We start from the raw sequence: 56,227 nt of genomic DNA, 5'->3' as shown, positions 1-56,227 counted from the left end.
CGGCTTCGTTGTACCGAGTATATTTAAGAGTACCAGTCGGTGTCGGGTGCGGGTGTGCGGCGGGAGTCGGCGACCGGGGCTGTGGCGGTCCGGGCACCGAAACTGGCCGGTCGAGTCGCCCCGAAATCTTCCGCAGGCCCCACCAATTCGGGCTTTCGGGCAGGTGTTTCAGGGCTTTACATGTCGTTAACAAGACCCTTTTCATTGCCAAACGATGGTGCTAGTATCGGCTCTGAGTCGGAGGCCGGGTCACTTCGGGCCGTGCGTCAGTGCGCCTGGCGTGGCGGGTTTTCCGCTCCGACACATTGCTGTCGATACTAGTATCGAATGCTTTAACCAGAAATCAAAAGACAATGGAGAGTCTGATGAAGCACAACCGTAACCCACTTGCCAAGGCAATCAACTACGCCCTCGGGGCGGGTATGATCGCCAGCCTGGCAATGACCGCTGCGCCGGTCGCTGCCCAGGACGACGATGAAGAGGCTGCAGACCTTGATCGCGTCCAGGTCACTGGTTCGCGTATTCAGCGCGCCGACGTGGAAGGTGCTCTTCCCGTTACCGTGATCGACCGCGAAGCCATCGAGCTGTCCGGCGAAACCTCGATTGCGGACCTGCTCCGCAACACCACCTTCAACTCGTTCGGTTCCTTCCGTCCGCAGTCCGGTTCCTCGGCGCAGAGCCACGGCGGCATCTCGCTGCGCGGCCTGGGCGGCAACCGCACGCTGGTCCTGATCGACGGCCGTCGTTTCCCGAAGAACCCGTTCATCGGTACCGGCCAGGACCTCAACGCCATCCCGCTGGGTGCTGTCGAGCGCATTGAAATCCTGTCCGACGGTGCCTCGGCCGTGTACGGTTCCGATGCCATCGGCGGTGTGATCAACATCATCACCCGCAAGGACTACGAAGGCGCCCAGATCAGCTACACCTACAGCAACCCGGAACGTGAAGGCGGCAAGCAGCGCGCCGGTCACGCCATGCTGGGCATCCAGAGCGACCGCGGCCGCATGCTGGCCGTTGCCTCCAAGAACTCGCGCGGCATCATCTTCGCCAACCAGCGTCCCTGGTCGGAGTCGACGGTCGCCAACCCGTTCTCGCAGGCTCGCAACCTCAGCCCGTACGGCAACAACTGGGTGCTGCTGGACGGCCCCAACGCCGGACAGGTTCAGTCCCCGGCGGGTGCCTGTGAGTCCCTGTCGCCGAACCTGTATCGTCTGACCGACGACACGTTCTGGGGCGGTGAAGGCTGCTTCTACGACTACACCACCGAGTCGGCCGACGAAGCCTCCATCGAGAACCAGTCGCTGCACGTCACCGGCGATTACATGATCAACGACGACTGGCGCGTCTACACCCGCCTGGAGAACACCCGCACGTTCTCCTTCGGTCGTTACGCGCCGCTGCCGGACTACGCCGTCCTCGACGCCGACTCCCCGGCCAATCCGTACGACTACCCGGCGGTTCTGTACCATCGCTTCCAGGCTCTGGGCCCGCGCGACAACACCGTCGAGTCCAACGTCCACTCCGGCCTGCTCGGCTTCGAAGGCCGTGTCGGCGGTGTCGACCTCGACTTCGGCGTCAACTACAGCCGCTACAAGGGCTACGACGTCGGCCGTAACTACGGCATGCGCTCGAACATGCAGGCATTCCTCGACAACGGCAGCTACGATCCGACCAACCCGTTCGGTGCCTCCGAGGACACCCTCAACGGCATGCGCGTGACCATCGCCCGTGAATCCGAGTTCGAAATCAAGGAGTTCTACGGTAGCGCTGGCATGGACATCGCCGAAATCGGCGGCGGCTGGATCCAGGCCGTGGTCGGTGCCGAGTACCGCGAAGAGACCTTCTTCGACCAGTACGACTCCCTGAGTGAAGCCGGCCTGGTCGGCGGCTCGGCCGGCAACAGCTCCTCGGGCGACCGTGACGTTTCGGCCCTCTACACCGAGTGGCTGTTCCCGCTCATGGACAACCTCGAGCTGACCGGCGCCGTTCGTTACGACGACTACTCCGACTACGGCGACGACATCAGCCCGAAGATCGCTCTGCGCTACCAGCCGACCGATTCCATCACGCTGCGCGCCAGCTACGCCGAGGGCTATGCCGCTCCGGACCTGACGCTGATCAACGCCAAGCGTGCCTTCTCGGCCGAGTTCGTGCGTGACTTCGTCCGCTGTGAGCAGCTGGGCGTTTCGCCGAACAACTGCCCGGAAATCCAGACCGACGCCTTCTCCATCGGTAACGGCGACCTGGATTCGGAAAACTCGAAGGGCTACGCCGCCGGTATCGCCTTCCAGGCGACCGAATGGCTCAGCGGCTCGGTTGACTTCTACCAGATCGAAATCGACAACCTGATCCGCACCATCGGCGCTCAGGAGCTGATCAACCTTGAAGTCGAAGGTCGTGCGTTCCCCGAAGGCCTCGGTGTATACCGTGACGCCAGCGGTGGTATCGACGAGATCATCTACGGCCCGGCCAACGAAGGCGACCTCGAGACCTCGGGTGTCGACGTCAACCTGCGTGCCAGCTTCGACTTCGGCGATGCCGGTATGCTGCGCTCCAACCTGCAGGTCGGTTACATCGACAAGTGGGAAATCTACTCGGAGCTGGATGACAACATCCCGAGCCCGGAAACCGTGGGTACGCTGGGCACGCCGCAGTTCCGCGCCAACCTGGACAACACCTACTCCATCGGTGACTTCCGGTTTGCCTGGAACCTCCACCACACCGACAGCACCTCCGAGCAGGTTCTGCTGAACGAAGCCGGCACCGCTCGCATCGAGCAGGGCCACGTTTCGTCCTGGACCCGTCATGACGTGACCGCCACCTGGTTCACGCCGTGGAACTCGGAACTGTCGCTGATCGTACGTAACGTTGCGGACCGCAATCCGCCGCTGTCGCCGTTCTTCTCGCGCAGCTACGCGTACAACTACTCGGACGGCTGGGGTCGTATCCCGTACATCCGGTACACCCAGAACTTCTGATCTGACGATCAGAGACGAGAAGTCGGCTTTCGAGCCGAGGAAAGGCCCGGGACTCCCGGGCCTTTCTTTTTTGGGGCTCAAAAAGTCGGCCTCCTCCGCGACCCCCGAGCGGTTAAGCTAGTCGCGGGTCAACGCCGCGCGTTTCAATGTCCGACAACTACAGCCACTGGAGCCGCTACTGGGCGAGGGGCTGCCTGACTTCCCTGCCGCAGGATTTCTCCGCCAACTACGACGGTGAGGTTGCCGCTTTCTGGCGAAGCCAGTTCGAACTGCTCCAGCCTGGCGCGAAACTGCTCGACGTGTGCACGGGCAACGGCGCCCTGGCCCTGCTGGCGGCTGCCTGGTCCCACGAAAGCGACATGCGCTTTTCGATCACCGGCGTCGATGCGGCGCGTATCGATGCCGAGGCGGTGCGAAGGGCGCATCCAGATGCGGCCAGCCGCATGGATGACATCCGCTTCATAGACGACACGCCGTACGAGCACGCCGACCTGCCGGCCGCTTCGTTCGACCTGGTCATGAGCCAATATGGCATCGAGTACTGCGACTGGCAGGCTGCAGCGGCTCAGAGCGAGCGGCTGCTTCGCCCGGGCGCACGCCTGGCCTTCGTCGCGCATACGCCCACCTCGGACATGATCGAAACGATGCGGCGAGAGTCGGACGAGTTCTCGGTGCTCGATGAACTCAGAGCGCTGGGTGTGTTGCGGCGTTTCGCCTCCGGCGAAATCCAGGCCGGCGAGTACCGGAGCGAATTCAACCGGATCGGGCCGGAACTGTTCGGTCGCTACAAGCAATCCGGTTCGGGGTTGTTCCGCTACGTTTTGACCATGGCCGACCAGACGCTGGGACTGAACGACAGCGCCCTGCAGCAGCAGCGCCCGGCCATCGACGCGGCCGTCAGGGAGTTGTCGGCCGCCCGTCAGCGCCTGTTGGACATGCTGGGCGTCAACGAGCGCATTTCCCGCCACCCGGACTGGACCGGCGCTTTCGAGGATGCGGGCCTGACTGGCGTCGAAAGCGGCGAATTGCATTATCGCGGCAGCCACCGCGTGGGCACCTTTCATGTCTTCGAGAAACCTCGGCGGACTTGACTTCGAGATGCGAATGCTGATGATCTAAAAGGCATGTTGGCTGAGGGAGGCAAGCCGGGCGCGGCAACGGGGCGAGAGGGAGCGTCGCGCCGTTTCCTTGCTGCCGGCCTGATCCCCTTGCTCCTTTCGCTCGCGCTTGCGTGGGGCGCAGCCCACGCCCGGCTCGAGCAAGGTCCGGTTTTCCGAACGCTCAGTGTCAACGAGGGCCTGCCCGACCGACGTGTCGAGGCCATCGTCCAGGATGCCCACGGCTTCATCTGGATCGGTACCCGCGGGGGGCTGGTGCGCCACGAGGGTCAACGGATGCGCTTCATTCCGAGCGATCCCGAGAACCCGAATCCCTTGCCCGGCCGCAACATCATGTCGCTGATGGCCCACAGCGACGGCACGGTCTGGGCCGGCGTCGAGAATCGAGGCGTCGTGCAGATCGGTCCCGAAGTCGAACTGCGCCGCCACCTCGAGCCCGAGCAGCGCGGCGGGCGACTGCCAGCGGGCAATGTCTGGTCGATGGCCGAGGACTGCGACGGCCGCGTCTGGATGGCCTTCATGCGCGGCGGGGTTGCCGTCTACGACCCCGATGGCGACGCGCTGACCCACTTCGCCCAGTCGGAGGCCTCGGGCCTCAATCCAGGTGGCTTCCAGGTCCACCTCGAGGTCGACTCACGCTGCCGGGTCTGGGTCGTGCAGACCAGCCAGGTTTCACGGTTCGATCCCGACGCCGGCCGCTTTCGAGCCATTCGGGAGCCCGGGCCGGGCCGATTCGCCATGTTTCTGGCCGAGGCCGACGGCCGTATCTACTTCAACGAGGCAGGCGCCGTATACGATCTGGGGCCGGTCTCCCGGGCGGCGGAGACCGAGCCGCGCCGCATTGCCGCCATCAAGGGCGTGGTCACGGCGATTGCCGCAGATCCCCATTCCGACCAGCTGGTCATCGCATCCACCTCCGGCCTCTATCGAAAGTCACCGGGGCCCGATGGTGCCCTGAGCGCGGTCCGGCACCAGCCGGGCCTGGCAAACGGCCTGCCGTCGGACGCCGTCGACAGCGCAACGTTCGATCGGGAAGGGGGACTCTGGCTGACGACCACCCGCAGCGGCGCCGCCTACTTGCCCCCGGGCTCGGCCGCGTTCGAGCGTTACCAGCCCGTTCCGGGTCGGAACGGCCCGGATGCCGTCAACCTTGATCCGGTCATGAGCCTCACCTGGGACAGGGATTCCCGGGGCTTCTGGATCGGCGGGCTGCGCGGCGACGTCGAATTTCTGGCACTGGCCGAGAGGGATGAGCCGCTACCCACCATCTCCGAAGCGGCGAGGGAAGCGCTGTCCGGCGCCGCTGTCCTGGAGATACTTCGGGAGAGCGGTACGATCTATTTCGCGACCCAGAAGAGCGTCGTCCGGGCCGCCCTGGGCGAGGGCGGCGCTCACCAGGTCCTGATGAACCGGGGTGATCTCGCCTCCGGCACGTTCTCCAGCTTGCGACGCAAGGACGAGGAGCAGTTGTGGATTGCCACCCAGGATGTCGGGCTTTTCCTGTTCGACGAGTCGACGGGCGAGCGCGAACACTTTCATCCGGATGGCCAGGGGCGGCGTTTCCTTCCCGAGACGGCCCCGAGGGAGATCATGCGCGGGCCCGATGGCGCCTGGTGGCTGATTGCGCCGGGCGGCGTCTACCGCTGGAGCGAAGAACGGGGATTCGTGCGGCAGGAAGTGCCGGCCAAGCGACCGCTGGCCTCCGCCGCCTGGCTGGACGACGAGCTCTGGCTGGCGACCGATCAGTCGATCCAGCTCTGGCGTCGGGAGGCTGGGTCACTGGTTGCAGTACGGGAGTATGATCTCGAGGGGCGCTTGCCCCCGGGGCGCGTTATCGAGATCGTCCCCGATGCGCTCGGCGATATCTGGCTCATGCGCACCAGCGGCCTGTCGCTGCTGCGCGTGGCGGATGGCCGGGTCCGTCACTTCTCGCAGCGCGACGGCATGGCTGCCGTGGAGTTCGGCGAAAACGCCGCGGCTACCCTGCCCAACGGTATCCTGGCCTTCGGTGGACGCGGCGGCATCGTCACCGTCGATCCCGGGCGCATCAGCAGCGTTTCCGTTGCGCCGAAGGTGCACATGACCCGGCTCCAGGCCGGCGACCGAATCGTCGAGCTCGATCCGGTCTCCAGCACTGCGATCGAACTCGAACACGATAACAACAATCTCTTCATCGATTTTCTCGCGACCAGCTATCTCGCCACCGACCGCACGCGCTATCGCGTCATGCTGGAAGGCTGGGACAATGACTGGATCGAACTCATCGGCCAGACCCGACACCACTATTCGAACCTGCCCCCGGGCAGGTATCGGTTCCTCGTACAGGCGGCTGCCCCGGATGGGCCCTGGAGCACGGACGGCGACGCCCTCGCCGTGCACATACGGCAACCCCCGTGGCTGAGCGGCTGGGCGCTGGCCGCCTATGCACTGCTTGCCCTGACAGGCACCGGTGCCGGCTTGCGCGGCTATCGACGCGCCAATCAGCGCCGCAGGGAGGTGCGCGACGCACGCCAGAAACGCGACCTGGCCGAGCAGCAGCGCAAGATCATCACCCGGCTCAATCACAGCCTCGAGCCCCTGGAACTCGCCGAGACCATTGCGCGCGAGATCGTCCAGGTCACCGGAGGGCGTGCCGCCTGGCTGGGCTACGTCGACGAGCACCTGCCGCGAGACCTCGTGGCCACCGACACCGAGCAGGCCCCGCTCACACGGGAGCAGTGGCGCCGGCGACTCACGGCCGCCGGCGTTGGAGAGGACCTGGCCCTGACCCTGCGAGTCGGCGACCGGGATGTGGCCCGTGTACTGGTCGAGGCGCTGCCCGGCAGTCTGAGCGACGAGGATCGAGAACGCCTGCGGCTGCTCGAGGAGATGGCCGCGCAGGCCCTGCACAACGCCTTGCTGCTGCAGCGCGTTCGCGCGCTGGCCGAACGCGCCGAGCAGGCCAGCAACGCCAAGTCCGAGTTTCTGGCCACAATGAGTCACGAAATCCGCACGCCGCTGCACGGTGTCCTGGGCATGGTGGAGCTGCTCTACGAGACGGAAACCGAACCGGGGCAGCAAGACATCCTCGACACGCTGCGCCAGTCGGGCCTGCAGCTCCAGCGCATCATCGACGACGTGCTGGATATCTCTCGCATCGAAGCCGGCCGGATGAGCCTCAACGAGCAGCCCTTCGACCTGGCCGCGATGCTCGAGCAGGTCGTGGACCTGCACGCCCCCAACGCGGCACGCAAGGGGCTCGACCTGCGGCTGCGGATCGCCGCCGACCTGCCGCTTTCTGCTTCGGGCGACAGCGATCGCATCTCCCAGGTGCTGGGCAACCTGCTGAGCAACGCGGTCAAGTTCACCGAGCGCGGCGGGATCGAATTGAGCGCGGCCGCCGGCCGCGACGGGCAGCTCGTCCTGGTGGTATCCGACTCGGGCCCGGGTATCAGTGCGCGCGACCGCGACCGGCTGTTCGAGCCGTTCACGCAGCTCGACGCCTCGATCACCCGCTCCTACAGCGGGTCGGGACTGGGTTTGGCGATCTGCCGCCGGCTCGTCGATGCCATGGGCGGCACGCTCGACCTGCTGGCCGGCTGCCACGGCGGCAGCCGGTTCCGAGTGCGACTGCCGGCACTTGACGCGGCAACCGAGACGTCCGGCTCGGCCCTTTCGAGCATGCTCCAGGGGCAGGTCGTGGGGGCCAGCGTCCCCACGCCCACACTACGCGTCCTGCAGTCCCTGGCCCGTCGCTGGGGCATTCGCGTCGTCGATGCCCGCCGCCGCGCACGACCCTGCGACCTGCTGCTCGTCGACCCCCAGACCCTCGATGAAACCGATGCCGACCGGCTCGACGCCTGGCGGCAGCAGGCCGAGGCCCTGGCCTGGCTGCAGTCGCCGTTTCCGTCGCGCTCCGGCCCGCCGCCCCTGCTGCCGAAGGGCGCTCACTTCCTGCGCTGGCCCCTGGTCGAGAGCCGCTTCGTCGGGCTGCTGTTCGACCTGCGCATCGGCGGCGATGACGCTGGCGGGTCGAGCGGGTAAACTGAAACCGGATTTTCAAAGGAGGACGAGCCCATGGAATGGGTGCTGTTGATCGTCATCGTGGCGGCGGCGTTCTTCGCCATCACGATCTACAACCGCCTGGTCGCCGCGCGCAACCGCTACAAGAACGCCTTTGCGCAGATCGACGTGCAGCTCAACCGGCGCCACGACCTGATCCCCAACCTGGTCGAAGTGGCCAAGAAGTACATGAGCCACGAGCGCGAGACGCTCGAGGCGGTCATCCAGGCCCGAAACGGCGCGCACCAGCAGCTCAAGAACGCCGCCGCCGATCCGTCCGACCCGGATGCCATGCGCAAGCTCTCCGAGGCCGAGCAGGGCCTCTCCGGCGCCCTGGGCCGCCTGTTCGCCCTGTCCGAGAACTACCCGGACCTCAAGGCCAACCAGAACATGATGCAGCTCTCCGAGGAGCTCACCAGCACGGAAAACAAGGTCGCCTTCGCCCGCCAGGCCTTCAACGACGCGGTGATGACCTACAACACCCTGCGCGAGAGCTTCCCGGCCAACGTCGTCGCCGGCATGTTCACCTTCAAGCCGGCGGAATTCCTCGAGATCGACGATCCGGCCAAGCGGGAGGCGGTGCAAGTCGATTTTGGTTGATAGAAGGGTTCAGGTTTCAGGGGCGGGTTCACGAAGCCTGCGGGGCGGCTGCGCCGCGAAACGTGGACACCCGCTGATGGCCCCTTAGGTTCTGGCGCCCTGGTGTCGCGGCGCAGCCGCCCATCAACCCTCAAATGCGCCCGCCCTGAAACCTGAACCCTGAACCCCTGAAACCTGAATTCATGGCATGAACTTCTTCGAGCACCAGGATCGAGCCAAGCGACAGAGCCGATGGCTGCTGATCATGTTCGCGCTGGCTGTGCTGGCGATCATTGCGGCGGTCGACGTGTTCGTCTACTTCGCCATCGGACCCGATCCCTGGATCCTGTTCTGGGCGACGGTGATCACCGGTGGCGTCATCCTCGGGGCCAGCGCCGTTCGCACCCTGCAGCTGCGCGGCGGTGGGGGCGAGGTCGCGCAGTCGCTGGGCGGTACGCGCATCGACGCCTCACCTTCGGATCCCCTGCGTCAGAGATTGCGCAACGTCGTCGAGGAGATGGCCATCGCCTCGGGGGTGCCCGTGCCCGAGATCTACGTTCTCGAGCACGAGCAGGGCATCAACGCCTTCGCCGCCGGCTTTTCTCCGGCCGACGCCGCGGTGGCCGTTACGCGCGGAACGCTCGAGCACCTTGACCGTGATGAGCTGCAGGGCGTCATCGCGCACGAATTCAGCCATATCCTCAACGGTGACATGCGGCTCAATATCCGGCTGATCGGGGTTCTTTTCGGCATCCTGGTCATTGCCATCGTGGGTCGAAAGCTGCTGTATTCCGCACGCTTTGCGCGCGACAGCCGCAATGCCGCCCCTGCGGTCCTGGCCGGGCTGGGGATCGTCGTGCTGGGATACATCGGCCTGTTCTTCGGGCGCTGGATCAAGGCCGCGGTTTCCCGTCAGCGCGAGTTCCTTGCCGACGCTTCGGCCGTGCAGTTTACGCGAAACCCCGAGGGTATCGGCAACGCGCTCAAGAAGATCGGCGCGCTCTATGCCGGCTCCTTCCTCACCGCCGACAGCGAGGAAGTGGGCCACATGCTGTTCTCGACCGGGATGGGTTACCAGATGTTCGCCACCCACCCGCCGCTGGAAAAGCGCATCGAAGCGATCGATCCCTCCTTTCGTCCCGAGGAACTCGAGCGGATCGCCCGCGAAATGGATCGTCACGCCCAGGCACGCAAGGCCGAGGCCGAAGAAGCCGAGCGGCGGCGGCAGGCGCGGGAAGCGGCCGAGGGGATCGATCCGGCCCGGCTGGTGACCGACCTGGGCAGCCTCGCCGAACAGATCGGCCGGCCCGGCATGGAGCAGGCGCTCACGGCGGCCATCATGGCCGCAGGCGTTCCGGCACCGCTCGAGCGGGCCGCGCATTCCGACGAGTGGGCGCAGGAGCTGGTGTGCAGCCTGCTGATCAGCAAGGACCCGGAAGTACGCGAACGGCAACTACTTCAGGTCGCGCGCAAGCTCGGCGGCGACAGCGAGGCGCAGGTTCGGCAGCTCCACGACGCGCTGTCCGACCAGCCGCGCGCCATGCGCCTGCCCCTGGTCGAGATGGCCTTTCCCCAGATCCGGCGCCGCCCGGAACCCGAACTCGTGGCCTTCATGCGTTTGCTCGAAGGCCTTGCCCGGGCCGACGGTGAGGTGGATCTGTTCGAGTATTCCCTGACGCGCCTGGTCAACGTGCTGATTCGCGACGCGCTCCGCCCGGCGCAGGCCCGGCCTGCCGGCCGCCGCAAGCTCGCCGCCCGGAAGGCCGAAGCGACCGAGTTGATGGCGATCCTGGCGCACTACGGCCATCCGGACGACTCCGCGGGCGCCGAATCGGCTTTCGCCGCGGGCATGGCCGAGCTGGACGGGCAGGTGCCGGCGATGCCGGAGGTGAAGGCCTGGGCCGGGCGCCTGGACCAGATTCTGGGACGACTCGACGACCTGCGGCCGGAGTCCAAGCATTCGCTCGTCGCCGCCCTGTTGTGCTGCGCGGCCCACGACGAACAAGTCGTTGACGACGAACTCGACCTGCTAAGGGTGGTCTGCGCCTTGCTGCACGTGCCGCTTCCCCTGATGCGCTCCGGCGAGGCGCGCTGAAGTTCAGGCCGCTTGTGCGGGCCGGGCGGCCGCGCCGGCCAGGATCAGGTCGGCGGCCTTTTCGGCGATCATGATCGTCGGCGCATTGGTGTTGCCGCCGACCAGGGTCGGCATGATCGAGGCGTCGACCACGCGCAGGCCCGACAGGCCCCGCACGCGCAGTTCGGGGTCGACGACCGAGTGCGGATCGCTCCCCATGCGGCAGGTGCCCACCGGGTGGTAGATGGTCTCTGCCTTGGTGCGGATGAAGTCGATCAGCCCGTCGCGGTCGCGGACGTCGTCGCCGGGGTAGATCTCGTGGGCCCGGAAGGGGCGGAAGGCCGGTTGCTCCAGGATCCGCCGGGAGAGTTTCACGCATTCGAGCATCATCTCGAGATCCTCGGATTCGCTCAGGTAGTTGGCGTGAATCGCGATGGGTTCGCGCGGGTCGTCGGAACGGATCGCCAGGTGTCCGCGGCTCTGCGGCCGCAAGGGGCAGGCGTGCAGGGTGTAGCCGTCGCCCGGCAGGCGGTTGCGACCGTGGTCGTCGAGCAGGGCGGGCACGAAGTGCATCTGCACGTCCGGCCGGTCGTCGCGGCCCCGTCCGCTGACGACGAAAGCGCCCGCCTCGGCGATGTTGGAGGTGCCCTCACCCTCGTGGTGCAGGAAGTAGCGAAGGCCCACTTTCAGTTCGTTGAGCTGGTCGTAGGTGACCGGCTGGGAGCAGCGCGTGAGCGTGCAGATGTCGAGATGGTCCTGCAGGTTGCGGCCCACTTCCAGCAGCTCGTGGCGGCATGTCACGCCGGCGGATTCGAGCATGCCGGCCGGCCCGATGCCCGACAGCATCAGTAGCTGCGGCGAGTTGATCGCGCCGGCCGAGAGCAGCACTTCGCGCCCGGCAATCGCGGTCTGGGTGATGCCGCGCCGTCGGTAGCGCACGCCGTTGACGCGGTCGCCGCCGGCGAAGGTCAGGCCGAGGGTGAGGGCGCCGGTCAGCACGGTCAGGTTGGGGCGCGACTTGACTGGATTGAGGTAGCCGGCCGCCGTGCTGCAGCGCCGTCCCTGGCGTTGCGTCACCTGGTAGAAGCCGACACCGCGTTGGGCCGGGCCGTTGAAATCCGGGTTGCGGGCGAAACCCGCCTGCTCGGCGGCCTGGATGTAGACCTCGCTGAGCGGATTGGTGTAGCTCAGGTCCGAGACGCTCAGCGGCCCGCCGACGCCGTGCAGGTCGGATTCGCCCCGGGCCTGGTCCTCCGAGCGTCGAAAATAGGGCAGGACGTCCTGCCAGCTCCAGCCCGGATTACCGGCGGCCGCCCAGTCGTCATAGTCGGTGCGGTGACCGCGCGAATAGCACATCGCGTTGATGGAACTCGACCCGCCCAGCACCTTGCCGCGCGGCCAGTAGAGGCGGCGGTTGTTCAGCGCCGGCTCCGGCTCGGTCTCGTAGTTCCAGTTGAGCGACTTGAAATTGACCAGCTTGGACAGGCCCGCCGGCATGTGGATGAACGGATTCCAGTCCCGCGGCCCGGCTTCCAGCAGCAGCACGCGAATCGAGGGGTCGGCGCTCAGGCGGTTGGCGAGCACGCAGCCGGCCGAACCGGCGCCGACGATGATGTAGTCGTATGTTTTGGGCATGGTGCTGCAGCCGAGTTTATCTCACGATCGATGATAGGGGCCGGAAATAGAGTCATTAGACTAGAGGGTTTCAGGGTTCAGGTTTCAGGGTTCAGGAAAAGAAGAAACACAAGGGGTTCGGGGTTCCGGGTTCGGGGTTCCGGAGCGGCGGCCGAAAGCGGCGCGGGGCGGCTTTGCCGCGCGAGCGGTGACGGCCCGCGTCTCGCGGCGAACGCCGCCCTCCACTAACAAACGGGTGCCCGCCCCTGAAACCTGAAACCTGAAACCTGAACACTGAAACCTTCGACTCCAATCCAACCGCTCCACCCAACCCCCGGAACCCGGAACCCCGAACCCGGAACCCCTTTTTCAGAGCCGATGCAATTGACTCATCAACCCGAACCCGCTCAGGCGTATCTCGAGCCCGCGCTCCAAGCCGAGGACTTTGAATTTTTCCCCCATTTCGCCGGGCAGGGTGAGGCGTTTGAGTTCTCCCGACAATCTGAGCCGTTCGGCGTCGTCGTCGGCCGCTTCGACCGCTTCGTGGGCGCCGAGGGCGAGCAGGAAGCCCGCCTGCGTGGTGAAGCCGGCGACTTCGAGGCCGGCGTCGAGGCCGGCCTCAGCCACGGCGGTGAAATCGACGAAGGCCGACAGGTCGGTCAGGCCGGGCCAGACGAAGGGGTCGAAATGGGCGCGGTGCCGGTAGTGGCAGACCAGAGTGCCATCGCTGCGGTCGGGGTGGTAGTACTCCGAGCGGGGATAGCCGTAGTCGATGAACAGCGCCAGTCCGCGTGCCAGCGGTTCGGTGACGGTGTTCACCCAGTCGGGCAGGTCGACGGCGATTTCGCCGGCATAGCCGGCGGGGAGCCGCCGGCCGAGCTGCTGCTGGAGTTTGTCGAACGCCCGCTCCAGTCGCGGTCGCGGCGGGCGTGTGGTCCACTGCAGTCGTTCGCCGTCGAAGGTCACGCACTGCTCGAGCACGCCTTCGTGGCCGACCTCGAAGCGGGCCACGGCGAGCGCGTCGATCACTTCATTGCCGACGATCACGCCTTCGAAGGCTTTCGCCGGCGGCGCGGTGATCCATCGGACCCGCTCACGCAGCGCTTCCGGCAAGTCGGCGAGGGTTTCGCGCTGGACCTCCCGCAAGGGGGCGCTGGGCTCGAGGATCAGGTACTCGCTCGGCGGGGATGCCAGGCCGGCGAGCAGGTCGCGCGCCAGCACGCCCGAGCCGGCGCCGAGTTCGAGCAGGGTCCAGCCCGGGCCGAATGCTTCCGCCAGCTCGTCGCACTGGCGCGCCAGGGCGGCGGCGAACAGCCCGCCCTGCTCCGGGGCGGTGACGAAGTCGCCGGCCGGGCCGAACTTGTGCAGGCCGTTGACGTAGTAGCCGAGCCCGGGCTCGTACAATGCCATCGACATGTAGCGGTCGAAGGGCATGGGGCCGTCGCGCTCGATTTCGGCGATGACCTTGCGGCACAGCGCCTCGCTCAGCTCAGCCAGTTCGGCCGGCGGCTCGGGCAGCGACAGGGATGGAGAACGGGATGACGACAAGCGTGGAAGCACAGCGTGGACGTGTGGCGATTGTAACCGGCGCGGCCCGGCGCATCGGCGCCACAACGGCCCGCGGACTGCACGCGCGCGGCCTGGACGTGGTGATTCACTATCGCGGCTCGGCCGACGAGGCCGAAGCCCTGCGCGACGAATTGCTGGCCCTGAGGCGCGGCTCGGTCGCCCTGGTGCAGGCCGACCTGGCCGAGCATTCGGCGCCGGAGCGCATCCGCGACGCCGCGCTCGAGGCCTTCGGCCGCATCGACGTCCTGGTCAACAACGCCTCGGCCTTCTACCCCACGCCGTTCGGGTCGGCCACGCAGGATGACTGGGACGAGCTGATGGCCAGCAACCTGCGCGCACCGTTCTTCCTGGCGCAGGCCTGCTCGGGAGAGCTTGCGGCCCGCGAGGGTGCGATCGTCAACATGGTCGACATCCACGGTCTGGTACCCCTGTCGAATCACCCCGTCTACAGCCAGGCCAAGGCTGGCCTGATCGCCCAGACCCGCTCACTGGCCCGCGAGCTGGCGCCCGAAGTGCGCGTCAACGGCGTGGCGCCCGGCGCGATTCTCTGGCCCGAAAGCGAGCAGTCGCCGGAAGCCGGCCGCGAAATCCTCGAACGCGTGCCCCTGCAGCGCCAGGGACATCCCGAAGACATCGCAGGCGCGGTGGCCTTCCTGGCCCTCGACGCCCCCTACGTCACCGGCCAGATCCTCGCCGTCGACGGCGGCCGCTTGCTGAATATGTAAAAAATCGTTCAACGCAAAGACGCGAAGACGCAAAGGACTGACAAAACCAGGGGCATGGCGAACACGGAATGCACCGAAGTCCATACTCAGTCGGTTGCGACTCGGAGTTGGAATCGGTGAGCGATTGATGCATTCAGGCCAAGATTCATGCTCGACATACGTTCGGAGCTTTCGCTGTTCTTGTTTCCATTCCTTCTTTGCGTCGTTGCGTTTAAAAGATTTTCATTTGAGCAGCCGGGTGACGTCGCGGAAGCGGGGGTGGCCTGCGTCTTTCATGAGTTCGAACAGGACCATCTCGACGTTGCTCAGGTGCACGCCGGCGGCTTCCATGCGCCGGAAGGCGATGTCCCGGTTGAAGGCCGAGCGCGAGGACACCGCGTCGGCAATGAGGTGGACTTCGTGGTTCTCCGCCCGCAGCGCGGCAGCGGTCTGCCACACGCAGACGTGGGCCTCGATGCCGGCCAGGAGGATGCGGTCGCGGCCCGAGTCGCGGATGGACTGGCGCAGGCCGTCGTCGCCCCAGCAGCCGAAGCTGCCCTTGGCGCAGGGCGAGTAGCTCTCCAGCCGTCCGGCCAACTCGGGCACGGTCGGCCCCAGCTTGTCGGGCAGCTGCTCGGCCCAGACGATCGGCACCTCCAGCAGCTTGCAGCCCTCGATCAGGACGCCCTGCTGGCGGATCATCGCTTCGGATTCGTGCATGAGGCGCGCGAGCTTGCCCTGAACGTCGACGAGGACCAGGAGAGCGTTTTCGGGAGTCGGATGGTCTGGTGTCTTTTCCACGTGATTCGGCTCCGGACGTGAAGGTTTCAGGGTTCAGGTTTCAGGTTTCAGGAAAAGAAGAAACAAGGGGTTCGGGGTTCCGGAACGGCAGCCGAAAGCGGCGCGGCTTTGCCGCGCGAGCCGTGTCGGCCCGCATCTCGCGGCGAATGTTGCCCTCCGCGCCCTTGCGGATGCCCGCCCCTGAAACCTGAACCCTGAAACCTGATTGTTACTCGCCACCACTTCCCCACCAATTCGGCGAGGCGGGCTGCGTGTCGCCCAGGTCGGCGGATTCCAGCGAGCGATCGCCGTCGAATTCCGCCCAGTGTTCGGCGAAGGTCTTGCCGGTCTCGGGATGCTTCAGCATCGGTGCCAGGTCGGCGAGGGGTTTGAGGACGTGGGCGTACTTGAGAATTTCGTCGCGCGGGAGGACCAGGCCGTCGAAGTCGCCGACCTTGTCGTCGTGCAGCAGGATGTCGATGTCCAGGGTCCGGTCGGAGAACTTGGGCTGGCTGCGGTCGCGACCGTATTCGTCTTCCAGCTCGGTCAGCCAGTCCTTTAGCGCCGACGGCGACATTTCGGTGTCGATGCGCGCCACGCAGTTGAGGAAGTCTTTGCCCGAGAATCCGACCGCTTCGGAGCGATATACGGGCGAAACAGCGGTGTTGGCGAAGTTCCGGTAGAGCGCGCGGATGCCGGCGCGGATGTTGGTCTCGGCGTCCTGGTTGGAGCCCAGACCCAGGTAGACGGTGCTCATGGTTTTCGGCCTCGTTCGATGCGGATACCGACCGACTTCGAACCGCGCACGGCGCCGGGTTTGTCGAGCTCCAGGCGCACCCATTCGACCGGAAACTCGTTCAACACGATCTCGGCGCAGCGCTCGCCCAGGGTCTCGACCAGCTGGAAGCTGCTGTTCTCGACGAAGGCGATCAGGCGCTTGGCCACGGCCTTGTAATCGAGCGCATCCTCGATGCGGTCGGTAGCCGCGCCGCGGGCGATGTCGCTGCTCATTTCCAGGTTGAGCCGGACCGTCTGGCGAATCTTGCGCTCCCAGTCGTAGATGCCGATGACGGTCTCGATGTCGAGGTCCTTGATGAAGACGATATCCATTGGGTTGGCTGGTTTCCTGGTTGGCTAGTTGGCTGGTTTGGCGGCGCTTCGCGGATGTGTCCCGGGCCAGCCCCGAAGGATATCCAGGTCTCGGTCAAGACGAAGGCAATTTCCCTGCTCTGATGGTAGTCCAATCGAGTTGCCGCAAGCCATGTTCGCTGCCACTCAGCCAACCATCCAGCTAGCCAGCTAACCAGCCAACGAATCAATGGGCCACCTGGGTCTGACCGCAATCATCCCATCTCGGTTGGCCTCAGCGCGCCGATACCACCCCGCATGGGCGATCATCGCGCCGTTGTCGGTGCACAGTTTCAGCGAGGGATAGTACACCCGGCCGGACAGCCGGCGCTCGAGTTCGGCGCGGAGGCGGGTGTTGGCGCTCACGCCGCCGGCGATGACCAGGCGCTGCATGCGCGTTTCCTTCAGGGCGCGCTTGCACTTGATGGCCAGGGTCTCGGCCACGGCCTGCTCGAAGCCGGCGGCCACGTCGGCGTGGTCTTCGGGGGCAACGCGGGCAACCAGCTCGCGGGTGTGGGTCTTCAGGCCGGAGAAGCTGAAGTCCAGTCCGGGGCGGTTGGTCATCGGGCGCGGAAAGTCGAAGCGGTCCGGGTCGCCGGTCTCGGCCAGGCGGGCGACTTCCGGCCCGCCCGGATAGCCCAGGCCCAGGAGGCGGGCGGTCTTGTCGAAGGCCTCGCCGGCGGCATCGTCGAGGGTTTCGCCGAGCAGGCGGTAGCGGCCGAATCCCTCGACGGCGACCAGCATGGTGTGGCCGCCGGAGACCAGCAGGGCCACGAAGGGAAAATCCGGCGCCGGGTCCTCGAGCAGGGGCGAGAGCAGGTGGCCCTCCATGTGGTGCACGGCGATGGCGGGCACGTCCAGAGCGGCCGCCAGGGCCACGCTGGTGGATGCGCCGACCAGCAGCGCGCCCGCCAGCCCCGGACCGGCCGTGTAGGCCACGGCATCAAGATCCCGGGCGGTCATTTCCGCGCGGTCGAGCAGCTCGCGAATCATTCCCGGCAGCTTGCGCACGTGGTCGCGCGAGGCCAGTTCCGGCACGACCCCGCCGTAGGCGGCATGGTCTGCCTGGGTATAGACCAGGTCGCCGACGAGGCCGCGATCGGCGTTGTAGAGCGCCACGCCGGTCTCGTCGCAGGAAGTTTCGATGCCAATAATGTTTTGCACGTCGGGGATTTGGCGGTTTATAATGGTCAGCTTTCCACAAGTTCTGGATTAGGGAATTTTAATGCCCAGTGTAAAGGTCAAGGAAAACGAGCCGTTTGAATACGCCCTGCGCCGCTTCAAGCGCTCCTGCGAGAAGGCCGGTGTGGTCGCCGAAGCGCGCCGCCGCGAGTTCTACGAAAAGCCGACCCAGGAACGCAAGCGCAAGAAGGCTGCGGCCGTCAAGCGCCACCTGCGCAAGCTCTCGCGCGAACGCGTGAACCGCAAGCGACTCTACTGAAATCCTATTCTAAGCAACTTCTCGGCGAGGCGGGCCGGTCATGTCGCTGAAAGCGCAGATCAACGATGACGTCAAGCAGGCGATGCGTTCCGGCGAAAAGGAACGCCTCAAGACCCTGCGCATGATCACCGCCGCGATCAAGCAGCGCGAGATCGATGAACGGGTCGAGCTCGACGATGCGCAGGTCCTGGCCGTGGTCGAGAAGATGATCAAGCAGCGGCGCGAGTCGGCCGATCAGTACCGGGAAGCCGATCGTCCCGAACTGGCCGAGGCCGAAGAGGCCGAGATCCGGATTCTCGAGCCCTACCTGCCCGAGCAGCTATCCGAGGACGAGCTCGTCGAGATCGTCGACAAGGCCATTGCCGAGGCCGGCGCCAGCGAAATGAGCGCGATGGGCCAGGTGATGGGCCTGCTCAAGCCTCGCGTCCAGGGCCGCGCCGACATGGGTGAAGTCTCCAGGCTGGTCCGTTCGCGACTGGCCGGCTGATTCGGCGCCGTAGTGGCCGGCCGGATCCCCGAAGAATTCATCGAATCCCTGCTGGAGCGGACCGATATCGTGGAGATCGTCGGTTCCCGCGTCGAACTCAAGCCCGCCGGGCGCGGCGAGCACAAGGCGTTGTGCCCCTTCCACGACGAGAAGACCCCTTCCTTCACGGTCAGTTCCGACAAGCAGTTCTACCACTGCTTCGGCTGCGGTGCGCACGGCACGGCCATCGGCTTCGTGATGGAATACGACGGCCTGGAGTTTCCGGCCGCCATCGAGGAGTTGGCCCACACGGCCGGCCTGGAGGTGCCCCGCGAGGCCGGCCAGGCCCCGGTCAAGAAGCATGATCGTCTCTACCAGGCGCTGAGCCAGGCGCAGACCTGGTTTCGCCGCCAGCTCGGCGCCAGCCAGGCCGCTCGTGATTACCTGAAGTCGCGCGGCTTCGACAAGGCCACCGTCGACGAATTCGGCATCGGCTACGCGCCCGATGCCTGGCAGGCCCTGGCCGATTTCCTGGTCAACGAGGGCTTCCGGCCGGAGGAACTCGACGAGGCCGGGCTGGTCACGCGCCGCGACGGTCGCATGACCGACAAGTTCCGCGATCGGGTGATGTTCCCCATCCACGACCGGCGCGGGCGCGTGATCGCCTTCGGCGGCCGCGCGCTGGGCGATCGCGGGCCCAAGTACATGAATTCGCCGGAGACACCGGTCTTCCACAAGGGGCGCGAGCTCTACCGTCTCTACCAGGTGCGCCGGGGCGGGCTGCCGCCGCGGATCCTGGTCGTGGAGGGCTACATGGACGCCGCCGCCCTGTTCCAGTTCGGCTTCGACAACGCAGTCGCCACCCTGGGCACATCGGTCACGCCCGAACACATGAACCTGCTGTTCCGGGCCTCGCCGGTGGTGGTGTTCTGCTTCGACGGCGACCGCGCGGGGCGCCAGGCGGCCTGGCGCGGGCTGGAGGCGGCCCTGCCGGAACTGAAGTCCAATCGCGAGGTCCGATTCCTGTTCCTGCCCGAGGGCGAGGATCCCGACTCGCTGGTGCGAGGGCAGGGCGCCGACACCATGACGCGGATGCTCGACGAAGCCAGGCCGCTGTCGGCCTTCTTCTTCGACCACCTGGCCGAGTCCCTGGACATGACGAGCATCGACGGGCGCGCGCGCCTGGTGGCGCTGGCGGAGCCTTACCTGGAGAAACTCCCGGACGGAGCGTTTGCCGACATGATGCGCGAGGAGCTGGTGCGGCGCACCGGCCACGGCGGACGCATCCAGCCCGAGCCCGATTCGCGACCGGAGCCGGCTCGCCCGAGGGCCGGCGGAGACGACCGGCCGCTGACGCCGGTGCAGTATGCCGTGGCCCTGATCGTGCACCGGCCGGGCCTGGCCGCCGGCCTGGAAGAGGACGTGCTCGAGGGGCCGGCCAGCGTTCGCGGTGTCGATTTCCTTCGCGAATTGATTGACTTTTGCCGCCACAAGCCCCAGTTTTCTACGGCTAAGCTTCTCGAGGCCTGGCGCGACCGCCGGGAAGGCCCCTGGCTGGCCCGCCTGGCGACCCGGGAAGTGATCACGGATCCAGAAGAAATGCCGACGGCGCTGGCGCAAACTCTGGCCAGAATCCGTCGTCAAATGATACAGACCCGAATACGAGCGCTTCAGGAAGCCCAACTGAACGAAGGGGGGCTCGATGAAGACCGAACCAGCGAGCTGCGCAGGTTGCTCAGCCAGCGCACCGAAGACAGTTAAATCATGAAAGCCGAAAACGTATCTATGGAAAACGCACCGCGACCGTCTCAGCTCAAGCAGCTGATCCAGAAAGGCCGTGAACAGGGCAATTGGCTGACCTACACCCAGGTCAACGACCACCTGCCCGGCGATATCGTCGATCCCGAACAGATCGAGGACATCGTCAACATGATCAACGACATGGGCATCAAGGTCTTCGAAGAGGAGCCCGAAGACGCCGATGCGCTGATCCTGAACGACTCGGCCAGCACGGACAACGACGATGAAGCGGCCCAGGCGGATGCCGAGGCGGCGCTGGCGGCCGTGGAAAGCGAACTCGGGCGGACCACCGACCCGGTGCGCATGTACATGCGCGAGATGGGTTCGGTCTCGCTTTTGACCCGCGAGGACGAAATCGACATCGCCAAGCGCATCGAGGACGGCCTCAACCAGGTCAACCAGGCGCTGGCACGTTTTCCGGGCACCATCGAGACCCTGCTCGAAGAGGTCGAGTCCTGGAAGGAAGGCAACCTCCGGCTCAACGAGCTGGTCAGCGGCTTCATCAACCCGACCCTGCTCGCCGAGATGGAGCTGATCTCGCAGGACGCGATGGAAGCGGCCGTCGAGGAAGAGGCCGAGTACATCGACGAGGACGAGGAGGAAGACGAGGACAAGCCCGCGCCGACGGTCAACACCCTGCCCGATCCCGAGCAGGTGACCCAGTTCTTCGACGAGATGCGCAAGCTGCACGAGCGCTTCATCAAGCTCTACGATCGCTACGGCGCCAACAGCCCCAAGGCCTCGGAGCTGCGTGACCTCATCGGTGAGCAGTTCATGCGCCTGAAGCTGCCGCCGCGCCTGTTCGACTACCTGATCGACCGCATGCGTTTCCAGGTGGCGCGCACGCGCGACGTCGAGCGCTCGATCATGCAGATCTGCGTTGAGCGCTGCGGCATGCCGCGCAAGGAATTCATCACCAGCTTCCGCGACAATGCCGGCGATCCCGAATGGCTCGACGGCCTGGTGCGTCGCCGCAGCAAGTGGGCAAAGGCCGTCAAGGACCACGCCGACGACCTGGCCGGCCTGCAGGACCGCCTGGCGCGCTTCGAGCGCGACCAGCGCATTCCCGCCGGCGAGTTGCTCGAACTCAACCGCGCGATGTCCATCGGCGAGGCCAAGGCCCGGCGCGCCAAGAAGGAAATGGTCGAGGCCAACCTGCGCCTGGTCATCTCCATCGCCAAGAAGTACACCAACCGCGGCCTGCAGTTCCTGGACCTGATCCAGGAAGGCAACATCGGCCTGATGAAGGCCGTCGACAAGTTCGAATACCGCCGCGGCTACAAGTTCTCGACCTACGCGACCTGGTGGATTCGCCAGGCGATCACCCGCTCGATCGCCGACCAGGCGCGCACCATCCGCATCCCGGTGCACATGATCGAGACGATCAACAAGCTCAATCGTATTTCCAGGCAGATGCTGCAGGAAATGGGCCGCGAGCCCACGCCCGAAGAGCTGGCCGTGCGCATGGAAATGCCCGAAGACAAGGTGCGCAAGGTGCTCAAGATCGCCAAGGAGCCGATCTCCATGGAGACGCCCATCGGCGACGACGAGGACTCGCACCTGGGCGATTTCATCGAGGACGCCAATATCCTCTCGCCGATCGACACGGCCACCACCACCGGCCTGACCGACACCGTGCAGAAGGTCCTCTCGGGGCTGACCCCGCGCGAGGCCAAGGTGCTGCGCATGCGCTTCGGCATCGACATGAACACCGACCATACCCTCGAGGAAGTCGGCAAGCAGTTCGACGTCACCCGGGAGCGCATCCGTCAAATAGAGGCGAAGGCGCTGCGAAAGCTGCGCCATCCGACCCGCTCGGAACAGCTCAGGAGCTTCCTCGACCTCGAATGACGTGACGCCCGTCACGCGCCGGCCGGGCCCGCTGCCCGGCCGGCCTGTTTTTGCCCCGCCAGGCACTTGACCACCCCGGTGCCCGGGAGTAGTTTGAACAGCCCCCAATCCCCCAAGCAGGAAAGAAGGATGTTCAACAAGCGCGATCAGCACGAATCCGAAGCCACCGCCGGCGCCAGCCGCAGCTCCGAGACCGCCAGCGCGCCGCGTCCGGCGCCGCGCAGTTCCAGCGGCACGGCCATGATCGGCCCGTCGATCAATGTCGACGGCAAGCTCCGCGGCGAAGAGGACCTGGTCATCGAAGGCAAGGTCAAGGGGACCGTCGAACTCAAGAACAACAGCGTCACGATCGGCAGCCAGGGGGATGTTGCCGCCGATATCTACGCGCACTCGATCTTCGTCGACGGGACCATGGACGGCAATCTCGTCGCCTCCGAGCAGGTCGTCATCCGCAAGTCCGCCCGCGTCAAGGGCAGCATCGCCGCCCCGCGGGTGAGCCTGGAAGACGGCGCCCAGTTCAACGGTTCCATCGACATGGATGCCAAGGGCGAGACGCTGAGCAAGGCGTTTTCCGGCCAGAAGTCGGCTTCCGGCTCCAGCGCCGGCGCCAAGACCGAGTCGCCGCATTCCGACACCGGTGCGGGCAAGACGGGCTCGGAAGCCGGCAAGCAGGTCAGCCACTGATACAGCATCCGGCCGGAAACGCCTGAATGAGCAGCAACGCCGCACGGCCGCTCGACGAGAGCGGCCCGGAGCCGATACGCGCCCCGCTTTTCGCCATGGCTGTCGAGGCCTTCGAGGATGACCGCCGTCACGTCGTGCTGGACCTGGGCCGCGCACGCGCCGGCACCGTCGACCTGTTCGGCCGCTATCGCTGCCGGCTCGACGTGGTCGACCTGCCAAGCCACCTGTCCGCGATGCCCGACATCGACGACGAAGACCAGGGGCCGCAGGCCGTCGAGCGTTGGCTCGACGGCCTGCTGCCGCCCACGCGCGGCGAGACGGTCGACCTGGTGCTGTGCTGGAACCTGCTCAACTACCTGCCGCCCGGCGCCATCGAGGCGCTCGGGCGGCGCCTGGCCGAGCGCGCCTCTCCGCAGGCGCGCCTGCACGCCCTGATCGAGTACCAGGCCACCCGCATGCCGGCGGTTCCGGCCTCCTTCGCGCCCGCCGGGCTCGAGCTGCTCGCCGACCCCGCCGAGGGCGACACGGCCGCGATTCCTGCGCCGCGCTACAGCCCCAAGGAACTCGAGAAGCGCCTGCCCGGTTTCAGTTCCGAGAAGACCATGCTGCTCGGAAACGGCATGCAGGAATACCTCTACCGGCGCTAACCAGGCGGATCAGTCTTCAGCGACACAAACCCGGTTGCGGCCGCTTCGCTTGGCCTTGTAGAGGGCCTCGTCGACCCGTTTGAACAAGGCATCTGCCCTTTCGTCGGGCATCAGTCGAGCGACGCCGAAGCTGGCGGTCACCCGGATGTCGTCGTGAAAGGACGTCTGGGCAATGAGCTTGCGGAAGGATTCGGCCGCCTGTTGCGCGCCGGCCAGGTCGGTGTCGAGCAATACGAGGGCGAACTCTTCACCGCCCCAGCGAACCCCAATATCCTGCCGGTTGAGTCTTTGATTGATGAGCCAGCCCAGTCGCTCGAGCACCAGGTCGCCCATGGCGTGTCCATGATCGTCGTTGATCGCCTTGAAGTGATCGACGTCGAGGAGCACGAGGCTCAGCGGTAGGTCTTTTTCGTGCGCATTGGCCACGTGCACCCCGAGCTCACGCTCACCGGCCTCATGGTTGAGCAATTCGGTGAGTCCGTCGGACTCGGCGCGTTCCTGCAGCCTGCGAAGCAGCCTGACGCGAGCGGTCACATCGCGCTGGATGGCCAGGTAATGGGTGACCCGGCCGTCGGCATCCATTACCGGTGAGGTCCGCCATTCGATGTGAAACGGGCTGCCGTCCTTGCGGTAGTTGATGGTGCGCCCCTCGAAAGTCCGGCCTTCCTCGAGCGCCCGCCGCAGGCGTTGGGTAACGCGCCGGTCGGTCCGCTCACCCTGCAGGATGGCCGGCGTTCTGCCGATGACTTCCTCGCGCTCCCAGCCGGTCATCTGGCAGAAAGCCGGATTCACGTAGACGATCTCGGGATGATCGAGGTCGGCGGTCGTGATCACCACGGAATCGTAGCTGGCTTCCAGTGCGGCTTCGGCCAGACCCCGGTGGTCGGAGTCGCCGGGAACATGGTCCGGGGCGTCGTCGGCGGGAACGCTGTTCATGATCGAAGCACGCGCCTCCTCGGGCAGCGGACGAGCCCGGCTCGCCAGTCAAGTGGATATTAGCAATGCCGCAATAGTCGCACAATTCAGAGCGTAAAGCCTTTCTCAGCGTGCCAGCCCGGATGCGGCCTCGACCAGGTCCGCCAGTACGGCACCTGCGGTCACGTTCGTCCCGGCGCCGGGCCCGAAAATGTCCATCGGGCAGTCGGGATCGTCGGGCCACTCGATGCATGCGCGATTGCCGCTGCCTGCGAGTCGGGCAAATGGGGAATCCGGCGCCACGCATACCGGCGCGACGGTCGCGCCTGATTGACCGAAGCGCGCCAGGTACACCATCACCGTTTGCCTGGAACGGGCCTGCGCCAGCCGCCGACGCCACGCCTCGTCGAGGCTCTCGAGCAGCGCTTTCACGGCGGGTTCGTCGGATGCCGAGCGCGCCGGCGCGTCCGGAACGACCGGTTCGCGATGAATGCCGATTTCATCGAGCCCCGCTTCTCGCAGCATGATGCGCAGCTTGCGGGCCACATCCCGGCCCGAGAGATCCTCGAGCGGATTGGGCTCGGTAAAGCCGCGCGAGCGCGCGTCGGCGACGGCTTCCGAGAGGGATGCGCCATCGGTCATGGCCGAAAAGACATGCGAAAGGGTGCCGGAAAGCACGGCCGTTATTCCGCTGGGGGCGGCGCCGGCCTGGCGCATGCGTCTGAGCGTGCTCAGTATCGGTGATCCCGCTCCCACCGTGGCCGAATAGGCCAGCGGTGCGCCGCTGCGCTGCGCGGCTTCCCGGATGGCCCTGTAGAGTTTCTCGTCGCCCGCCAGGCCGTGCTTGTTGGGCGTGACAACGCCGATTCCGGCGCGCAGCCAGTCGGGATACAGACGAGGCAGGTCCGGGTCGGCCGTGCAGTCGACGATCACGGCAGGTCTGCGCCGTGAGCCCAGTCGGGACGCCAGTTCGCCGAGCGACCCGGATGCCCTCGGCAGCTCCCGGACTTCTCGCCCGTCGGCGAAGATGTGCCTGCTGCGGTTGATGCCTTCAGAGAATTTCAGCTCGGGCAGGCCCCGCTGCCCGCCGATTCGCGTCAGGCGTTGGACCAGGGCCGAGCCGACCTGTCCGGTATGGCCGATGACGACCACCTCGACGCTGCCGCGCTTGGCCACGGGGCGCCGGTGGCCCGGGCTGGCCCGGAACTCGACGAAGCCGGCCTCACCGGCTGAATGGATGCGGGTTGTCGTGGTCATGCGCGTGCCTCCAGGAAGGATTGCCGGCTGACGTGTGGATGGGGCGCTTCCTGCCGGAAGCCCGAGACGATGCTGTCGAGTCGTTCCTGCTCGATCAGGAAGGCGTCGTGGCCCTGCTCGGCCTCGAGCCACTCGAGGTCGGCGCCGGGAATCGCGTCGGCCAGGGCCTGCTGGTCGCGGGGCGGGTAGAGCAGGTCGGAGGCGATGCCCACGATCAGGGTTCTAGCCCTGACCGCGCGCAGCGCCTTGCGCCAGCCCCAGCGGCCCCGACCGAGGTCGTGGCCGTCCATGGCGTCCATCAACCGCCGGTAGGCGACCGGGTCGAAGCGCTCGCGAAGCGCCCGGCCGTGATGTTCGAGCCAGCCCTGCGCCGTGCGCTCGCCGCCGTTGTCCGGTCCGAAGCGGCCGTCGAGGTTGTCCCAGTGCCGGTAGCTGAGCATGGCGATCATGCGCGCCAGCTCGAGATCGCCGTGGGTCGCCAGCGCGCGGCGCTGGGCGTGGTTGAGCGCGGCGGCCCAGGCGGTCTGGCGCGCCGGCGCAGCGATCGCCACGGCCGAAGCCACGCGGTCGGGATGGGACACGGCCCATTCGAGCACCTGCATGCCGCCCAGCGACCCGCCGATCACGAGCTTCAGGCGCCGGGTGCCCAGGGCGTCGACCAGCAGGCGCTGGACGGTCACCATGTCGCGCACCGACACCGCCGGAAAGCGCTCGCCCCAGGGGCGCAGCCCGCGGCGGCTGCCCGGTCCGCTGGTGCCGCCGCTGCCGCCGAGCACGTCGGCGCAGATGATGAAGTCCGTCTTGTGATCCAGGCTGCGGCCGGGGCCGAGCAGGCCGGGCCACCAGCGGTCGACGTGGCGATCGCCGGTCAGGGCCGGGCAGACCAGCACGGCGTTGGTCGCGCCCGCATCCAGCCGGCCCCATGTCCGAAAGCCGATCTCCAGGCGGTCGAACCGCCCGCCGCCGGCCAGCGGCGGCGGGTTGTCGATGGTGATGACGCGATCGCTGCCGTTCATGCTGCCGCCGCCAGTCCGGCGCGCTCGAAAGCGCCGGCGAAGTCCTCGACGATGTCGTCGATGTGCTCGATGCCCACCGACACGCGGATCAGTTCGCTGGTCACGCCCGCCGCGCGGCGTTCTTCTTCGCTCAACTGCTGGTGCGTGGTGCTCGCCGGATGGATGACCAGGGTCTTGGCGTCGCCGACGTTGGCCAGGTGGCTGGCCAGCTCGACGCTGTCGATGAAACGGCGTCCGGCCACTTCCCCGCCGCGGATGCCGAAGGTCAGGACCGCGCCGAAGCCGTGCTCGAGATAGCGCCTGGCCCGCTCATGCGAGGGATGGCCGGGCAGGCCCGGGTAGTTGACCCACTCGACCGCCGGGTGCTTGTCCAGCCACTCGGCCAGGGCCTGGGTGTTGTCGACGTGTCGCTGCACGCGCAGGGAAAGCGTCTCGAGGCCCTGCAGGAAGAGGAAGCTGTTGAAGGGACTCAAGGCCGGGCCGAGGTCGCGCAGGCCCTCGACGCGGGCGCGGATGGCGAACGCGATGTTGCCGAAGGGGCTGTCCGGGCCGAAGGCCTCCCAGAAGTTCAGGCCGTGGTAGCCCGGCGCGGGCTCGGTGAACAGGGGGAATCGGCCGTTGCCCCAGTCGAAGGTGCCGGCGTCGACGATCACCCCGCCGATGGACGTGCCGTGGCCGCCGATCCACTTGGTTGCCGAGGCCACCACGATGTCGGCGCCGTGTTCGATCGGCCGCGCCAGGTAGCCGCCGGCGCCGAAGGTGTTGTCGACGATCAGCGGCAGGCCTTCGCGTCGGGCCAGGGCCGAAAGCCCCTCGAAGTCGGGGATCCGAAAGCCCGGGTTGCCGATGGTCTCGACGTAGATCGCGCGGGTGTTGGCGTCGATCTGCGCAGCGAAGGCCTCGGGGTCATCGTCCTCGACCAGGCGCACCTCGATGCCCAGCCGCGGCAGGGTCACCTTGAACTGGTTCCAGGTGCCGCCGTAGAGCGAAGACGCGGCCACGATGTTGTCGCCAGCCTGCGCCAGCGTCGTGATCGCGATCAGCTGGGCGGCCTGGCCGGAGGCCGTGGCCACCGCCGCCACGCCGCCCTCGAGCGCGGCGATGCGCTGTTCGAAGACATCCGTGGTGGGGTTCATGATGCGCGAGTAGATGTTGCCGAACTCCTCCAGCGCGAACAGCCGCGCGCCGTGGTCGGCGTCGTCGAAGGTGTAGGACGTGGTCTGGTAGATCGGGACGGCTCGGGCGTTGGTGCCCGGCGCCGGCTCCTGGCCGGCGTGAACCTGCAGGGTCTCGAATCGTCTTTGCTTGCTGTCGCTCATCGTTGCTTCTCCGTTGCGGTTGGTCGGTTTGCCGCAGCGGAGGTTCGATGAGGGAAGGGAACAAGAAAAAACCCGCACCGGCCTGGCCGCTGCGGGTTTTGTCGTGATTCGGTTGTTTCGCTAGATCAGAACACAGCCGTACACGCATCCGCAGCCGGGGCTTGCAGACACATGCACATGCACATCGCGCAGTTGAAGTGCTTGGCGGGTTCGGAACTCATGATGCGAATTTAGACGGGTTCGGGCGCTGCTGTCAACCGTCTTGCAACCACCAGCCAACATACATATTATTCAATGTATGAAGACCATCACCATCAATGTATCCGAGCCCGTCTATGCGGAGTTCCGAACGGCTTCCAAATCCCTCGGCCGGCCGACGTCCGAGCTGATTCGCGAAGCCATGGAACTGTATCGACAGGAGCGGCTCAGGCCCAGGCGCAGCCTCGAACGCTTCCAGCCGCGCTCCGCTGGCCGCGTACTGATCGATCTCGCGTCGGAAGACGATCTGCTCGACGAAATGCTGGAAGATCATTCGTGATCGGCCTGGATACCAGCTTTCTGGTTGGGCTGAGCATTCGTGAGCATCCCGCACACGCGGCCTGCTGGCGACTGTTCGAAAACGAGATTCGGGGGCGCGAGGGCAGCGCGGCCCTGTGTTCGCAGGTTCTGGCCGAGTTCATTCATGTGGTCACCGATCCGCGCCGATTCGAGCGACCCCTGGCCATGGAGGAGGCCCTCGAGATCACGCAGCAGTGGTGGAACGCCGCCGAGTGCGTGCCGGTCGCCTCGTCCGAGCGGGCGATTGCAATCTTTCTTGACTGGATGGGGCAGTACCATCTGGGCCGAAAACGCGTCCTGGATACCTTGCTCGCAGCCAGCTACCACTGCGCGGGCGTGGTGCGCATTGCCAGCACCAACTGGCGCGACTTTGCCGTGTTTGACGTGTTCGAGCCGGTCGGCCTGGATTGAATGTTGGCGTCACCCGAGGAGATTTCGTGTTCGAACAGACCTTTCGCACTATCGACGACGTGCTCTGGTGGGAGGTCGGCTGTGCCACCGAGCTGGAATACAGCGAGCGGACTTGCTGGAAGGGGGGATTTCCCGTGGCTCCGTTGTGAGAATACTCCACTTGTGAGCAACGCCAATTTCCGGGCGGATTACCGGAGAGATTGCGCTCCGACGCTATCGCGCCATGTTTGACCGCGTGAACGCATTTCGAACTGAAACCCTAGCGCCATTATTCTTCTTTGAAGGAATTGTCCGCAATATCGAATATTGCCCTCATCACGACTGCCGTCCCGACCAAGAATAAGCTGCCTGCAAAATAGGCGGCAATAAAACTAGCCCAGCTAACGACATATTCAAAAGACTGATTGTCTTGCCCAAGAAAAACAGGGAAAAGTAAAATAATAGAAAGTATTACTCCAACCCAACCAAGAAATGCCATGAAGGATGCAATACCTCTGCCCGTAGAGTAGCGGTCGGAGCCACCGTATGGTTTGATGGATAAAAGGGAATCACTATTGCAGTCTGCATTGTCGGTTTTGGCCTGCTCTAAGGCCGATTCTTTATCAGCTCCGCTAACATAGAATGTTTCTACGCGGTCACCCTTTTTGTAAGTAACCTGATAATAGCTCATCTCGTCCTCCTCACTAGAGACCATTGTGGCAATACTCTTTTGAGACTGGTTCTCCAAAATGCCTTCGATAAAGTGAACCGCCCCGGCTTTTCCGGAGTGCTCCGTGTGTGAGTCAGGCCCCAATGGCCGGACTTTCAAGCTGCTCGTAGTATGCCATTTCAAACTCAGCCGGTGGCACGTGGCCGATCGGCTCGAGTAGACGCCGATGATTGAACCAATCGACCCACTCGAGCGTGCCGTACTCCACATCATCCAGGCTGCGCCAGGGGCCTCGCCGATGAATGAGTTCCGCTTTGTAGAGCCCAATGATGCTTTCGGCCAAGGCATTGTCGTAGGAATCGCCGGTGGTGCCGACCGACCCTTCGATACCGACGTCCTGGAGTCGTTCGGTGTAGCAGATCGACAGGTACTGGGTGCCGCGGTCGCTGTGGTGGATCAGGCCATCCTCAGGCCCTCGCGCGTAGAGCGCCTGCTCCAGAGCGTCCAGGACCAGATCGGTGCGCATGCTGCGCGCCGTTCGCCGGCCCACGATGCGGTTGGCGAAGACATCGATAATGAATGCCGTATAGACGAACCCAGACCAGGTCGCGACATAGGTGAAATCAGCGACCCAGAGCTGATTGGGCCGCTGCGCGTTGAATTGCCGCTTGACCCGGTCGGCCGGACAGTCCGCCTGGGCCGCAGGCGCCGTCGTTCGGCAGCGCGCCCCGCGGACTGCACCTTGAATGCCCATGCGACGCATCAACCGCTCGACCGTACAGCGCGCCACGTCATACGACTCGCGCTGAAGTTGGCGCCAGACCTTGCGCGTGCCGTAAACCCAGAAGTTCTCGTCCCAGACTCGCTGAATCTCGGCCTGCAACGACTCGTCTCGGAGAGCCCGAGCCGATCGACGGCTCGGATCAGCCTCGCAGGCCTTGTGCTCAAAGTAAGTCGACGGGGCGATCGGCAACTGCTGGCAGATCGGCTCGACCCCGTCGTCGGCGCGGTGTTCGTCGATGAAGTCCACCATCACTTGCGTGTGCGGTCGAGCTCCGCCTGGGCGAATAAAGCCGATGCCTTACGCAGGATCTCGTTGGCCCGCTTCAGCTCCCGGTTCTCTCGCTCCAGGGACTTGAGTCGCTCACGATCCATTGTGGTCAGACCAGCTCGATCTCCCGAGTCGCACTCAGACTGGCGCACCCAGCGGCGTAGCGTCTCCGGCGTGCAGCCGATCTTGCCTGAAATCGACTCGATGGCCGCCCACTGTGAGCCATGCGACTCGGTCTGCTCCATCACCATGCGAACCGCCCGTTCCCGGACTTCCGGGGAATATCTCATTTGCTTTGTCATTGCCGTATCCTCTCAAATAGAGGAGCCTCCGGCAAAAGCGGGGCGGTTCAGTCTGGTCCCGAATGATCAGTCGTAGTTCACTGACCGGACCGGGCCAATAGTTGAGAAGCCCTCTTGCTCCCAGATGATGGGCAATTTTGGCGCCGAGATCGAGTGGTACCGGCCGTGTCACCACGATGTTGTGCTTATTGCCATCTGCCCGCTCAAGCATCGCGGCCGCTCCGTACGGCCGACAAATGTCCATAACCTCGTTATAAGCCTGATCGGGGTCTGCTAATTCGAGGTCTGGTATCACAAATAGATACTCGTTCATCGTCTCACCCTAATTGTTTGCCAAACCCTATTCTGCCTCATCGGATCACCCGTCAATGGGGAAATGAAAGAGCCGCCCGAAGGCGGCCCCGGTGCAAGTCTGGTCGGTTCACTGAGTCTGTGGTGTACTCCTGACCGCCTGGCGTGGCGCTGGCGCGGTCGGCTACTGCCTGACAACTCCAGCCAACGCGGGCACAGACTGCCACCGTCGCGGAGGGGATTCCATAGGAAAACAGCGTGGCGGGCTGTGGGAACCTGGTCCTCGAACTCGTGCCCGAATGGTGACAATTCGGTGACATTAAGAAAAGCCCAGAAAACGCCCCAAAAATTGGATTATCCCCCAATACTCGAGAAGCCCCTTGCACGCAAGCACAAAAGCCAAGCCAACGAAAAGAAACTCCAGTAGTTCAAGCCAGTTTCTACGAGAGTGAACAGGCTTAATCTGTGAACGGTAATGAGTCACCAATTCGTATTGTCTCCCGGCCTTGGGAAGAAATTGGATATCTCGCGACTGATCTGGATCATAGATGAATAATCGCGGAAACCTATGCTCAGGAATGAGCTTATGCAATTCGTCGACCAGATTTTCGGCAAGGGACAATTCAGCATTAACGGAAGCGAGTCTAACGCGCCGAACCTGCCAGTCGTTCCAAACGCTCCAGCACATTGCCACGAAAAATCCTGCCGTCAATGCGCCGAGAATATATGACAGCGTCAGCGCTTGCGTAGGAGTTATATCTTGAATCCACAGTAAGTTCACATTGGAGTATTCCAGCCCCAGCATATGCACAATCGCCAATGAAATTGAGAACGTTGCGGCTAAACGCTTCGCGGAAATGGTCTGTCGGGACTGCCAATCGCTAAAGACCTGGATGACCTTGTCTTCATCATGTTCAACTTCGCCTAAAAGCGAAGTAAGCTGAATTGCCGCGCGAGCCCGGTCGCCTTCAAGACCAGCCTTATGAGCTTGAATCATAAGCCATTCCCCTTCCATGCGTGCACAAGAACATAGGCCCACCTTAGCCGGTTCACAGAGCTAAAAGCTAACACCTAGGCTTGTGGGCGTAGTGCTGGCTTTGGCCGGCTGCATCTCGAGGGACGGACTGCTGCGCGCGGCCGCCTTTAATCGCACCCTAGTCGTGGTGCCACCAGACATTGATTCTCGCCACAATCAGCCAGCCAAATCCGATCAGGGTTATCGTCCAGCCAATCGCGTCACTTGTGCTGCCACCATTTGAGAAAACAATCATGATGCCGGCTGCAATCACAACTGCCGCCAACAACGCCTGCTGCTTAAATTTTTTGCTTGTCTGCTGAACGGTAGTTATTGGCTCGCCTGCTGACTGTGCTTCCTTGGCTTCCGATATGCCGACGCCGCAACTAGGGCAGGTAGAAGCTTTATCAGAGACTTGGTGTCCGCACTCAGGGCAATCAATTAGCGCCATTTCTTTGTCCTTCGCGCTTGCTAAACAGAGGGGAACGACTGCAAGCCATCGGGGTCGGTGAAGCACTGCCTGCCAGTTCTCGAGTCCTTATCCCATTTGACGGTCACTTCTTTCGCGTCTCGGATTATGAACCAGGTTGGCTTTAGCAGTTCGTTTTCTGAATTATGGTTGGGAATGATGGCCCCTCGCTCGAAAATCGTGTATCGGATTCCCTCGCTATCCTCGCACGGAATCTCCGTCGGCTGATCTGCCTCCATACTCATCTCCCAAAATTGAGGGGCACCCGCCTAGTCGGATTCACTTAGCCAAAGGCGTACATCCTGACTTTTGGGCATGGCGCTGGCTAAATATCGCTAGTCGTTTCGCTGGCAAATCTTCACCACTTTCCCGCCCTTGATGTAAATCTCGACGGTTTTGCCGCGCTCATAGAAATCGGCGCGAATGCCGCAAGAGCCGCCGTATTGGTTTTCAAGCTGCCACTCGCGATCCGGGCCAAGCTCGAAGACCGCCCGCGCGGAATCGCCAACCGCAATCATCTCGCGGTCTATTCGCACAGAGCGAGAATGGCAGTCGTTCGCGAGGACGGAGCCCGCGAAAAAGACGGCAACTAGGATTAGTGCTCTCATGGTTGTGCTCCCCTTACGCCAGATTTTACCGTAGCGCCGCATTCTGCAAGGCGTCAAATATTAAGGCCGCCCGAAGGCGGCCTCTGTGCCGGTTGCTGAAACGGAGCGTTCTGCTCCCTACAGGTTTTCCGGTGGAATTTTATCTATAAGAAATATCACGAGAGAGGAGAAAACAGCGGAGATAACTGCCGTTAGGCCCGTGATTGCCGTGCCCTCCAAGTCAGTCGCCAGCAAAGGGTTGTTCATGCGGAAAATCGTTGTTCCTAGCCAAGAGACGAAGAAGCCAAATAAAGCCCTGCCGATGGACCTATTTTTGAGCGCCCCCTTGAGGATTACGTACGCAATCAAAAAAGAGACAAAGGTTATTGCGAGGCTGCCCGCCATCCAAAGCGTAAACCCTTCAAAATTCATTTTCCCTCTCCCCCGGCGTACCAGCGTCAATCCTAATAGTGTGCAGATTAGGGCACCGAGTCAAATTGAATCTCTATGAGCCAGTTCCCCTAGGAATTTCTGCTCACCATGTTGCGTTCTATGCCGGTGCATCGCGTTCACTGAGCCTGTGGCTGCACGCTGATTTCCCGACGCGCTCATGATGCCGCTGCGCTTGCCTGGTTGCGATCGGAGATCCCGCCGGCGAGCTGTAGGGAAACCGCACGGGCTGGTGTCGGAGCGGGGCAGGGCGAGGCCTGAAAATGCCGGCCTGGTGGTGACACTGTGGTGACTCAAAGAAAAAGTCCTTGCAGGGCAAACCTTGCAAGGCCTTGATATTCCTGGCTCCCCGGGTCGGATTCGAACCAACGACCTAGTGAGTAACAGTCATCGAGGCATAAGCACCACGGTTCGGGTGTTTGTTCACTAGGAGGGCGCTGCACCGCACCGCTCAATGCGACCAACCGACCCGCGGCCTATGAGTCACCCTCCGGTAAACCCATAGAAAACAATGAGATGGTGGGCCCTGCAGGACTTGAACCTGCGACCTACCGATTATGAGTCGGCTGCTCTAACCAACTGAGCTAAGGGCCCGGTACGATCAATCCTTGTCGCCGTCGGTGCTGGTGGGGTTTTCCGCGTCGCCCTGGATTTCGGCCATGGGCTTGGGCTTGAGGCCCTGCGCTTCGAGGTCTTCCTTCTTGCGCTTCTGGATGTAGACCAGGTTGTTCTTGTACATGCTGGCGACCTTCTCGACGCCGTTCTCGGCCAGGAAGCCCTGGTTGCCGGCGGCGATGAAGGTGGCGTAGACGCCCGAGGCGGCCATCATGGCCGCGGAGACCAGGTTCCGGTCGAAACCGTGCTCGTTGACCATCTTGTTGGCCAGTTCGATGAACTCGTTGGTGGCCTGGTTATGGGCGTCGATCTGCTTTTGCTGTTCGGACATGGGTACTCGGAAATTCGTTTGTGTCGACCTCCGGCGGTACGGCCCGCCGGCAGAGGCGCAAGAATACCATGATCGTCCCTTGCGGAGCCTTCAACTGCGGCGTTTCCGGATGCCCAGGCTGGTCGCCGAGACGCTGGCTTCCTCGCCGCGATCGGTGCGGATCGGCTGGCCTTCGTCGGGGGACCAGGCGGTGGCGTAGAGCATCTCCCAGGTGACGGCGATTTCGCCGCCGCCGAGCGCTGTCTCGAGCTCGCCCCGGCCGCCCGGCAGCGAACAGGCCAGCCCCAGGTGGTCGAGATCGGCCAGCAGCCCGGCCGTGCTCGCGTGCGTGGTCGTCAGCCAGTCGGTGTCGAGGACGGGTTCCTGGAAGCCGGCGCGCGTGAGCAGGTCGCCAAGTTCCTGCGCGTGGGTGCTCACGCCGCCTTCGATCACGGCGCCGGCGCGCTGCAGCTCGACCAGGGTGTCGGGGCCGGGCAGGGTCATCAGCAGCAGGCCCCGCGGCCGCATGACCCGGCGCAGCCCCGCCAGGGCGGCGGCCAGGTCGGTGCTCCACTGCATGGAGAGATTGGCGTAGACCAGGTCGACGCTGGCCTCGGCCAGCGGCAGTGCATCGAAATCCGCGCGCACCGGCACGAAGCGCTTGCGCCAGCGGCCGCGGCGTTTGCGGGCCCGCTCGAGCATGCCCGATGCGCTGTCGAAGGCCAGAAGCTGCGCGTTCGGGTAGCGTTCTCGAAGTGCCAGTGTGCGGCTGCCGGTGCCGCAGCCCAGGTCGACGATGCGTTCGGGTTCGAATTTCAGGCCGTCGAGGCGTTCGAGCAGGCGGCTGCCCACTTCCTCGAACAGGGCGGCGTGTTCGTCGTAGCCGGCGGCGGCCACGTCGAATCGGCGTCGGATTCTGCTGGCGTCGGTGCGGGCGCTCATCGATCGATCGCGTTCAGGGGTGATAGGCTTTCAGGCGTTGGAGCAACCATCCGGGGGCGGGCGGTGATGCGCTCAGGAGGCGTCGTTTCGAGTGTGATCGGCCGGCTGATGCCGTCAGTATGCCTGATCTGCGGCTGCCGCGGGCGGCCGGGTCTGGATTGCTGCGCCGGTTGCGAGGCCGACTTGCCGGCGATCGCCGATCAGTGCCGGCAATGCGGCCTGCCGATGCCGACGCCGACCCGCGCGTGCGGTCGGTGCAGCCGTCGACCGCCGGCCTTCCGCCGTACCTGGCCGGCCTTCGCCTACACCGGGCCGGTCGAGCGCCTGGTTCATCGCTTCAAGTTCCATCGCGACCTTGCCAGCGGGCGCTTGCTGGCGAACCTGACCGCGCGGCGCCTGGCCGCCGTCGGGGCCCACCGGCCACAGGCGCTCGTCCCGGTGCCGCTGCACTGGCGCCGTCATCTCTGGCGCGGCTTCAACCAGTCCGGAATGCTCGCCGACGATCTGTCTCGCCAGCTCGGGGGCATTCCCGTGGCGGCCATGCTGAACCGCTCGCGGGCCACGCCGGCCCAGTCCGCCCTGCCGGCGGCGAGCCGCGGGGCGAACGTGCGAGGCGCCTTTCGGGCGCGCTTGCCCGGCGGGCGAGTGCGACACGTCGCGCTGGTGGATGACGTCATGACCACGGGGACGACGCTGGATGCGTGTGCGCGGGTCTTGCGGCAGGCGGGGGTGGAGTGGGTTGATGTTTGGGTGGTGGCGAGGGCGTGAAGACTCGGTTTCAGGGTTCAGGTTTCAGGTTTCAGGTTTCAGGAAAAACCAAGGGGTTCAGGCAAAGGGAGGTCCCGGATCGGGGTCCGGGATGACGCTTCGCGTCAGTTCGGGTTCCGGCGGCGTTTCGGGGCGTTGGGGGCCGGCTTCGCCGGGAGGGTTGTGAAGTTGGCGGAAAGGTTGGGGGTGGGGGTCAGGTTTGTTGCATTGCGAGGGAGACGGCGGCGCCGGTGAAGATGAACAGGCCTACCCAGTGATTGCTGAGGAAGGTTCTGAAGCAGGTTGCGGGGTCGCGGTCGCGGATACGCCAGAGCTGGAGCTGGAAGTGGAGGAAGACCAGGGCGACGGCAGTGAACCAGGCCGGCTCGGGCAGGTAGCGCAGGCCGATCATCAGCAGCAGGGCGATCATCACGCCCATCAGCGCGCCCAGGATCGGTACGTCGGCGCGGCCGAAGGCGATGGCCGTCGACTTGACGCCGACCTTGAGGTCGTCGTCGCGGTCGGCCATGGCGTACTCGGTGTCGAAGATCACCGTCCAGATGAAGTTGGCGGCGAACAGCCACCAGGCCAGGGCCGGCACCTGGCCGGCCTCGGCGGCGAAGGCCATGGGAATGGCCCAGCTGAACGAGGCGCCCAGCACCAGCTGCGGAAAATGCGTGAAGCGCTTGAAGAAGGGGTAGGTGGCCGCCAGCAGGGCGCCGAAGAAGGCCATGAGGATGGTCAGCCGGTTGGTCAGCAGCACCAGCACGAAGGCCGCCGCCAGCAGGGCGAAGAAAAGCAACAGGGCCTGGCGGGCGGTGATCTCGCCGGCGGCGATCGGCCGGTCCACGGTGCGCGCCACGTGGGGGTCGAGTTCGCGGTCGGCGTAGTCGTTGATCACGCAGCCGGTCGCGCGCATCACGATGACGCCCGCGGTGAAAATCACCAGGTTCTTGATGGAAGGCACGCCGCCGGCGGCGAACCACAGCCCCCACCAGGTCGGCCACAGCAGCAGGGCGATGCCGATGGGGCGGTCGAAACGCATCAGGCGCAGCCAGGGGCCGGCCGGGCTGGAAAAGATTCTGGCGCGGAGTCGGAATTCCATTCCTCAGCTTTCGTCGTTGGCGGTCAGGCTGTACTCGGTGCAGGGTACCTGGATGCGCTGGGCGCCGGGCGAGGCGCGCACGATGAATCGCCACGGCGGCGCCTCGCCGGGCTCGACGCGGTAGTCCACCCAGAACTGCGGCACGGTCTCGCGCCGCACTTCGAGCTGGGCGTCGAAGCCCATGGCGCGGATGCGCCGCTGTCGTTCGCGGGCGTTCTCGATGTTCTCGTAGAGGCCGACGGATACCGCATTCTCGAGGCTGCCGCCGGCGACCACGTAGTAGTCCTCGACCCCGCGCTCGGCCAGGCGGCGGGTCAGGGCGAGCGCATCGTTGCGGTTGGTGGCCGGCAGGTAGACCCACCAGCCGCGGTCGCGGTCGGCCTCGGTCTGTCGCGCTTTGAGTCGGCTGGTGAAGGGCGCCAGGCGGTCGGAGGCGCGCTGCTGCGCGAGCAGGGTCGGCAGCGGGCCGATGGTGTAGCAGGCCGGCCCGGATGCGCCTTCGGCGCTGCCGGGCGCCTCGACCAGGTCCACCCGCGGCAGGTTCGGATCAAGCGGCGGCAGTTCTCCCTGCCTGGCCTGCGGCGGCTCGCTGCCGAGTCCGCCAAAGACGAAGACGCCGGCGTTGATTGCGATGAGGGCGACGGCGGTCCATCGCCATGGAAAATCATTCATTTCGCTTGCGTTGCCATGGCCAGTCCGTGAAGCACCAGGTGCTGCTCGTGCCGGGCGGCCCGCTCCAGGTGCGAGGCCAGCTCGGCGGCGTTCCCCCCGGTCAGCCACAGGCTGACTTGATCTCCGGCGGCGCGTTCGGCCGCCCGAACGACGCGATCGATGCCGCCGGCGGCCAGCATCAGTCCCCCCCGCGCCAGCGCGGTGCCGGTGTCGCGCGCCGGCCGGTCGATGTCGCCGGCCTCCGGCAGTGGGCGGTTCAGGCCCGGGGCGCGGGCGAACAGTCCGCCGCGCGCAGTGTGAATGCCGGGCATGATCCAGCCGCCGCGGTGGCGGCCTTCGCCGTCGACCAGGTCGACGGTGATCGCCGTGCCGCAATCGACCACGACGAATGGCGCGGGCCCCTCCATCCAGGGCTTCTGCAGCGCCAGCCAGCGGTCGCAGCCCAGCGACTTGTAGGCGGGCGCTACCGGCAGCGTTCGATCGCCGGTTGCAATGATATCGACTTGCGCGCCCAGCTGCCGTAGACGATCGGTAATCCGCGTGACCGAGTCGATCCGCGACTGGCCGGAAATCAGGGCCCGACGACAGTCGCTGCGCTCGAGCGCAGCGTACAGGGCGTCGGCTTCGTCGGTCGAGGCCCGCCCGACGCTGGTCGCGTCCAGAGCGCCGTCGACCAGCCGGGCCCATTTGAGCCGGGAATGGCCGATGTCGATGACCAGGTCAGCGGACACGGACGCTCACCTCCCCGCTGGCGATCGCGCGGCGGCGGCCGTCATCGGTTTCGAGCTGCAGACGACCCTGGCCGTCGATGCCGCGGGCCGTTCCGGTCATCTCCGAGCCGTTGCCGTGAATGACGCGCACCGGACGGTCGGCCAGGGCGTCGAACGCGGGCCAGCGGGCGAGAAAATCGTCGAAGCCGTGCCGGTCGAAGTCCGCCAGCGCGGCGGCCAGTGCGTCCAGCAGCCGGGCGGCGAGATCGTTGCGACCGACCGGCTCGCCGTGGCGTCCCAGTGCCGTCCAGGCCTGGTCGACGCTGGCCATGGACGCTGTGTCGAACAGGTTGATGCCGATGCCGATGATCGCCCGGCAGGGACCTTCGGCGGCGCCGCCGAGTTCGACCAGGCAGCCGCCGAGCTTGCCCGCCTCGACGAACAGGTCGTTGGGCCATTTGACCGTGACATCCGCCCCGCTGGCCCGCCGCAGCGTTTCGGCGACGGTCAGGCCGACGACGAGGCTGAGCGGGGCCAGGCCGGCCAGGCCCGACTCGAAGTGCCAGGCCAGCGAGAGGTAGAGCCCGCTGCCCGGCGGTGATTGCCAGCCGCGTCCGCGCCGCCCGCGTCCGGCCGTCTGCGCCTCGGCCAGCAGGGCGCGGGCGTGCGGGCCGCCGGCGGCCGCGAGCCGCGCGTTGGTGGAGTCGACGGCCCCGACGACGTCCACCTCGAGCTCCCCGCTACTGAGCTGCCGCCGGATGGCGTCGGCATCGAGCAGCTCGATCGGACGCGGCAGGCGATAACCGTCGCCGGCCGTGCCCGAAATCTCCAGCCCCATGTCGCGAAGCGCCTGCATGCGCTTCCACACCGCCGCGCGGGTGACGCCCAGCTCTTCGGCCAGGGCCGCGCCGTTGTGAAGCTCGCCGTCGGCCAGGCGGGCATAGAGTTGATGCAGACCGGGTTTCATGCGGGCTCGTCGAGCGTCCTCAGCGCCGCTTGAGCAGGCGAGCTTTCTCGAAGCGGTTCTCGTCACCGGCGCGCATGCGCGCCAGGTTGGCGCGGTGGGTGTAGACCAGCAGTACGGCCAGGGCGATGGCCAGCGCGGCCAGGGCATTCGGCAAGGGGGCGGGGCCGAGCATCCACATCGACGGCACCAGGCTCAGGCCGGCCAGGATGGTGGCCAGGCCGACATAGCCGGTGCCGATGAGCGTGACCAGCCAGACCAGCAACAGCGGCGCCAGGCACCAGGGCGCCACGACCGCAATCGCGCCGACGGCCGTGCCCGCGCCCTTGCCGCCGCGAAAGCGGAAGTACAGCGGCCAGACGTGGCCGACCACGGCCGTGAATCCGCCGGCCGCCGCCAGGGTCGTGAAGTCGAGCGGCTCGGCCGAGAGCCACGGCGCGGCCAGGGGCAGCAGGCCGGCGGCCGCTGCGCCCTTGCCGACGTCGATGAGGACCACGCCGAGGGCAAACTGCCAACCCACGGTACGCAGGGCGTTGGTGCCGCCGGCGTTGCCCGAGCCCATGGTGCGGATGTCGACGCCGCGCAGGCGGCCGAGCAGCAGGGAGCCGGAGATCGATCCCAGCAGGTAGCCGCCGACGAGGACCAGCGCCAGTTCAATCATGACGCGCCTCCGGCGGTTCCCACACGTGCATGCCGGCGATCAGGGTGCCCGGGCCGGCGTGGGCGCCCACGGCCGGGCTGGCTTCCACCACCCAGCAGGCGTCGACCTGCGGGTGACCGGCCAGGATGCGTTTGCGCAGGGCCTTTGCGTCGGCCTCGGCGTCGGTGTGGCTGATGATCACGCGGTAGGTCGCCCCGGGATCCATCCGGCGCAGCAGGTAGCGGGCGAATTTCTCCACCGTTGCTCGGCGTCCGGCGATCACGCCGCGGGCGACCAGCTCGCCTTCCGGCGAGGCGGTCAGGATGGGGTTGAGGCGCAGCTTGCGCGCGAGCGTCTCCATCCAGGGCTTGGCGCGGCCGCCGCGCACGCCCCAGCTGAGGTCGCGGGCCAGGGCGTAGGTCTTGAAGCTGTCGCGCATTTCGGTCAGACGGGTCCGGATGGCGACGCGCTCCCAGCCCTTCGCCGCGGCCTCGGCGGCCCAGAGCACCATCAGCCCCTGGCCGCAGGCGGCGTTGCGCGTGTCCATCACTTCGATGCGTTCGGGATCGACCCGCTCGGCGGTCCGGCGCGCGGCCTGCAGGGTGCCGCTGAGGCGCCCGGAGATCTGGATGCCGAGCACGTCGAGTCCGTGCGAGGTCAGCAGTTCGTACTGGCGGCGAAAGTCGGCCGGCGGCGGCTGCGAGGTCTGCGGGTGCACCGGGGATTCGGCCAGGCGGGCGTAGAACTGCGCCGGCGTCATGGTCAGCTTGTCGAGGAATTCCTCGTCGCCGAAGTTCAGCCGCACGGCCACCACGTGGATGCCGAGGCGCTCGACCTCTTCGGCCGGCAGGTCGGCGGCCGAATCGGTGACGATGGCCACGCTGCCGGCGTGGTTCATCAGGCCGTGCTGGCGGGTCATGTCGTCGGCTTTCTGCTGCCGCAGTTCGCCGAACTCGCCGCAGAGACTGAACACTTCGCCCGGGCTGTCGGTGTGGATATGCACCCGGGCGCGCCGCTCCCCGCCGGCCACCACCAGGGAGCTGGCGTCGAGTGCGTCGAGTCGTTCGCGCAGCCGGATGACGTCGAGACGGTCGCCCTCGATCAGGCACTCGGTGCAGAAGCGGTGTTTGTCCGGTGCGGCGTGCTCGCGCTCGCCGGCGGCCGCCGGCGGCGCCGATTCGGCGGCGAAGCGCGGCATCCGGCCGCTGCGCATGTAGCGCCGGATGCCCTCGAGCAGGTCGACGAAACCCTGGGCGCCGGCATCGACCACGCCCGCATCGGCCAGGGCGCTGAGCTGCTCGGGCGTGGCGGCCAGCGACTTGCGCGCCCGGGCCAGGCCGCGCTCGAACAGTTCGCGGATGTCTTCGACGCCGTCGCGGGTGACGCGCAGCAATTCGTCGGCGAAGTCCTCGAGCACCGTCGGCAGGGTGCCGGGCACCGGGTTGGTCATGGCCGACCAGGCCGAACGGGCGCCGGCGGCCGAGACCTGGGCCAGGCGCTTGCCGTCGAGCACCTGGAAATCGCGGGAAGACTCGCTCAGGCCGTGGAAGTACTGCGCCATGATTGCGCCCGAGTTGCCGCGGGCGCCGTCGAGCGCGGCGTCGGCGACCTCTCGGAGCAGATCGGGCAGACTGCGGCCGGCTTCGCCCTCGATGGCCCGGCGCACGCTGGCCAGGGTAAACGCGAGGTTGGTGCCGGTATCGCTGTCGGCGACCGGGAAGACGTTGATGGCGTTGATGTGGTCGCGGCGGCGGAACACATTGGCGATGCCGGCCAGCAGGGCCTGCTCCAGCCGGGCGGCATCGACGTGGGAAATGGCCTGCGTCACGTCAGTCGGCGACCAGTTCACGCACCTGCGAGGCGGTGAACGGCCAGGACAGTTTCTCGCCGGTTTCGGTGTTGTGGACCACCGGGATCTTGTCGCCGTAGCGGTCGAGCAGCTCCAGGTCGGATTCGATGTTGACCTTCTCGTAGGCGTTGCCGAAGCCGCCTTCGGCGAGCAGGGCTTCCGCCTTGGTGCACAGGCTGCAGTCCGGGCGTGTGTAGAACTTGAGTTTCATGAGGTCTTTCGGCGAATGTCGCGATCGCAGAGTGTTGCATTTTAGCTGCTGTGAATCCAGCGCGTTCCGATGTTGTCGAAGGGGCAAAGAAGCTAAACTGCGCGCCATGGCTGTCAGCATATTCGACCTCTTCAAGATCGGCATCGGGCCGTCGAGTTCTCACACCGTCGGGCCCATGCGGGCGGCGGCGACTTTCGTCTCGCGCCTGGCCGATGCCGGGCTGCTCGAGCGCACAGTGCGCGTGCAGTCGGACCTCTTCGGCTCGCTCGGGCACACCGGCCGGGGGCACGGCTCCGATCGCGCCGTGATTCTCGGCCTGGAGGGTGAAATGCCCGACCGCGTCGATCCGGACCACATCCCGCGCCGCATGGACGAGATCGCCGAGTCCGGGCGCATGCGCCTGGGCGGGGAGCGCGACATCGCGGTGGACCTGCGCAAGGATCTCGTCTTCCACAAGCGCCAGACCCTGCCGCACCATCCCAACGGCATGCGTTTCACCGCCTTCGACGCCGACGGCGGGGAATTGCTCTCGCGCGAGTATTACTCGGTGGGCGGCGGGTTCGTGGTCAACGCCGACGAGGCCGCGGCCGATCGCATCGTCGCCGACGAGACCCCGCTGAAGTACCCCTTCTCGACCGGCGATGAGCTGCTCGCCATCTGCGCCGACCACGACCTGCGCATCAGCGACGTGATGCTGGCCAACGAGTCGGCCTGGCGCAGCGAGGCCGAGATCCGCGACGGCCTGCTGACCATCTGGCAGGCCATGCGCGAATGCGTCGATCGCGGCATCGGCATGGAGGGCACGCTGCCCGGCGGCCTGAACGTGGCCCGCCGGGCGCCGGCGCTCTACAAGAAGCTGTGTGCGCGAGCAAAGGAAGAAAACCTCGACCAACTCGACTGGATCAACCTCTACGCTCTGGCCGTCAACGAGGAGAACGCCGCCGGCGGGCGCGTCGTCACCGCGCCGACCAACGGCGCGGCCGGCATCATTCCGGCGGTACTGCACTACTACCGGCGTTTCGTCGACGGTGCGGACGAGGATGGCGTCATCGAGTTCCTGCTCACCGCCGGCGCCATCGGCATCCTCTACAAGGAAAACGCCTCGATCTCAGGGGCCGAGGTCGGCTGCCAGGGCGAAGTCGGCGTGGCCTGTTCGATGGCCGCCGGCGGCCTGACGGCGGCACTCGGCGGTAGCATGTCGCAGGTGGAAAATGCGGCCGAGATCGGCATGGAACATAACCTGGGGCTGACCTGCGATCCCGTCGGCGGCCTGGTGCAGATTCCCTGCATCGAGCGCAACGCCATGGGCTCGGTCAAGGCGGTCAACGCCACCCGGATGGCCATGGCCGGTGACGGCAAGCATCGCGTCAGTCTCGACAAGGTGATCAAGACCATGCGCGATACCGGGCGCGACATGAAGTCGAAGTACAAGGAGACTTCGCGCGGTGGCTTGGCTGTCAATGTCATTGAGTGCTGAGCCGGTGAAGGTTTCAGGGTTCAGGTTTCAGGTTTCAGGAAGAAAGCATTGGGTGATCGCCTCGGGCGGGAAGGTGCTCGTTGGCGCGGTGCTGTTTTGGGCTCTGGCGGGGGGCGTTTCGGCGCAGACGATTTATATCTGGGAGGACGCCGACGGGGTCAAGCATTTCACCGATCGCAAGCCGGTGACCGAGCGCGAGGTCACCGTGCAGCGCGCCGAGGCCGAGCCGCAGCGCCTGGTCGACGTGGTCAAGGCCGGTCCGAAGGACGACCCCTTCTGGCTGTTCCGCAACCGCATTCACGGTCCGGTGAGTGTTCGCGTCGGCCTGGTCGAGGCCCGTAACGTCGTCACGCAGCCGAAGCTGCCGGAAGTCTTCGTGCTCGACGGGCTGGAAGAACGTGAACTGGTGACCATCGGCCCGCTCGACGGCCGGCAATCCTGGTCCTACCGATTCGAGACCGCCGGTGTGCCGGGCCGGATCGGCGCACGGCATGCCCCCACGCGACCCTACCGGCCGCCCATTCCGGCAGGCAGCCGTTTCCGCATCGGCCAGGCCTTCGGCGGCGAATACAGCCACAGCAGCCCTTCGGGCTTTCACGCGGTCGATATCCAGACGCCGCTGGGCACGCCGGTGCATGCGGCTCGCGCCGGCGTGGTGATGGATGTCGCCCGCTACTTCCACGGCGCCGGCAAGGATCTCGAACGCGACGGTCCGCGCGCCAACTACGTGCGCATTCTCCACGACGACGGATCGATGGCGCTCTACGCCCATCTCGATTACGAAGGCGTGCGCGTGCGCCCGGGCGAACGCGTCGAACGGGGCGAGCGGATCGGCCGCTCGGGCAACACCGGCTACAGCACCGGCCCGCACCTGCACTTCGCCGTGCAGGTCAACCGCGATATGGAACTGACTTCCGTGCCCTTCGAGTTCGAAAACGAGCAAGGGCGGGCCGTTCAGCCCCGGCCCGGCGATTGGCTTTCGCCGCGCTGACCCGGGCCTGAAGCCACCCGACTGGGCTGATCCCGCTTCTCCATGCCCCGCCGCCAGGCCAGGTCATTTGACAACAATTAGATATTTAGCTAATAATAAAAACATGAGCAACGTCTTCAAGGCACTGTCCGACCCGACCCGGCGCGAAGTCCTCAAGCTTTTGCGCGGCGGCCCGCTGAGCGCCGGCGAGCTGGCGTCGCACTTCGACGTTTCCAAGCCGACCATGTCGGTGCACTTTCGGGTGCTCAAGGAGGCGGGCCTCGTGAGTGTGGAGCGCGACGGGAAGTCGATGATCTATTCGCTGCGCATGTCCGTGCTGGAAGAAGCGCTGATGGGCTTCGCGCAGACCTTCGGAATGGCGCCCCCATCCGAACAATCCGACAAAGAGGAATCCGAACAATGAACAAGGAACTCACCTGGCGCCCCATCGCGCTGCAGATACTGATCCTGCTCGCCATCGCCTTCGGCGTCCTGGCCTGGACCCAGCGGCCTGAGGGGGCGCTGGTCTGGATGACCGGGATGCTCTCCATGCCGCTGGCCTGGCTGCTGGTCGTCGCCTTCGGGGCCATGCCTGGGCCGGAGCGTCCCCGGGAACGTCGAACGGTTTTCAACAGCTTGATCGGCGGTGCACTGATGATCGCCGGCGCACTGGGTGCCTGCGCCCTGGGCAGCCTGGGCGCCATCGAGGAAGAGTGGATAACCCGCTACGGCATGATCGTGATCGCGCTGGCCCTGGTGGTGACCGGCAATGGCCTGCCCAAGAAGCGCGAAACCGCCTGCGGACCGGCTCGCGGCCTGGCAGTAAAGCGGCTACTGGGCTGGACCTTCGTCGTGACAGGTTTGTTGCTGATTCTTGCCTGGCTGACTCTGCCCCTGGTCAACGATGTCGCCTGGTGGGCCACTTTCGGCATCTACGTTGCCGCAGGCACCGTCTGCGCCGTCGGGGTTCGGCGCATTGCCACGCGATCCTCGGCCGGGGCGGCGTCGTGAGGGGCCGCCTGGCCCCTCACCATTCGGGCGCCGGTCAGTCGCAGTCGGCGAGTTTCGGCTTCGCCAGGCGTTCGATGGCGTAATCGCCGGATCCGAATTCGGCCAGCTCGGAGTCCCAGGCCACGCGGCCGGAGCCGTCATCGAAGAATTCCAGCCTCAGGCTGCCCCAGTCGATGTGATCGATTTCGCTGGCGTCGAAGTCCGGGCCGTGGGCCGTGCCGACCGGTTGCACCATGTTTTCGAAGTCCACGAATGCCACGGGTTCACCGGGGGGCGGTGTTCCTGTGATCGGTGTTTCGAACGCCGCGCTGCCCGTGATCCAGGCCTGGTGACCCGAATCGTCGGGCCGGTAGGTGAACCAGTAGACGACGGCGCGGTCGTCGGGCAGCGCCTCGACGATGAAGCCTTCGCCGGAGCGGTCGGGGTTGAACCAGGCTCCCGAGTAGTCCTGGAAGTTCGACTGGTTGTCGCAACTGGTGCCGGCCAGGCGCGTGAGCTGTACTTGCTCCATGTACTGGGAGATCGGCGATTCCGTGGCCGCGGCAGTCATCTCCTGGTCGGTCTGGAGTCGCTGCTGGCCCGTCCAGGCCATTCCGATGATGCCGAAAGCATCGTGCGGATAGCTGCTGGGATCAGGGAGGCCCTCTGCGAACTGGCCGCCGCGCGGCGCGAAAACCGGCACCTTGTCGAAGGACGGGTCCTCGAAGGTACGGCTGCCCGACAACCAGCTCTGCCGGCCGGGCGGATCGTCGGCTGGCGCATAAGTGAACCAGTGGACCATGGTCTGGCCGTCCTCGAGTTGCATGATCGAGAACCCCTCGCCTGGTCTGTCCGGGTTGTACCAGGAACCGCTGGTTACTGCGCTGGGGGTGACCAGCGACTTGCCCAGGCATTGTTGGGGGTCGCCGTAGTGTTCTTCGGCCAGCCATGATTCGACGGATTCGTCAGCGGCCTGAAGGTCGTTCCAGCACAGGGTCAGCCAGCCGTCGATGCCCTTGGAGAAATCGGCGGCCTCGGCCTGGATGTCTCCGGAGAAATCATTGTCGCGAAGATCCAGCAGGACGCCGGCATTCGTGGCATCCGGATTGCCGGGAGATAGCTCGTCGGCCATCGCCGAAAGCGCGGGAATGATGCTGCCGGTGAATGCATTGCCCGCCAGGTTGAGCTCCTCGTCGAGCGCCAGCCCGGAAAGCCAATCCGGCAGGTCGCCCGAGAGCTCGTTGTGAGACATGTCGATTCGGGCGAGCATGGTCCTGTTTGCAAGGCCCTCGGGCAAGCCGCCCGTGAGCTGGTTGCCCGACAGTTGTATGCCCAGGAGCGAGGGGACCGAGCTCTTGGACAGATCGAAGCCGGTCAGCCGGTTGTCGGCGAGATCGATCAGCATGAGGTTCGGCAGGCTTTCGGGTGCGATGGTCCACTCGCCTTCGAGCTGGTTGTTCTCGGCCAAAAGGAAGCGCATGCCCTCGGCGTCGCTCAGCGAGGCCGGCAAGCTGCCCGAGAGGTTGTTGTAGCTCAGTATCACTGCGTACTGGTCGAGATCGTCGAAGCACTCGATGCCGTGCCAGTCGCATTCCGTGCCCGGCTCTCCGAGCCAGTTGTCATTCTTGATCCACTCGTCGCCGTTGGTGGATTCGTAGAGGTCGATCAAGGCCTGCCGGTCCGCTTCGGGCAGCTGTGCCTCGACCGATGTGCTGGTCATGCCCAGCGAAAGCGTCAGAATAGCCGTACAGGCCAGCCCCGACCAGAGCCGAGGCGGGTTGTCGAATGAATGCATGGTTTGTCCTCCCACACTGCAAGAAAATGATCCCTTCCCGTGGATAGAGTCTAAGAGCGGGAATGTCAGGCGCCGGTTTAGGGCTCGTAAAACCATGGTTAATCGAGGCGCGGGCTCGGCGACGATCAAGGCCCGCAGTCGGCCAGCTTCGGGGTGGCGAGGCGCTCGATGGCGTAGTCACCGGAGCCGTAACCGTCGAGCTCACTGTTCCAGAACACGCGGCCGTGGTCTTCGTCGGTGAACCGGATGGTGAAGTCGCCCCACTCGACTCTGCGTACGTCGGCGGGGTCGAACTGCGAGCCGAACTCGGCGCCGACGGGCTGGAAGAGGGTCATTTCGGCCTGGGTTTCCCAGGGTGGGGGTGGGTCGACGATGAGGTCTTCGTCCGGGAAGCGGCCGCTGCCGACCATCCAGGCCTGGTGCCCCGATTCGTCCGGCTTGTAGGTAAACCAGTAGACGACGATTCGATCATCGGGCAACACTTCGACAACGAAGCCCTCGCCCGCGCGCTCGGGGTTGTACCAGGCGCCGGCGTACTGCTGGTAGGGGCTTTGCGTCTCGCAGGTGGTGCCGGCCAGGCGCGTGAGCCGATCGTGCTCGAGGCGCTGGCTGTCGTATTCATAGCTGCACCCGCCCGTAATGCAGATGCCGCCGCGGAGGAACTCGTAGAAGAACCGGCTTTCATCTTCGTCAACGCGATCCTGCCGAATGGTGTAGCTGCCCGTGTAGTCGCGGCGAGCGCTGCGGTTAAACCCGAATGAAAATCGGCCGCCTTCCGGGGCTGCAAGCCGGATCGGTCCGAACGACTGTTCGTCGGGCTCGACGATCCCGACCAGCCAGAGTTGTTCATCGGGCCGCCAGCCCAGGTTGCCGTAGGTGAACCAGTAGACCATCACTCGGCCGTTGTCGAGCATCATCTGGGTCAGCCCTTCGCCGCTGCGTTCGGGGTCGAACCAGGATCCGCCGACGCCCGGATCGATGGCGTGGCGTGCTTGGTCGATGCAGGACCCCAATTCCCGGCCTCTGTGGACCTGGGCGTCTTCGATCGCTTCACGCTCAGCCGTGCTGATCTCAAGCTCGTTCCAGCACAGATCCAGGCCGCGCAGCCCGAACTGCTCGATTACGTCACCGTAGGTGTTGGGCCAGTAGCCGTTATTGAAGCGGGAGAATTCGAGATTGTCCGGCAAACCGCCGCTGAAGGCGTTGTCGGCGGCGAGCAGCCAGTTGCCCGACCAGTCGGGGGTGCGCAGCGACTCGAACGCCGGCGCGATCGATCCGGTGAAATCGTTGTTGCCGATATCGATCGCCATGAGTTCGAGTTGACCGACCGAGGCCGGCAAGTCGCCGGACAATTCATTGCCGGAGAGATCGAGTGTGTCCAGGGGCATCGTCGACAGCCACTCGGGCCAGCTACCGGACAGCCGGTTTTCACCGAGGTCGAGATGGGCGAGGTCGAGTGCGGCCAGGCCGGCCGGCCAGGATTCGAACTGATTGCCGGATGCATCGAGACGGGCGAGCGACTGGGAGCCGCTTTGGTCCAGCCCCGTGATTTCCGCCAGGGCGTTGTCCGAGAGATCGAGCTCAAGCAGGTCCGGCGGAAGCGTCGCCATATCGATCGAGCCCGCCAGCCGGTTGTCCGAGAGATCCAGACCTGTCACGCGCTTGCCTTCCAGCCACGCCGGCGGCGGCAGGTGGTCGAGCCGGTTGTCGGAGAGGTCGAGGCTCACGGGGTCGGTTTGCCCACCGGACTCCGACGTCCCGATTCGGTATCCCGAGAATTGGTTGCCGCTGAGGTCCACTCCTGTGCCTTTTCCAAGCGCCAGCAGCCATTGCGGGATGGTGCCGGTGAAATGGTTGTCGTGCACAGCCAGGAAGCGAAGTCGGGGCAGCCCCCAGGGCGTATCCGGCAGCGGGCCGCTGAGCCTGTTGTCGCTGAGTACCAGCTCGGTCAGCTCGGACAGGCCGGCGAGGGATTCGGGTAGCTGTCCACTGAGTCCGTGCCAGCGCAGATCGAGGAAATCGACCCGCCGCTGGCCGTCGACATCCCGGCAGTGGACGCCTTCCCAGGCGCAGTGGTGCCGGTCGGTGAGCCAGTTGTCCTGCTCACGCCAGTTCTCGCCGCCGGTGGCCCGGTAGAGCGCGACCAGCGCGTCTCGCTCCGGTTCGGACTGGGCGCCTGCCAGGGCCCAGGGCAGCAGGAAGGCAAGGGTCGCGAGACGTCGAATCGTGGTTGCTCGCTGCATCGCTGATCTCCGGATTTGGCGTGGCTTGATGGCCGCCGACGGGGCGATGCCGGGCTACTCGCACTCGGCCAGCATGGGAGCGGCCAATCGCTCGATCTGGAATTCGCCCGAGCCAAAGTCGTCTATGACGCTCTCGAACTGCACCTCGCCGGTGCCCGGTACGCCGAAGTCGATCGTGAGCTCGCCCCATTCGACCGGATCGACGTCTCCGGGATCGAAGTCCGGGCCGTAGCTTGCGCCCTGGGGCTGGTGGAGCGTGACCGTGAGTTGAGCCGGGTTTTCCGTACCCACCGGGATGACGGAAGGCACAAAGGACATCTCCCCGCTTCCGACCATCCAGGCCTGCTCGCCGGAATCGCCTGGCTTGTAGGTGAACCAGTAGACGACCGCGCGGTCGTCGGGCATGACTTCGATCAGGAAGCCTTCGCCGGACTGCTGCGGGTTGTACCAGGCGCCGGAATACTGCTGGTAATCGCTGCCGTTTTCGCAGGTCGTTCCGGCCAGGCGTGACAGGCGGTGGTAGTCGAGGCGATCGTCGAACAGCGGTGGCGGGCACAGACCGGGGGGTGGTACCACTTGCGGTTCCCACGGCCCGCAGGCCAGCAGGTCGTAGTAGTGGCGGTGCAGGCTGAGCGTGTCGGTGCCGACGCGGTCGGCGCGAAACCGGCCGGTGGACCGGACGAAGCGGTAGTCCTCGTCGGCGGCGATGCCTTCGCCGAAGTAACCGCGCGTCTCGCGCACGGGATCCCAGCGCAGCCAGCGGTCGCCGGCGTGGCCCAGCTCGAACAGCCACTGCTGTCGGCCCTCGCTGTCGAAGCCGAAGCTGTAGAGCAGGGGCGCACCCTGTTCGAGGATCATCAGCGAAATGCCTTCCCCGGAGCGGCCGGGGTGATACCAGCTGCCGCTTGCGGTGGCGTCGACGGCCACGCGTTGCCGGCCCAGGCAGGCCTCGAAGTCCGTCGAGCCGACGTGGCGTGCGGCGATCCAGTCCCTCACGGCGGGGTCTTCGATCAGGAAGTCGTTGTAGCACAGGTCGAGCCCGGCGCCGACGTTGCTGTCGCCGCGTTCGGCCAGCCCCTGCGCGTTGGTGATGTCTTCGCCCAGCTCGGCGGCGAAGCGGTTGCCGTTGAGGTAGAGAAAGCTCTGCTCGAAACCGTGCATGGCCGCGAAGGCGTGTTCGGCACCGGCGTCGAGGCGGTTGTCGGAAAGCTCGAGGCGGCGCAACTGCAGGCGGTCCCAGCCGGCGGGTACGGCGCCTTCGAAGTCGTTGCGGGACAGGCGGAGTCGCTCGAGTTCGATTTCGGGCAATTCCGCGGGCAGATCGGGCAGGCTGCCGCTCAGCAGGTTGCCGCTCAGGTTCACGTCCCCGGTGCCCCAGGGAAAATAAGTGAACTCCCCGCGGATGGCATTGCCGCTGAGATCAAGCTCGCGGCTTGGCGTGGACGCGGGACCGTAGGTCCACAGGCGTTCCTGCAGTTCGGCGGTGAGTTCCCCCTGCAGGTTGTTGTCCGGCAGCTCGATGCGCCCGATCCACTCGTATCCACCCGTTGCCGGCGCCTCGGTCACGCAGGAGATGCCGTACCAGTCGCAGACATCGACCTCCGGGTCGAGCCAGCCGTCGTTGCGGTGCCATTCGTCGCCGTTCATGGCCTCGTAGAAATCCGAGAGCGCTTCGACCGGCAGCGGTGGCGGCGGCGAGAGGGCCGATGCCGGGCTGCCGTGCAGCGATGCGAGAAGGATGAGGGTGGCCAGGGCGGAGAGCGCCCGGCAGCTGTTGCTTTGCATGGTGATTGCACCTCGCCAACGATTGAATGCCCCGAATCCATGGTACGAGAGCGATCGTCGACAGGCAAATGGGCGGCCCGGCGGGGTGGCCGGGCCGCGGGGAGCGATTTTCAGGGTTGCGCGTTGTCGCAGTCGGCGAGCATCGGGCGTGCCAGGCGCACGATCGGATAGTCACCGGATCCGTATTCCGCCAGGTTGCTGTTCCAGTAGACCCGGCCCGTGTCGGCGCTGTCGAGCTCGATGCGCAGGCGGCCCCAGTCCACGGCTTCGACGGCCTCGGGGTCGAAATCGGCGCCGTAGACGCCGCTGATAGGCTGGTAGAGCGGATCGACGATGATCTCGGCCGGGGATTGATCGCCCGGTTCGATCGTGCCCTGTCCGACCATCCAGGCCTGGTCGCCCGATCCGTCGGCCGTGTAGGTGAACCAGTAGACGACGGCGCGATCGTCGGGCAGCGCCTCGATGACGAAGCCCTCGCCGCTGCGGAAGGGGTCGTACCAGGCGCCGGAGTACTGCTGGTGATCGCTCTGGTTGGTGCAGGTGGTGCCCGCCAGCTGGGTCAGCCGCGAGTAGTCCAGGCGGTCGGATATGGGGATCAGAGGGCAGGGCTGCGAAGTGCCGGGCGGGTCGAGCAGCGGCGGGCAGAGCGTGTAGTCCCAGTAGCGCCGTTCGAAATGCATGCGGTTGGGCGACAGCCGATCGAGCCTGGCGCCCATCAGCGGGCGAACCGTGCGCTGGCCCTCGACGAAGCGGATGCCTTCGGCGAAGTCGCCGCGGGTCTCCAGCAGGGTTCGCCATTGCAGGCTTTCCTCGTGATGGAACCCGGCTTCGAAGGCCCATTGCTGGCGGCCTTCGGTGTCGAATGAAAACCAGTACATCACGGGCTGGCCGCTGTCGAGCATCATCACCGTCAGTCCTTCTCCGCTGCGCGCGGAGTTGTAGAACGATCCGCTGATGCCGGGCGTCACCGTCGTGCGCGCGCGGTTGATGCAATCGAGGTACTCGCCGCCGACATGCCGCGCGGCGATCCAGTCGTCCAGTCCGGGATCGTCGATCTGCCAGTCGTTCCAGCACAGGTTCAGCCCGCCGAAGGTGTCGACGTCATGCAGTTGCAGCCAGGTGTCGGTGATGTCCGGTGGCAGCGGACCCGCGAAGTCGTTGTCGGCGATACCCAGGAACCCCGGCCCTTCTCGGCCGATCGCTTCGAAGGCCGTGGCCGCGTTGCCGTCCAGTTCATTGCCGGTGAGGTCGAGGTTGCGCAGTCGCAATTCGCTCCAGTTGGTCGGGATCGGGCCGCTGAAGCGGTTGTTTGCCAGCCGCCAGGTATGCGGGCTGTCGTCGACGATGAGCGGAATGTCCTCGGAGCGCAGGGCCGGCAGCGCGCCTTCGAAGCGGTTGTTGGAAAGGTCCATCAGGTGAATGCCGACCGGGGCACGTTCGAGCGTGCCGGCCAGATCGTTGTCGGCCAGGTCCAGCTCGGTCAACCCCAGTTCGTCGAGCGCGGCCAGGTCGAGGGTGCCGACGAGATTGTTGGCCGGCAGTTCGATGCGGTCGATGACCTGCTGGCCGCCCTGGCTGCCGCGGCAGCTGACGCCGTACCAGTCACAGAAATCGACCGCCGGGTCCAGCCAGCCGGTGTTGTCTCTCCACTGGTCTCCGCCGGTGGCCTGGTAGAACGACTCGAGCGTCGAAGCCGTGTCCTGGGCAGCGACGGCCGAACAGAGTGCCGAAGCGCCGAAAAACAGGCAGGCTCGCGTCAGGCAAGCAAGGCTGTGTCGAGTCATGTGAACTCCTCAGAAGAAAGGCCCCCTCGATTGCCAACTCCCCAAAGAGGAAACTAGACCGTTCATTCCCGGACGGCAAGTCGTGACATGCCCTGATTTCCGAAGGCCGTGCCGACAGTTATAATGGTGTGTTTACCTGCGCGTTCCGACCATGTCCCGACTGACCGACGAAATCGAGCGCCGGCGCACTTTCGCGATCATCTCGCACCCCGACGCCGGCAAGACCACGCTGACCGAGAAGTTCCTGCTCTTCGGCGGGGCGATTCAGCTCGCCGGCTCGGTGAAGTCGCGCAAGGCCTCGCGCCACGCCACCTCCGACTGGATGGAGATGGAAAAGGAGCGCGGCATCTCGATCACGTCTTCGGTGATGCAGTTCCCCTACAAGGAGCGCATCGTCAACCTGCTCGATACGCCGGGCCACGCCGATTTCTCCGAGGACACCTACCGCGTGCTCACCGCCGTGGACTCGGCGCTGATGGTGATCGACTGCGCCAAGGGCGTCGAGGAGCGCACCATCAAGCTCATGGAGGTGTGCCGCATGCGCGCCACGCCGATCTTCACCTTCATCAACAAGCTTGACCGCGAGGGCCGCGAGCCCATCGAGCTGCTCGACGAGGTCGAGGAGGTGCTCGGTATCGAGTGCGCGCCGGTGACCTGGCCGATCGGCATGGGCCGGCGCCTGCAGGGCATCTACCACTTGTTGAAGGACGAGATTCACCTCTACGAGTCGGGCAAGAACTACATGCGCCAGGACCCGAAGATCATCGCCGGCCTGGATTCGCCCGAAGCCGACGAAGCCCTGGGCGACATGGCCGCCGAGCTCCGCGATGAGATCGAACTGGTCAAGGGCGCCAGCCACGACTTCGACCTGGAGCGCTACCTGAAAGGCGAGCAGACGCCGGTCTTCTTCGGCTCGGCGCTGAACAATTTCGGCGTGATCCCGCTGCTCGACGAGTTCACCGACCACGCGCCCCAGCCGCAGCCGCGCGCCACCCTGGGCCGCACGGTCGAGCCGGCGGAGGAAAAGTGCACCGGGTTCGTCTTCAAGGTGCAGGCCAACATGGACCCCGCCCACCGCGATCGCATGGCCTTCATGCGTATCTGCTCGGGCCGGTTCGAGAAGGGCATGAAGCTGCACCACGTGCGCCTGGGCAAGGAACAGCGCACCCACGGCGCGCTGACCTTCATGGCCGACGAGCGAGCGGCGGCCGAGTACGCCTATCCGGGCGACATCGTCGGGCTGCACAACCACGGCACGATCGGCATCGGCGACACCTTTACCGAAGGCGAAAAGCTGCAGTTCGCCGGCATTCCGAGCTTCGCGCCGGAGCTGTTCCGCCGCGTTCAGCTCAAGGACCCGCTCAAGCTCAAGGCCCTGACCAAGGGGCTGACGCAGTTGTCCGAGGAGGGTGCGACCCAGTTCTTCAAGCCGCTGTTCGGCAATGATCTCGTGCTCGGCGCGGTCGGCGTGTTGCAGTTCGACGTCGTTGCCTACCGCCTGAAGGCCGAGTACAACGTCGAGGCCGTCTTCGAGCAGGTCAACGTGGCCACCTGCCGCTGGGTCAGCTGCGACGACGAGCGAGCGCTGGAGAAATTCCGCGACAAGAACGAACGTCACCTCGCCGAGGACGGCGGCGGCCAGCTGGTCTACCTGGCCCCGACGCGCGTCAATCTGCAGCTGGCCGAAGAGCGCCACCCCGAGATCACCTTCCGCGCCACACGCGAAGTCAGCGTCTACGTCGACGTCGACTGAATCCGGTTTCGTCGATGGCTGACTCCCTGCGATGACCGGTTCAGGGCGGATTCATCGTTAGGTTTGGTATATTCGGCCAAAAGGGCGGCGAGTGCGCCGACCGCGGCGACCCATCCAGCCGGGAGGTGACGGACATGGGCGAAGTTCTCGGACGCTATCACATCATCAGCGAGCTCGGCCGCGGCGGCATGGGCGTGGTCTACAAGGCGCTCGATCCCAAGCTCGAACGTTTCATCGCCATCAAGTGCCTGAGCGACGAGCTCAGCGCCGACGAAATCGTGGTCGCCCGCTTCCTGCGAGAGGCGCGCAACGTCGCCGCACTCAACCACCCCAACATCGCCCAGATCTACGTCGCCGACGAACACGACGGCAAGCCGTATTTCGTCATGGAATACGTCGACGGAGAATCGCTGGCCGATTTCATCGATCGTGAGGGCCAGTGCTCGCCCGAAATGGCCCGCCGCGTGACCGAGCAGGCGGCCAACGCGCTCTCCGCCGCCGCCGGGGAAGGCATCGTCCACCGGGACGTCAAACCGGGCAACATCATGATCGACCGACGCGGTCGCGCCGTGCTCACCGATTTCGGCATCGCCTGCGTGGCCGCCGAGCAGTCCGGTGCCGGCAGCCAGACCGTCATGGGCACGCCCGGCTACCTGGCCCCCGAGGCGCTCAGCGGCGGACCGGTGGATTCGAGAAGCGACATGTTCGCCCTCGGCGCCGTGTGGTACGAAATGCTCACCGGCGATCGCCTGATGCCGGGGCGCGACCTCAAGGAAACGTTCAAGCAGCTCGCCGCCGGCGGTTTTCCCGACCTCTCCAGGCTGGAAGGCAAGGTCGACGAACGCGTGGTCGATATTCTCGGCAAGCTGCTGGCGATCAAGCCGGCCGAACGATATGCCGA

50 protein-coding genes, 1 tRNA gene and 1 other annotated feature (1 of these 52 running past the window's edge) are annotated in these 56,227 nt (G+C 65.6%); of the genes, 21 read left to right on the top strand and 30 right to left on the bottom strand.

Annotated features, from left to right (window positions below; genetic code table 11):
• Window positions 1-365: 365 nt before the first annotated feature.
• From DZC52_RS07735 to DZC52_RS07715, 5 genes are all read left to right on the top strand, one after another.
• On the top strand, window positions 366-2,978 hold the full coding sequence (locus tag DZC52_RS07735) for a TonB-dependent receptor plug domain-containing protein (RefSeq protein ID WP_181918839.1): 2,613 nt from the start codon (window positions 366-368) through the stop codon (window positions 2,976-2,978).
• Between the two features lie 146 nt (window positions 2,979-3,124).
• A complete protein-coding gene (locus tag DZC52_RS07730; protein ID WP_116650553.1) occupies window positions 3,125-4,069 on the top strand; it encodes a class I SAM-dependent methyltransferase in 945 nt (314 codons plus the stop codon).
• A gap of 33 nt (window positions 4,070-4,102) precedes the next feature.
• Window positions 4,103-8,119, top strand: a complete 4,017-nt coding sequence (locus DZC52_RS07725) for a sensor histidine kinase (protein ID WP_116650552.1) — start codon at window positions 4,103-4,105, stop codon at window positions 8,117-8,119.
• A 33-nt stretch (window positions 8,120-8,152) separates the two neighbouring features.
• The gene (locus tag DZC52_RS07720; RefSeq protein WP_116650551.1) at window positions 8,153-8,737 is read left to right on the top strand and encodes a LemA family protein; all 585 of its coding nucleotides are present in this window, start codon (window positions 8,153-8,155) and stop codon (window positions 8,735-8,737) included.
• A gap of 187 nt (window positions 8,738-8,924) precedes the next feature.
• On the top strand, window positions 8,925-10,811 hold the full coding sequence (locus DZC52_RS07715) for a M48 family metallopeptidase (protein ID WP_116650550.1): 1,887 nt from the start codon (window positions 8,925-8,927) through the stop codon (window positions 10,809-10,811).
• A 3-nt stretch (window positions 10,812-10,814) separates the two neighbouring features.
• Here DZC52_RS07715 and DZC52_RS07710 read toward each other — a convergent pair whose 3' ends face one another.
• Window positions 10,815-12,425, bottom strand: coding sequence for a GMC family oxidoreductase (locus DZC52_RS07710; RefSeq protein WP_116650549.1), 1,611 nt, complete (start codon window positions 12,423-12,425; stop codon window positions 10,815-10,817).
• A 348-nt stretch (window positions 12,426-12,773) separates the two neighbouring features.
• Window positions 12,774-13,952: a class I SAM-dependent methyltransferase gene (locus tag DZC52_RS07705; RefSeq protein WP_116650548.1), complete on the bottom strand. Its 1,179-nt coding sequence runs from the start codon at window positions 13,950-13,952 to the stop codon at window positions 12,774-12,776.
• Between DZC52_RS07705 and DZC52_RS07700 the strand changes: the two genes are divergently transcribed.
• Window positions 13,943-14,698, top strand: a complete 756-nt coding sequence (locus DZC52_RS07700) for a pteridine reductase (RefSeq protein WP_245960788.1) — start codon at window positions 13,943-13,945, stop codon at window positions 14,696-14,698. The genes DZC52_RS07705 and DZC52_RS07700 overlap by 10 nt on opposite strands.
• Before the next feature lie 222 nt (window positions 14,699-14,920).
• On the opposite strand, the gene DZC52_RS07695 is transcribed toward DZC52_RS07700, so the two are convergent.
• The 4 genes from DZC52_RS07695 to tsaD all read right to left on the bottom strand — a co-directional run bounded on the left by DZC52_RS07695 (window position 14,921) and on the right by tsaD (window position 17,749).
• The gene (locus tag DZC52_RS07695) at window positions 14,921-15,478 is read right to left on the bottom strand and encodes a hydrolase (protein WP_116650546.1); all 558 of its coding nucleotides are present in this window, start codon (window positions 15,476-15,478) and stop codon (window positions 14,921-14,923) included.
• 208 nt (window positions 15,479-15,686) lie between these two features.
• Window positions 15,687-16,214 (bottom strand): 2-amino-4-hydroxy-6-hydroxymethyldihydropteridine diphosphokinase, encoded by a 528-nt coding sequence (gene folK, locus DZC52_RS07690; protein WP_116650545.1) that lies wholly within the window; start codon window positions 16,212-16,214, stop codon window positions 15,687-15,689.
• The gene (folB, locus tag DZC52_RS07685) at window positions 16,211-16,567 is read right to left on the bottom strand and encodes a dihydroneopterin aldolase (protein WP_116650544.1); all 357 of its coding nucleotides are present in this window, start codon (window positions 16,565-16,567) and stop codon (window positions 16,211-16,213) included. Before folB ends, folK begins: the two co-directional genes overlap by 4 nt.
• Window positions 16,568-16,756: 189 nt before the next feature.
• Window positions 16,757-17,749: a tRNA (adenosine(37)-N6)-threonylcarbamoyltransferase complex transferase subunit TsaD gene (gene tsaD, locus DZC52_RS07680; RefSeq protein WP_116650543.1), complete on the bottom strand. Its 993-nt coding sequence runs from the start codon at window positions 17,747-17,749 to the stop codon at window positions 16,757-16,759.
• A gap of 61 nt (window positions 17,750-17,810) precedes the next feature.
• Between tsaD and rpsU the strand changes: the two genes are divergently transcribed.
• The 6 genes from rpsU (at window position 17,811) to DZC52_RS07650 (ending at window position 23,474) form a co-directional block, all read left to right on the top strand.
• On the top strand, window positions 17,811-18,026 hold the full coding sequence (rpsU, locus tag DZC52_RS07675; RefSeq protein ID WP_116650542.1) for a 30S ribosomal protein S21: 216 nt from the start codon (window positions 17,811-17,813) through the stop codon (window positions 18,024-18,026).
• A gap of 40 nt (window positions 18,027-18,066) precedes the next feature.
• Window positions 18,067-18,513: a GatB/YqeY domain-containing protein gene (locus tag DZC52_RS07670; protein WP_116650541.1), complete on the top strand. Its 447-nt coding sequence runs from the start codon at window positions 18,067-18,069 to the stop codon at window positions 18,511-18,513.
• A 12-nt stretch (window positions 18,514-18,525) separates the two neighbouring features.
• A complete protein-coding gene (dnaG, locus tag DZC52_RS07665; protein ID WP_116650540.1) occupies window positions 18,526-20,253 on the top strand; it encodes a DNA primase in 1,728 nt (575 codons plus the stop codon).
• A gap of 24 nt (window positions 20,254-20,277) precedes the next feature.
• The gene (gene rpoD, locus DZC52_RS07660; RefSeq protein ID WP_116650539.1) at window positions 20,278-22,143 is read left to right on the top strand and encodes an RNA polymerase sigma factor RpoD; all 1,866 of its coding nucleotides are present in this window, start codon (window positions 20,278-20,280) and stop codon (window positions 22,141-22,143) included.
• A gap of 129 nt (window positions 22,144-22,272) precedes the next feature.
• The gene (locus DZC52_RS07655) at window positions 22,273-22,827 is read left to right on the top strand and encodes a bactofilin family protein (RefSeq protein ID WP_116650538.1); all 555 of its coding nucleotides are present in this window, start codon (window positions 22,273-22,275) and stop codon (window positions 22,825-22,827) included.
• Window positions 22,828-22,853: 26 nt separating this feature from the next.
• Window positions 22,854-23,474 carry a hypothetical protein gene (locus DZC52_RS07650; protein WP_116650537.1) on the top strand — a complete coding sequence of 207 codons (621 nt, stop codon included), beginning with the start codon at window positions 22,854-22,856 and terminating at the stop codon, window positions 23,472-23,474.
• 9 nt (window positions 23,475-23,483) lie between these two features.
• Here the strand turns inward: DZC52_RS07650 and DZC52_RS07645 are convergent, their stop codons facing one another.
• The 4 genes from DZC52_RS07645 to DZC52_RS07630 form a co-directional block, all read right to left on the bottom strand.
• The gene (locus DZC52_RS07645) at window positions 23,484-24,410 is read right to left on the bottom strand and encodes a GGDEF domain-containing protein (protein WP_116650536.1); all 927 of its coding nucleotides are present in this window, start codon (window positions 24,408-24,410) and stop codon (window positions 23,484-23,486) included.
• A 105-nt stretch (window positions 24,411-24,515) separates the two neighbouring features.
• The gene (locus tag DZC52_RS07640) at window positions 24,516-25,646 is read right to left on the bottom strand and encodes a homoserine dehydrogenase family protein (RefSeq protein WP_116650535.1); all 1,131 of its coding nucleotides are present in this window, start codon (window positions 25,644-25,646) and stop codon (window positions 24,516-24,518) included.
• Complete coding sequence (locus DZC52_RS07635) at window positions 25,643-26,662, bottom strand: homoserine O-acetyltransferase family protein (RefSeq protein ID WP_116650534.1); 1,020 nt, start codon at window positions 26,660-26,662, stop codon at window positions 25,643-25,645. The genes DZC52_RS07640 and DZC52_RS07635 overlap by 4 nt, the downstream gene beginning before the upstream one ends.
• A complete protein-coding gene (locus DZC52_RS07630) occupies window positions 26,659-27,981 on the bottom strand; it encodes an O-acetylhomoserine aminocarboxypropyltransferase/cysteine synthase family protein (protein ID WP_116650533.1) in 1,323 nt (440 codons plus the stop codon). The genes DZC52_RS07635 and DZC52_RS07630 overlap by 4 nt, the downstream gene beginning before the upstream one ends.
• A gap of 298 nt (window positions 27,982-28,279) precedes the next feature.
• Between DZC52_RS07630 and DZC52_RS07625 the strand changes: the two genes are divergently transcribed.
• Both DZC52_RS07625 and DZC52_RS07620 read left to right on the top strand, forming a co-directional pair.
• Entirely contained in the window at window positions 28,280-28,519 is a 240-nt protein-coding gene (locus tag DZC52_RS07625) for a hypothetical protein (RefSeq protein ID WP_116650532.1), read from the top strand.
• Window positions 28,516-28,950 carry a type II toxin-antitoxin system VapC family toxin gene (locus DZC52_RS07620; protein ID WP_116650531.1) on the top strand — a complete coding sequence of 145 codons (435 nt, stop codon included), beginning with the start codon at window positions 28,516-28,518 and terminating at the stop codon, window positions 28,948-28,950. Before DZC52_RS07625 ends, DZC52_RS07620 begins: the two co-directional genes overlap by 4 nt.
• Before the next feature lie 268 nt (window positions 28,951-29,218).
• Here the strand turns inward: DZC52_RS07620 and DZC52_RS07610 are convergent, their stop codons facing one another.
• The 9 genes from DZC52_RS07610 to DZC52_RS07565 all read right to left on the bottom strand — a co-directional run bounded on the left by DZC52_RS07610 (window position 29,219) and on the right by DZC52_RS07565 (window position 35,631).
• Window positions 29,219-29,620, bottom strand: coding sequence for a hypothetical protein (locus DZC52_RS07610; protein WP_147307638.1), 402 nt, complete (start codon window positions 29,618-29,620; stop codon window positions 29,219-29,221).
• 112 nt (window positions 29,621-29,732) lie between these two features.
• Window positions 29,733-30,952, bottom strand: a protein-coding gene (locus tag DZC52_RS07605) for an IS3 family transposase (RefSeq protein ID WP_425451387.1) whose coding sequence is annotated in 2 segments (ribosomal slippage) — window positions 29,733-30,664 and window positions 30,664-30,952 — 1,221 coding nt in all. Because the reading frame shifts where the segments join, the coding sequence is not laid out codon by codon here.
• Window positions 30,558-30,674, bottom strand: a sequence feature (AL1L pseudoknot). It overlaps the preceding gene by 117 nt.
• Before the next feature lie 610 nt (window positions 30,953-31,562).
• Window positions 31,563-32,258 (bottom strand): hypothetical protein, encoded by a 696-nt coding sequence (locus DZC52_RS07600; RefSeq protein WP_116650528.1) that lies wholly within the window; start codon window positions 32,256-32,258, stop codon window positions 31,563-31,565.
• A gap of 139 nt (window positions 32,259-32,397) precedes the next feature.
• Window positions 32,398-32,709, bottom strand: a complete 312-nt coding sequence (locus DZC52_RS07595) for a zinc ribbon domain-containing protein (RefSeq protein WP_116650527.1) — start codon at window positions 32,707-32,709, stop codon at window positions 32,398-32,400.
• A gap of 353 nt (window positions 32,710-33,062) precedes the next feature.
• Complete coding sequence (locus DZC52_RS07585) at window positions 33,063-33,335, bottom strand: DUF2845 domain-containing protein (RefSeq protein WP_147307636.1); 273 nt, start codon at window positions 33,333-33,335, stop codon at window positions 33,063-33,065.
• Between the two features lie 117 nt (window positions 33,336-33,452).
• Entirely contained in the window at window positions 33,453-33,746 is a 294-nt protein-coding gene (locus DZC52_RS07580) for a hypothetical protein (RefSeq protein ID WP_116650524.1), read from the bottom strand.
• A gap of 535 nt (window positions 33,747-34,281) precedes the next feature.
• Window positions 34,282-34,358 (bottom strand) — tRNA-Ile (locus DZC52_RS07575).
• Between the two features lie 7 nt (window positions 34,359-34,365).
• Entirely contained in the window at window positions 34,366-34,710 is a 345-nt protein-coding gene (locus tag DZC52_RS07570) for a DUF3144 domain-containing protein (RefSeq protein ID WP_116650523.1), read from the bottom strand.
• A gap of 90 nt (window positions 34,711-34,800) precedes the next feature.
• Entirely contained in the window at window positions 34,801-35,631 is an 831-nt protein-coding gene (locus DZC52_RS07565; RefSeq protein ID WP_116650522.1) for a methyltransferase domain-containing protein, read from the bottom strand.
• 108 nt (window positions 35,632-35,739) lie between these two features.
• On the opposite strand from DZC52_RS07565, the gene DZC52_RS07560 reads away from it, so the two are divergent.
• A complete protein-coding gene (locus DZC52_RS07560) occupies window positions 35,740-36,399 on the top strand; it encodes a ComF family protein (RefSeq protein WP_220338302.1) in 660 nt (219 codons plus the stop codon).
• A gap of 193 nt (window positions 36,400-36,592) precedes the next feature.
• Here the strand turns inward: DZC52_RS07560 and ubiA are convergent, their stop codons facing one another.
• Genes ubiA through DZC52_RS15515 form a run of 7 tightly spaced genes read right to left on the bottom strand, consistent with a single transcriptional unit; the run spans window position 36,593 to window position 42,529 of the window.
• The gene (gene ubiA, locus DZC52_RS07555; RefSeq protein WP_116650520.1) at window positions 36,593-37,483 is read right to left on the bottom strand and encodes a 4-hydroxybenzoate octaprenyltransferase; all 891 of its coding nucleotides are present in this window, start codon (window positions 37,481-37,483) and stop codon (window positions 36,593-36,595) included.
• A gap of 3 nt (window positions 37,484-37,486) precedes the next feature.
• Window positions 37,487-38,155, bottom strand: coding sequence for an SPOR domain-containing protein (locus tag DZC52_RS07550; RefSeq protein ID WP_116650519.1), 669 nt, complete (start codon window positions 38,153-38,155; stop codon window positions 37,487-37,489).
• Entirely contained in the window at window positions 38,152-38,886 is a 735-nt protein-coding gene (locus DZC52_RS07545) for a type III pantothenate kinase (protein WP_245960787.1), read from the bottom strand. Before DZC52_RS07545 ends, DZC52_RS07550 begins: the two co-directional genes overlap by 4 nt.
• Entirely contained in the window at window positions 38,876-39,832 is a 957-nt protein-coding gene (locus DZC52_RS07540; protein WP_116650518.1) for a biotin--[acetyl-CoA-carboxylase] ligase, read from the bottom strand. The genes DZC52_RS07545 and DZC52_RS07540 overlap by 11 nt, the downstream gene beginning before the upstream one ends.
• 19 nt (window positions 39,833-39,851) lie before the next feature.
• Window positions 39,852-40,490, bottom strand: coding sequence for a glycerol-3-phosphate 1-O-acyltransferase PlsY (gene plsY / locus DZC52_RS07535; protein ID WP_116650517.1), 639 nt, complete (start codon window positions 40,488-40,490; stop codon window positions 39,852-39,854).
• Window positions 40,483-42,297 (bottom strand): DegV family protein, encoded by a 1,815-nt coding sequence (locus DZC52_RS07530; protein WP_181918838.1) that lies wholly within the window; start codon window positions 42,295-42,297, stop codon window positions 40,483-40,485. Before DZC52_RS07530 ends, plsY begins: the two co-directional genes overlap by 8 nt.
• Window position 42,298: 1 nt before the next feature.
• Window positions 42,299-42,529, bottom strand: a complete 231-nt coding sequence (locus DZC52_RS15515; RefSeq protein WP_181918837.1) for a glutaredoxin family protein — start codon at window positions 42,527-42,529, stop codon at window positions 42,299-42,301.
• Window positions 42,530-42,635: 106 nt separating this feature from the next.
• On the opposite strand from DZC52_RS15515, the gene DZC52_RS07520 reads away from it, so the two are divergent.
• From DZC52_RS07520 to DZC52_RS07505, 4 genes are all read left to right on the top strand, one after another.
• Window positions 42,636-44,006 (top strand): L-serine ammonia-lyase, encoded by a 1,371-nt coding sequence (locus tag DZC52_RS07520; protein WP_116650514.1) that lies wholly within the window; start codon window positions 42,636-42,638, stop codon window positions 44,004-44,006.
• Between the two features lie 52 nt (window positions 44,007-44,058).
• The gene (locus DZC52_RS15850) at window positions 44,059-44,997 is read left to right on the top strand and encodes a peptidoglycan DD-metalloendopeptidase family protein (RefSeq protein ID WP_181918836.1); all 939 of its coding nucleotides are present in this window, start codon (window positions 44,059-44,061) and stop codon (window positions 44,995-44,997) included.
• A 103-nt stretch (window positions 44,998-45,100) separates the two neighbouring features.
• Complete coding sequence (locus DZC52_RS07510; RefSeq protein WP_116650512.1) at window positions 45,101-45,400, top strand: autorepressor SdpR family transcription factor; 300 nt, start codon at window positions 45,101-45,103, stop codon at window positions 45,398-45,400.
• Window positions 45,397-45,987 carry a hypothetical protein gene (locus tag DZC52_RS07505; RefSeq protein WP_116650511.1) on the top strand — a complete coding sequence of 197 codons (591 nt, stop codon included), beginning with the start codon at window positions 45,397-45,399 and terminating at the stop codon, window positions 45,985-45,987. The genes DZC52_RS07510 and DZC52_RS07505 overlap by 4 nt, the downstream gene beginning before the upstream one ends.
• Window positions 45,988-46,021: 34 nt before the next feature.
• Here the strand turns inward: DZC52_RS07505 and DZC52_RS07500 are convergent, their stop codons facing one another.
• The 4 genes from DZC52_RS07500 to DZC52_RS07485 form a co-directional block, all read right to left on the bottom strand.
• The gene (locus DZC52_RS07500; RefSeq protein WP_116650510.1) at window positions 46,022-47,761 is read right to left on the bottom strand and encodes a hypothetical protein; all 1,740 of its coding nucleotides are present in this window, start codon (window positions 47,759-47,761) and stop codon (window positions 46,022-46,024) included.
• Window positions 47,762-47,886: 125 nt separating this feature from the next.
• On the bottom strand, window positions 47,887-50,004 hold the full coding sequence (locus DZC52_RS07495) for a leucine-rich repeat domain-containing protein (protein WP_116650509.1): 2,118 nt from the start codon (window positions 50,002-50,004) through the stop codon (window positions 47,887-47,889).
• A 54-nt stretch (window positions 50,005-50,058) separates the two neighbouring features.
• Window positions 50,059-51,789 (bottom strand): leucine-rich repeat domain-containing protein, encoded by a 1,731-nt coding sequence (locus tag DZC52_RS07490; RefSeq protein ID WP_116650508.1) that lies wholly within the window; start codon window positions 51,787-51,789, stop codon window positions 50,059-50,061.
• A 110-nt stretch (window positions 51,790-51,899) separates the two neighbouring features.
• On the bottom strand, window positions 51,900-53,573 hold the full coding sequence (locus DZC52_RS07485) for a hypothetical protein (protein ID WP_116650507.1): 1,674 nt from the start codon (window positions 53,571-53,573) through the stop codon (window positions 51,900-51,902).
• 151 nt (window positions 53,574-53,724) lie between these two features.
• Between DZC52_RS07485 and DZC52_RS07480 the strand changes: the two genes are divergently transcribed.
• Together DZC52_RS07480 and DZC52_RS07475 are read left to right on the top strand one after the other, a co-directional pair.
• Complete coding sequence (locus DZC52_RS07480) at window positions 53,725-55,326, top strand: peptide chain release factor 3 (RefSeq protein ID WP_116650506.1); 1,602 nt, start codon at window positions 53,725-53,727, stop codon at window positions 55,324-55,326.
• 134 nt (window positions 55,327-55,460) lie between these two features.
• Window positions 55,461-56,227: the 5' end (the start) of a serine/threonine-protein kinase gene (locus DZC52_RS07475; RefSeq protein ID WP_116650505.1), read on the top strand. It continues 1,210 nt past the right edge of the window; 767 of the gene's 1,977 nt are visible here — the first part of the coding sequence; the start codon lies at window positions 55,461-55,463; its stop codon lies off the right edge, out of view.

The organism is Wenzhouxiangella sediminis, assembly GCF_003410055.1.
In the GTDB taxonomy this organism is placed as follows: Bacteria; Pseudomonadota; Gammaproteobacteria; order Xanthomonadales; family Wenzhouxiangellaceae; genus Wenzhouxiangella; species Wenzhouxiangella sediminis.
This window is presented reverse-complemented; position numbering and strand designations above follow the sequence as displayed.

Excerpts from the sequence above, each read along its gene's own strand:
- DZC52_RS07735 (WP_181918839.1), top strand. The coding sequence starts at position 366 with ATGAAGCACAACCGTAACCCACTTGCCAAGGCAATCAACTACGCCCTC.
- DZC52_RS07730 (WP_116650553.1), top strand. The coding sequence starts at position 3,125 with ATGTCCGACAACTACAGCCACTGGAGCCGCTACTGGGCGAGGGGCTGC.
- DZC52_RS07725 (WP_116650552.1), top strand. The coding sequence starts at position 4,103 with ATGTTGGCTGAGGGAGGCAAGCCGGGCGCGGCAACGGGGCGAGAGGGA.
- DZC52_RS07720 (WP_116650551.1), top strand. The coding sequence starts at position 8,153 with ATGGAATGGGTGCTGTTGATCGTCATCGTGGCGGCGGCGTTCTTCGCC.
- DZC52_RS07715 (WP_116650550.1), top strand. The coding sequence starts at position 8,925 with ATGAACTTCTTCGAGCACCAGGATCGAGCCAAGCGACAGAGCCGATGG.
- DZC52_RS07710 (WP_116650549.1), bottom strand. The coding sequence starts at position 12,425 with ATGCCCAAAACATACGACTACATCATCGTCGGCGCCGGTTCGGCCGGC.
- DZC52_RS07700 (WP_245960788.1), top strand. The coding sequence starts at position 13,943 with ATGACGACAAGCGTGGAAGCACAGCGTGGACGTGTGGCGATTGTAACC.
- folK (WP_116650545.1), bottom strand. The coding sequence starts at position 16,214 with ATGAGCACCGTCTACCTGGGTCTGGGCTCCAACCAGGACGCCGAGACC.
- folB (WP_116650544.1), bottom strand. The coding sequence starts at position 16,567 with ATGGATATCGTCTTCATCAAGGACCTCGACATCGAGACCGTCATCGGC.
- rpsU (WP_116650542.1), top strand. The coding sequence starts at position 17,811 with ATGCCCAGTGTAAAGGTCAAGGAAAACGAGCCGTTTGAATACGCCCTG.
- DZC52_RS07670 (WP_116650541.1), top strand. The coding sequence starts at position 18,067 with ATGTCGCTGAAAGCGCAGATCAACGATGACGTCAAGCAGGCGATGCGT.
- rpoD (WP_116650539.1), top strand. The coding sequence starts at position 20,278 with ATGGAAAACGCACCGCGACCGTCTCAGCTCAAGCAGCTGATCCAGAAA.
- DZC52_RS07655 (WP_116650538.1), top strand. The coding sequence starts at position 22,273 with ATGTTCAACAAGCGCGATCAGCACGAATCCGAAGCCACCGCCGGCGCC.
- DZC52_RS07650 (WP_116650537.1), top strand. The coding sequence starts at position 22,854 with ATGAGCAGCAACGCCGCACGGCCGCTCGACGAGAGCGGCCCGGAGCCG.
- DZC52_RS07645 (WP_116650536.1), bottom strand. The coding sequence starts at position 24,410 with ATGAACAGCGTTCCCGCCGACGACGCCCCGGACCATGTTCCCGGCGAC.
- DZC52_RS07640 (WP_116650535.1), bottom strand. The coding sequence starts at position 25,646 with ATGACCACGACAACCCGCATCCATTCAGCCGGTGAGGCCGGCTTCGTC.
- DZC52_RS07635 (WP_116650534.1), bottom strand. The coding sequence starts at position 26,662 with ATGAACGGCAGCGATCGCGTCATCACCATCGACAACCCGCCGCCGCTG.
- DZC52_RS07630 (WP_116650533.1), bottom strand. The coding sequence starts at position 27,981 with ATGAGCGACAGCAAGCAAAGACGATTCGAGACCCTGCAGGTTCACGCC.
- DZC52_RS07625 (WP_116650532.1), top strand. The coding sequence starts at position 28,280 with ATGAAGACCATCACCATCAATGTATCCGAGCCCGTCTATGCGGAGTTC.
- DZC52_RS07610 (WP_147307638.1), bottom strand. The coding sequence starts at position 29,620 with ATGAGCTATTATCAGGTTACTTACAAAAAGGGTGACCGCGTAGAAACA.
- DZC52_RS07600 (WP_116650528.1), bottom strand. The coding sequence starts at position 32,258 with ATGGAAGGGGAATGGCTTATGATTCAAGCTCATAAGGCTGGTCTTGAA.
- DZC52_RS07595 (WP_116650527.1), bottom strand. The coding sequence starts at position 32,709 with ATGGCGCTAATTGATTGCCCTGAGTGCGGACACCAAGTCTCTGATAAA.
- DZC52_RS07585 (WP_147307636.1), bottom strand. The coding sequence starts at position 33,335 with ATGAGAGCACTAATCCTAGTTGCCGTCTTTTTCGCGGGCTCCGTCCTC.
- DZC52_RS07580 (WP_116650524.1), bottom strand. The coding sequence starts at position 33,746 with ATGAATTTTGAAGGGTTTACGCTTTGGATGGCGGGCAGCCTCGCAATA.
- DZC52_RS07570 (WP_116650523.1), bottom strand. The coding sequence starts at position 34,710 with ATGTCCGAACAGCAAAAGCAGATCGACGCCCATAACCAGGCCACCAAC.
- DZC52_RS07565 (WP_116650522.1), bottom strand. The coding sequence starts at position 35,631 with ATGAGCGCCCGCACCGACGCCAGCAGAATCCGACGCCGATTCGACGTG.
- DZC52_RS07560 (WP_220338302.1), top strand. The coding sequence starts at position 35,740 with ATGCCGTCAGTATGCCTGATCTGCGGCTGCCGCGGGCGGCCGGGTCTG.
- ubiA (WP_116650520.1), bottom strand. The coding sequence starts at position 37,483 with ATGGAATTCCGACTCCGCGCCAGAATCTTTTCCAGCCCGGCCGGCCCC.
- DZC52_RS07550 (WP_116650519.1), bottom strand. The coding sequence starts at position 38,155 with ATGAATGATTTTCCATGGCGATGGACCGCCGTCGCCCTCATCGCAATC.
- DZC52_RS07540 (WP_116650518.1), bottom strand. The coding sequence starts at position 39,832 with ATGAAACCCGGTCTGCATCAACTCTATGCCCGCCTGGCCGACGGCGAG.
- plsY (WP_116650517.1), bottom strand. The coding sequence starts at position 40,490 with ATGATTGAACTGGCGCTGGTCCTCGTCGGCGGCTACCTGCTGGGATCG.
- DZC52_RS15515 (WP_181918837.1), bottom strand. The coding sequence starts at position 42,529 with ATGAAACTCAAGTTCTACACACGCCCGGACTGCAGCCTGTGCACCAAG.
- DZC52_RS07520 (WP_116650514.1), top strand. The coding sequence starts at position 42,636 with ATGGCTGTCAGCATATTCGACCTCTTCAAGATCGGCATCGGGCCGTCG.
- DZC52_RS07510 (WP_116650512.1), top strand. The coding sequence starts at position 45,101 with ATGAGCAACGTCTTCAAGGCACTGTCCGACCCGACCCGGCGCGAAGTC.
- DZC52_RS07505 (WP_116650511.1), top strand. The coding sequence starts at position 45,397 with ATGAACAAGGAACTCACCTGGCGCCCCATCGCGCTGCAGATACTGATC.
- DZC52_RS07500 (WP_116650510.1), bottom strand. The coding sequence starts at position 47,761 with ATGCATTCATTCGACAACCCGCCTCGGCTCTGGTCGGGGCTGGCCTGT.
- DZC52_RS07495 (WP_116650509.1), bottom strand. The coding sequence starts at position 50,004 with ATGCAGCGAGCAACCACGATTCGACGTCTCGCGACCCTTGCCTTCCTG.
- DZC52_RS07490 (WP_116650508.1), bottom strand. The coding sequence starts at position 51,789 with ATGCAAAGCAACAGCTGCCGGGCGCTCTCCGCCCTGGCCACCCTCATC.
- DZC52_RS07485 (WP_116650507.1), bottom strand. The coding sequence starts at position 53,573 with ATGACTCGACACAGCCTTGCTTGCCTGACGCGAGCCTGCCTGTTTTTC.
- DZC52_RS07480 (WP_116650506.1), top strand. The coding sequence starts at position 53,725 with ATGTCCCGACTGACCGACGAAATCGAGCGCCGGCGCACTTTCGCGATC.